Annotated in this window: 51 protein-coding genes, 3 tRNA genes and 2 pseudogenes (1 of these 56 only partly in view); 20 read left to right on the top strand and 36 right to left on the bottom strand. The window is 66.2% G+C overall.

Annotated features, from left to right (window positions below):
- Together BMY22_RS12040 and BMY22_RS12035 are read left to right on the top strand one after the other, a co-directional pair.
- Nucleotides 1–696, top strand: partial view of a peptide chain release factor 3 gene (locus tag BMY22_RS12040; RefSeq protein WP_090622233.1) — the 3' end only. Its footprint begins 888 nt before the window's first position; 696 of the gene's 1584 nt are visible here — the last part of the coding sequence; its start codon lies beyond the left edge, outside the window; the stop codon is at nt 694–696.
- 172 nt (nt 697–868) lie between these two features.
- Nucleotides 869–1621 (top strand): SDR family NAD(P)-dependent oxidoreductase, encoded by a 753-nt coding sequence (locus BMY22_RS12035; RefSeq protein ID WP_090622231.1) that lies wholly within the window; start codon nt 869–871, stop codon nt 1619–1621.
- 2 nt (nt 1622–1623) lie between these two features.
- Here the strand turns inward: BMY22_RS12035 and BMY22_RS12030 are convergent, their stop codons facing one another.
- From BMY22_RS12030 to ptsP, 3 genes and pseudogenes are all read right to left on the bottom strand, one after another.
- Nucleotides 1624–3414 (bottom strand): PTS fructose-like transporter subunit IIB, encoded by a 1791-nt coding sequence (locus tag BMY22_RS12030; RefSeq protein WP_090622229.1) that lies wholly within the window; start codon nt 3412–3414, stop codon nt 1624–1626.
- Nucleotides 3415–3446: 32 nt separating this feature from the next.
- Nucleotides 3447–4374: pseudogene (gene pfkB / locus BMY22_RS12025) on the bottom strand (1-phosphofructokinase).
- Nucleotides 4374–7256: a phosphoenolpyruvate--protein phosphotransferase gene (gene ptsP, locus BMY22_RS12020; protein WP_090622227.1), complete on the bottom strand. Its 2883-nt coding sequence runs from the start codon at nt 7254–7256 to the stop codon at nt 4374–4376. The pseudogene pfkB and the gene ptsP overlap by 1 nt, the downstream one beginning before the upstream one ends.
- A 186-nt stretch (nt 7257–7442) precedes the next feature.
- Between ptsP and cra the strand changes: the two genes are divergently transcribed.
- Both cra and BMY22_RS12010 read left to right on the top strand, forming a co-directional pair.
- The gene (cra, locus tag BMY22_RS12015) at nt 7443–8438 is read left to right on the top strand and encodes a catabolite repressor/activator (RefSeq protein WP_090622225.1); all 996 of its coding nucleotides are present in this window, start codon (nt 7443–7445) and stop codon (nt 8436–8438) included.
- A 13-nt stretch (nt 8439–8451) separates the two neighbouring features.
- Entirely contained in the window at nt 8452–9234 is a 783-nt protein-coding gene (locus BMY22_RS12010; protein ID WP_090622223.1) for a TatD family hydrolase, read from the top strand.
- Between the two features lie 137 nt (nt 9235–9371).
- On the opposite strand, the gene ampE is transcribed toward BMY22_RS12010, so the two are convergent.
- On the bottom strand, nt 9372–10214 hold the full coding sequence (gene ampE / locus BMY22_RS12005; RefSeq protein ID WP_090622221.1) for a regulatory signaling modulator protein AmpE: 843 nt from the start codon (nt 10212–10214) through the stop codon (nt 9372–9374).
- Nucleotides 10211–10774: a 1,6-anhydro-N-acetylmuramyl-L-alanine amidase AmpD gene (ampD, locus tag BMY22_RS12000; protein WP_090622219.1), complete on the bottom strand. Its 564-nt coding sequence runs from the start codon at nt 10772–10774 to the stop codon at nt 10211–10213. The genes ampE and ampD overlap by 4 nt, the downstream gene beginning before the upstream one ends.
- Before the next feature lie 166 nt (nt 10775–10940).
- Here ampD and nadC point away from each other — a divergent pair, with 166 nt between their 5' ends.
- Nucleotides 10941–11789, top strand: coding sequence for a carboxylating nicotinate-nucleotide diphosphorylase (gene nadC / locus BMY22_RS11995; RefSeq protein WP_090622217.1), 849 nt, complete (start codon nt 10941–10943; stop codon nt 11787–11789).
- 92 nt (nt 11790–11881) lie between these two features.
- On the opposite strand, the gene BMY22_RS11990 is transcribed toward nadC, so the two are convergent.
- A complete protein-coding gene (locus tag BMY22_RS11990) occupies nt 11882–12583 on the bottom strand; it encodes a hypothetical protein (RefSeq protein ID WP_090622214.1) in 702 nt (233 codons plus the stop codon).
- Between the two features lie 174 nt (nt 12584–12757).
- Nucleotides 12758–13249 carry a pilin gene (locus BMY22_RS11985; protein WP_090622212.1) on the bottom strand — a complete coding sequence of 164 codons (492 nt, stop codon included), beginning with the start codon at nt 13247–13249 and terminating at the stop codon, nt 12758–12760.
- 543 nt (nt 13250–13792) lie between these two features.
- Between BMY22_RS11985 and pilB the strand changes: the two genes are divergently transcribed.
- From pilB to yacG, 5 genes are all read left to right on the top strand, one after another.
- Nucleotides 13793–15493, top strand: a complete 1701-nt coding sequence (gene pilB, locus BMY22_RS11980) for a type IV-A pilus assembly ATPase PilB (RefSeq protein ID WP_090622210.1) — start codon at nt 13793–13795, stop codon at nt 15491–15493.
- Nucleotides 15494–15776: 283 nt separating this feature from the next.
- Complete coding sequence (locus tag BMY22_RS11975; protein ID WP_090622207.1) at nt 15777–16994, top strand: type II secretion system F family protein; 1218 nt, start codon at nt 15777–15779, stop codon at nt 16992–16994.
- Nucleotides 16995–16996: 2 nt separating this feature from the next.
- The gene (locus tag BMY22_RS11970) at nt 16997–17866 is read left to right on the top strand and encodes a prepilin peptidase (protein WP_090622205.1); all 870 of its coding nucleotides are present in this window, start codon (nt 16997–16999) and stop codon (nt 17864–17866) included.
- 137 nt (nt 17867–18003) lie between these two features.
- Nucleotides 18004–18612, top strand: a complete 609-nt coding sequence (coaE, locus tag BMY22_RS11965) for a dephospho-CoA kinase (protein WP_090622202.1) — start codon at nt 18004–18006, stop codon at nt 18610–18612.
- Entirely contained in the window at nt 18609–18809 is a 201-nt protein-coding gene (gene yacG, locus BMY22_RS11960; protein ID WP_090622201.1) for a DNA gyrase inhibitor YacG, read from the top strand. The genes coaE and yacG overlap by 4 nt, the downstream gene beginning before the upstream one ends.
- A gap of 119 nt (nt 18810–18928) precedes the next feature.
- Here the strand turns inward: yacG and BMY22_RS11955 are convergent, their stop codons facing one another.
- Genes BMY22_RS11955 through BMY22_RS11945 form a run of 3 tightly spaced genes read right to left on the bottom strand, consistent with a single transcriptional unit; the run spans nt 18929 to nt 20501 of the window.
- Nucleotides 18929–19615, bottom strand: coding sequence for an energy-coupling factor ABC transporter permease (locus BMY22_RS11955; protein ID WP_090622198.1), 687 nt, complete (start codon nt 19613–19615; stop codon nt 18929–18931).
- Nucleotides 19612–20079 carry an FAD/FMN-containing dehydrogenase gene (locus BMY22_RS11950; protein WP_090622197.1) on the bottom strand — a complete coding sequence of 156 codons (468 nt, stop codon included), beginning with the start codon at nt 20077–20079 and terminating at the stop codon, nt 19612–19614. Before BMY22_RS11950 ends, BMY22_RS11955 begins: the two co-directional genes overlap by 4 nt.
- On the bottom strand, nt 20076–20501 hold the full coding sequence (locus BMY22_RS11945) for a GNAT family N-acetyltransferase (protein ID WP_090622195.1): 426 nt from the start codon (nt 20499–20501) through the stop codon (nt 20076–20078). Before BMY22_RS11945 ends, BMY22_RS11950 begins: the two co-directional genes overlap by 4 nt.
- A gap of 317 nt (nt 20502–20818) precedes the next feature.
- On the opposite strand from BMY22_RS11945, the gene BMY22_RS11940 reads away from it, so the two are divergent.
- Together BMY22_RS11940 and BMY22_RS11935 are read left to right on the top strand one after the other, a co-directional pair.
- Entirely contained in the window at nt 20819–20992 is a 174-nt protein-coding gene (locus BMY22_RS11940; RefSeq protein WP_090622267.1) for a DUF3094 family protein, read from the top strand.
- Nucleotides 20993–21054: 62 nt separating this feature from the next.
- The gene (locus BMY22_RS11935) at nt 21055–22353 is read left to right on the top strand and encodes an NAD(P)/FAD-dependent oxidoreductase (protein WP_090622193.1); all 1299 of its coding nucleotides are present in this window, start codon (nt 21055–21057) and stop codon (nt 22351–22353) included.
- A gap of 233 nt (nt 22354–22586) precedes the next feature.
- On the opposite strand, the gene BMY22_RS11930 is transcribed toward BMY22_RS11935, so the two are convergent.
- The 6 genes from BMY22_RS11930 to rluD all read right to left on the bottom strand — a co-directional run bounded on the left by BMY22_RS11930 (nt 22587) and on the right by rluD (nt 27446).
- Nucleotides 22587–22662, bottom strand: a tRNA-Lys gene (locus BMY22_RS11930).
- 18 nt (nt 22663–22680) lie between these two features.
- Nucleotides 22681–22757: transfer RNA gene (locus BMY22_RS11925), tRNA-Pro, on the bottom strand.
- A gap of 9 nt (nt 22758–22766) precedes the next feature.
- Nucleotides 22767–22842: transfer RNA gene (locus BMY22_RS11920), tRNA-Asn, on the bottom strand.
- Nucleotides 22843–23004: 162 nt separating this feature from the next.
- The gene (clpB, locus tag BMY22_RS11915; RefSeq protein WP_090622192.1) at nt 23005–25569 is read right to left on the bottom strand and encodes an ATP-dependent chaperone ClpB; all 2565 of its coding nucleotides are present in this window, start codon (nt 25567–25569) and stop codon (nt 23005–23007) included.
- Nucleotides 25570–25749: 180 nt separating this feature from the next.
- On the bottom strand, nt 25750–26475 hold the full coding sequence (gene pgeF, locus BMY22_RS11910) for a peptidoglycan editing factor PgeF (RefSeq protein ID WP_090622190.1): 726 nt from the start codon (nt 26473–26475) through the stop codon (nt 25750–25752).
- Nucleotides 26472–27446, bottom strand: coding sequence for a 23S rRNA pseudouridine(1911/1915/1917) synthase RluD (gene rluD, locus BMY22_RS11905; RefSeq protein ID WP_090622266.1), 975 nt, complete (start codon nt 27444–27446; stop codon nt 26472–26474). Before rluD ends, pgeF begins: the two co-directional genes overlap by 4 nt.
- A gap of 147 nt (nt 27447–27593) precedes the next feature.
- On the opposite strand from rluD, the gene BMY22_RS11900 reads away from it, so the two are divergent.
- Entirely contained in the window at nt 27594–28607 is a 1014-nt protein-coding gene (locus BMY22_RS11900) for an outer membrane protein assembly factor BamD (RefSeq protein ID WP_090622189.1), read from the top strand.
- A 119-nt stretch (nt 28608–28726) separates the two neighbouring features.
- On the opposite strand, the gene BMY22_RS11895 is transcribed toward BMY22_RS11900, so the two are convergent.
- Nucleotides 28727–30361, bottom strand: coding sequence for an NAD+ synthase (locus tag BMY22_RS11895; RefSeq protein WP_208599270.1), 1635 nt, complete (start codon nt 30359–30361; stop codon nt 28727–28729).
- Between the two features lie 230 nt (nt 30362–30591).
- On the opposite strand from BMY22_RS11895, the gene BMY22_RS11890 reads away from it, so the two are divergent.
- The 3 genes from BMY22_RS11890 (at nt 30592) to BMY22_RS11880 (ending at nt 33827) form a co-directional block, all read left to right on the top strand.
- A complete protein-coding gene (locus BMY22_RS11890) occupies nt 30592–30828 on the top strand; it encodes a PP0621 family protein (protein WP_090622186.1) in 237 nt (78 codons plus the stop codon).
- Nucleotides 30818–32422, top strand: a complete 1605-nt coding sequence (locus tag BMY22_RS11885; RefSeq protein WP_090622184.1) for a sensor histidine kinase — start codon at nt 30818–30820, stop codon at nt 32420–32422. Before BMY22_RS11890 ends, BMY22_RS11885 begins: the two co-directional genes overlap by 11 nt.
- 64 nt (nt 32423–32486) lie before the next feature.
- Complete coding sequence (locus BMY22_RS11880) at nt 32487–33827, top strand: sigma-54-dependent transcriptional regulator (RefSeq protein WP_090622183.1); 1341 nt, start codon at nt 32487–32489, stop codon at nt 33825–33827.
- Between the two features lie 62 nt (nt 33828–33889).
- Here BMY22_RS11880 and thiO read toward each other — a convergent pair whose 3' ends face one another.
- The 7 genes from thiO to BMY22_RS11845 all read right to left on the bottom strand — a co-directional run bounded on the left by thiO (nt 33890) and on the right by BMY22_RS11845 (nt 41569).
- Entirely contained in the window at nt 33890–35035 is a 1146-nt protein-coding gene (thiO, locus tag BMY22_RS11875) for a glycine oxidase ThiO (RefSeq protein WP_090622180.1), read from the bottom strand.
- Nucleotides 35036–35129: 94 nt separating this feature from the next.
- Complete coding sequence (locus tag BMY22_RS11870; RefSeq protein ID WP_090622179.1) at nt 35130–35702, bottom strand: GspH/FimT family pseudopilin; 573 nt, start codon at nt 35700–35702, stop codon at nt 35130–35132.
- Complete coding sequence (locus tag BMY22_RS11865) at nt 35699–38890, bottom strand: pilus assembly protein (RefSeq protein WP_143068483.1); 3192 nt, start codon at nt 38888–38890, stop codon at nt 35699–35701. The genes BMY22_RS11870 and BMY22_RS11865 overlap by 4 nt, the downstream gene beginning before the upstream one ends.
- Before the next feature lie 33 nt (nt 38891–38923).
- On the bottom strand, nt 38924–39409 hold the full coding sequence (locus tag BMY22_RS11860; protein WP_090622177.1) for a hypothetical protein: 486 nt from the start codon (nt 39407–39409) through the stop codon (nt 38924–38926).
- A complete protein-coding gene (locus tag BMY22_RS11855) occupies nt 39406–40581 on the bottom strand; it encodes a PilW family protein (protein WP_090622175.1) in 1176 nt (391 codons plus the stop codon). The genes BMY22_RS11860 and BMY22_RS11855 overlap by 4 nt, the downstream gene beginning before the upstream one ends.
- The gene (gene pilV / locus BMY22_RS11850; protein ID WP_279626357.1) at nt 40578–41144 is read right to left on the bottom strand and encodes a type IV pilus modification protein PilV; all 567 of its coding nucleotides are present in this window, start codon (nt 41142–41144) and stop codon (nt 40578–40580) included. Before pilV ends, BMY22_RS11855 begins: the two co-directional genes overlap by 4 nt.
- Nucleotides 41145–41149: 5 nt before the next feature.
- The gene (locus BMY22_RS11845) at nt 41150–41569 is read right to left on the bottom strand and encodes a type IV pilin protein (RefSeq protein WP_208599269.1); all 420 of its coding nucleotides are present in this window, start codon (nt 41567–41569) and stop codon (nt 41150–41152) included.
- A 285-nt stretch (nt 41570–41854) separates the two neighbouring features.
- Here BMY22_RS11845 and BMY22_RS11840 point away from each other — a divergent pair, with 285 nt between their 5' ends.
- Complete coding sequence (locus BMY22_RS11840) at nt 41855–42370, top strand: GspH/FimT family pseudopilin (RefSeq protein WP_090622174.1); 516 nt, start codon at nt 41855–41857, stop codon at nt 42368–42370.
- An 80-nt stretch (nt 42371–42450) separates the two neighbouring features.
- On the opposite strand, the gene ispH is transcribed toward BMY22_RS11840, so the two are convergent.
- The 6 genes from ispH to murJ all read right to left on the bottom strand — a co-directional run bounded on the left by ispH (nt 42451) and on the right by murJ (nt 49954).
- Nucleotides 42451–43398: a 4-hydroxy-3-methylbut-2-enyl diphosphate reductase gene (ispH, locus tag BMY22_RS11835; RefSeq protein ID WP_090622172.1), complete on the bottom strand. Its 948-nt coding sequence runs from the start codon at nt 43396–43398 to the stop codon at nt 42451–42453.
- A gap of 90 nt (nt 43399–43488) precedes the next feature.
- The gene (locus BMY22_RS11830; protein ID WP_090622171.1) at nt 43489–43926 is read right to left on the bottom strand and encodes an FKBP-type peptidyl-prolyl cis-trans isomerase; all 438 of its coding nucleotides are present in this window, start codon (nt 43924–43926) and stop codon (nt 43489–43491) included.
- Complete coding sequence (gene lspA, locus BMY22_RS11825) at nt 43919–44422, bottom strand: signal peptidase II (RefSeq protein ID WP_090622170.1); 504 nt, start codon at nt 44420–44422, stop codon at nt 43919–43921. The genes BMY22_RS11830 and lspA overlap by 8 nt, the downstream gene beginning before the upstream one ends.
- A 39-nt stretch (nt 44423–44461) precedes the next feature.
- On the bottom strand, nt 44462–47293 hold the full coding sequence (gene ileS, locus BMY22_RS11820) for an isoleucine--tRNA ligase (protein WP_090622168.1): 2832 nt from the start codon (nt 47291–47293) through the stop codon (nt 44462–44464).
- 2 nt (nt 47294–47295) lie between these two features.
- A complete protein-coding gene (ribF, locus tag BMY22_RS11815; RefSeq protein ID WP_090622167.1) occupies nt 47296–48246 on the bottom strand; it encodes a bifunctional riboflavin kinase/FAD synthetase in 951 nt (316 codons plus the stop codon).
- A gap of 169 nt (nt 48247–48415) precedes the next feature.
- Nucleotides 48416–49954 (bottom strand): murein biosynthesis integral membrane protein MurJ, encoded by a 1539-nt coding sequence (gene murJ / locus BMY22_RS11810; RefSeq protein WP_090622166.1) that lies wholly within the window; start codon nt 49952–49954, stop codon nt 48416–48418.
- 178 nt (nt 49955–50132) lie between these two features.
- Here murJ and rpsT point away from each other — a divergent pair, with 178 nt between their 5' ends.
- On the top strand, nt 50133–50411 hold the full coding sequence (gene rpsT / locus BMY22_RS11805) for a 30S ribosomal protein S20 (protein ID WP_090622165.1): 279 nt from the start codon (nt 50133–50135) through the stop codon (nt 50409–50411).
- Between the two features lie 101 nt (nt 50412–50512).
- Here rpsT and BMY22_RS11800 read toward each other — a convergent pair whose 3' ends face one another.
- The 5 genes from BMY22_RS11800 to rplU all read right to left on the bottom strand — a co-directional run bounded on the left by BMY22_RS11800 (nt 50513) and on the right by rplU (nt 54115).
- Complete coding sequence (locus BMY22_RS11800; RefSeq protein ID WP_090622164.1) at nt 50513–50965, bottom strand: CreA family protein; 453 nt, start codon at nt 50963–50965, stop codon at nt 50513–50515.
- 9 nt (nt 50966–50974) lie between these two features.
- Complete coding sequence (gene proB / locus BMY22_RS11795; RefSeq protein ID WP_090622256.1) at nt 50975–52093, bottom strand: glutamate 5-kinase; 1119 nt, start codon at nt 52091–52093, stop codon at nt 50975–50977.
- 84 nt (nt 52094–52177) lie between these two features.
- The gene (cgtA, locus tag BMY22_RS11790) at nt 52178–53395 is read right to left on the bottom strand and encodes an Obg family GTPase CgtA (RefSeq protein ID WP_090622162.1); all 1218 of its coding nucleotides are present in this window, start codon (nt 53393–53395) and stop codon (nt 52178–52180) included.
- A gap of 106 nt (nt 53396–53501) precedes the next feature.
- A complete protein-coding gene (rpmA, locus tag BMY22_RS11785) occupies nt 53502–53759 on the bottom strand; it encodes a 50S ribosomal protein L27 (protein ID WP_090622161.1) in 258 nt (85 codons plus the stop codon).
- A gap of 44 nt (nt 53760–53803) precedes the next feature.
- Nucleotides 53804–54115 carry a 50S ribosomal protein L21 gene (gene rplU, locus BMY22_RS11780; RefSeq protein WP_090622159.1) on the bottom strand — a complete coding sequence of 104 codons (312 nt, stop codon included), beginning with the start codon at nt 54113–54115 and terminating at the stop codon, nt 53804–53806.
- Between the two features lie 242 nt (nt 54116–54357).
- Between rplU and BMY22_RS11775 the strand changes: the two genes are divergently transcribed.
- Nucleotides 54358–55326, top strand: a complete 969-nt coding sequence (locus tag BMY22_RS11775) for a polyprenyl synthetase family protein (protein WP_090622157.1) — start codon at nt 54358–54360, stop codon at nt 55324–55326.
- Between the two features lie 90 nt (nt 55327–55416).
- Here the strand turns inward: BMY22_RS11775 and bamJ are convergent, their stop codons facing one another.
- Nucleotides 55417–56034, bottom strand: coding sequence for a BamJ family beta-barrel-assembly machinery protein (gene bamJ / locus BMY22_RS11770; RefSeq protein ID WP_090622156.1), 618 nt, complete (start codon nt 56032–56034; stop codon nt 55417–55419).
- Between the two features lie 205 nt (nt 56035–56239).
- On the opposite strand from bamJ, the pseudogene BMY22_RS11765 reads away from it, so the two are divergent.
- Nucleotides 56240–56439: pseudogene (locus tag BMY22_RS11765) on the top strand (IS4 family transposase); the annotation flags it as partial.

Here is a 56439-nt window from a genome sequence, read left to right as displayed (position 1 = left end):
GTGTTCAAGATCCAGGCGAACATGGACCCCAAGCACCGCGACCGCATCGCCTTCATGCGTATCTGCTCGGGCAAGTACGAGAAGGGCATGAAGCTGCGCCATGTGCGTCTGGGCAAGGACGTGAAGATCGCCGATGCGCTGACTTTCTTCTCCAGCGAGCGCGAGATGCTGGAAGAAGCCTGGGCCGGCGACATCATCGGCCTGCACAACCACGGCACCATCCAGATCGGCGACACCTTCAGCGAGGGCGAGGCGCTGGGCTTCACCGGCATCCCGCACTTCGCCCCGGAGTTGTTCCGCCGCGTGCGCCTGAAGGACCCGCTGAAATCCAAGCAGCTGCGCCAGGGCCTGCAGGAGCTGGCCGAGGAAGGGGCCACCCAGGTGTTCTTCCCCGAGCGCAGCAACGACATCATCCTCGGCGCGGTGGGCGTGCTGCAGTTCGACGTGGTGGCCAGCCGGCTGAAGGAGGAATACAAGGTCGAGTGTGCCTACGAGGCGATCAACGTCTGGTCGGCGCGCTGGATCGAGTGCGAGGACAAGAAGAAGCTCGAGGACTTCAAGGTCAAGGCCTTCGAGAACATCGCCATCGACGGCGGCGGCCATCTCACCTACCTGGCGCCGACCCGGGTCAACCTGAGCCTGATGGAAGAGCGCTGGCCGGAAGTGAAATTCCGCGCCACCCGCGAGCATCACTGAAGTCCCCTGTGCAGGAGCCGGCGAGCTGGCTCCTGCACACTCCCCCACCTCCCGCCGCCCTCTGCGCACAAAGGCTGCCAAGCCTTGCAAAACCGCTCTGGCATGCTACTTCTACGCCCTCTCGCGTTCGCCCCTGCAAAGCAATCCCTCTCACACGCTAAGGAGCAAATCCATGGACCTTCAATTGCGGAATCGGAACGTGCTGGTCACCGGCGGCACCCGCGGCATCGGCCGGGCCATCGTCGAAGGCTTCTTGCGCGAAGGCGCGCGCGTGGCCTTCTGCGCCCGCGATCCACGGGGCGTGGCGCAGGCCGAACGGGAACTCGGCGAACGCGCCTTCGGCCAGGCCGTCGACGTCACCGACGGCGCGGCGCTGGAGCAGTGGGTGAAAGACGCGGCGGCGCGCCTGGGCGGGATCGACATCGTCGTGCCCAACGTCAGCGCGCTGGCCGGCGGGCAGAGCCTGTCGGCTTGGCGGCAGGCCTTCGAGACCGACCTGCTCGGCACCGTCGGCCTGGTCAACGCTGCCCTGCCCCACCTCCAGCAGTCCGAGGCGGGGGCGATCGTGATCATCTCCAGCGTCTCCGGGCGACAGATCGATATCTTCGCGGAACCCTACGGCGCGCTGAAGGCGGCGCTGATCCACTACGGCAAGGGCCTGGCCCAGCGCCTGGCCGAGCAGCGCATCCGGGTCAACGTGGTTTCGCCGGGCAACGTCTACTTCGAGGACGGCGTGTGGGGCCAGATCGAGCGCGAGCAGCCGGAACTCTTCGCCAAATGCCTGGCGATGAACCCCATGGGCCGCATGGCGCGGCCCGAGGAAGTGGCCAACGCCACGCTGTTTCTGGCCAGTGCGGCCGCCAGCTTCACCACCGGCACCAGCCTGCTGGTCGACGGCGGTCTGACCCAGGCGGTCCAGTACTGAACTCAGGCGTGCCGGCCTGACGGCCGCTCGGCGAGCGGGCCGCCCGCGGCCGGCGCCTGCTCCGTCGCGGCCGCCAGCTCGGCGGTCTCGCCGCGCTTGAGCACGGCATACAGCACCCCGGTCAGCAGGCTGCCCGCCACTATCGCCAGCAGGTAGGCGAGCGTGTGGTTGATCGCGTTGGGAATCGCCAGCACGAACAGCCCGCCGTGGGGCGCCATCAGCTTGCAGCCGAAGTACATCGACAGCGCGCCGGTCAGGGCGCCGCCGGCGATGCTCGCCGGAATCACCCGCAGCGGGTCCTTGGCGGCGAAGGGAATCGCCCCCTCGGAGATGAAGCACAACCCCAGCACCCCGGCGGCCTTGCCGGCCTCGCGCTCGCTCTGGGCGAACTTGTAGCGGGCCAGCAGGGTGGCGATGGCCATGCCCAGCGGCGGCACCATGCCGGCGGCCATGGTCGCCGCCATCGGCGCGTAGGTCTGCGAGGCCAGCAACCCCACCGAGAAGGCATAGGCCGCCTTGTTGACCGGTCCGCCGAGGTCGACGCACATCATCCCGCCGAGCAGCAGGCCGAGCAGCACGGCATTGGTGCTGCCCATGCCGTTGAGAAAGTCGGTCAGCCCGGCGAGCATGCCGGCCACCGGCGCACCGACCACGTAGATCATCGCCAGACCTGTGAACAGGCTGGCCAGCAGCGGGATGAGCAGGATCGGCTTGAGCGACTCGAGACTCTGCGGCAGGCGCAGCCAGCGACCGAGCGCGCTGGCGCAATAGCCGGCGAGAAAGCCGGCGACGATCCCGCCGATGAAACCCGCCCCCAGGTTGCCGGCCAGCAGGCCGCCGATCATCCCCGGCGCCAGGCCGGGACGGTCGGCGATGGAATAGGCGATGTAGCCGGCCAGCACCGGCACCATCAGCTTAAAGGCGGTGTCGCCGCCGATCTGCATCAGCGCCGCGGCCAGGCTGCCCTGCTCCTTGAACGCCTCGATGCCGAAGACGAACGACAGGGCGATCAGCAGGCCGCCGGCCACCACCATCGGCAGCATGTAGGACACCCCGGTCAGCAGGTGCTTGTAGGGGCCGCTCCGGGTCTTGGACTTGCCCGGCGCGGCGGCCGCGGCGGGGCTGGCGCCAGCCTGCGCCACCGCCTCCTCCAGGGCGCGGCGCAGGGTCTGCTGCGGCTGCTTGAGCGCCACGCCGGTGCCGCAACGGTAGATCTTCTTGCCGGCGAAGCGGCTGGTGTCGACCTCGATGTCGGCGGCCAGCAGCACCACGTCGGCGGCGGCGATGGCCGCCTCGTCGAGCAGGTTGCGCGCGCCCACCGAGCCGCGGGTTTCCACCTGCAGCGCATAGCCGAGCTGCCTGGCGGCCTGCTGCAGGGCCTCGGCGGCCATGAAGGTGTGGGCCACCCCGGTCGGGCAGGCCGTCACCGCCACCAGCCGCGGCTGGGCCGAGGCCACGGCGGCCGGCGCGGCCGCCTGCGGCTGGAGCACCTCGGCGCGCTCGGCGGCTTCGCCGAGGAAGCCTTGCGGATCCTGCAGCGCCTCGGCCGGGGTCGACTGCACCAGGCGCTTGCCGACGAAGCGCTCGAGCGCCAGCTCGCCGGTCTTGACCACGACCACCAGCTCGGCGGCGGCGATGTCGGCATCGGACAGCGGCGAGCCGATCGCCTTGGGATCATGCACCTCGACGCGGGTGGTCCAGCCCAGGCGCTGGGCGGCCGCCTCCAGCAGACGCGCGCAGAGCACGCTGGTGACCATGCCGTTCGGGCAGGCAGTGACGATCAGCAGATTCATGAAAAAGAGACCTCTTTTCTTGTTATGTCGTATCAAGCCAACGACGTGACCGTCACACCCGCTTCCAGGCGCGCCAGCTGTTCCCGATCATGGGATGCCAAAGCCCAGTTGGGTGACCGCCTGGGCGGCGATGGCAGTGGCCAGGCGCAGGCTGCGCTCGGCCGGCCAGCCTTCGAGCAGGCCGTGCAGGGTCGCGGCGAGCAGCGAATCGCCGGCGCCCACCGTGCTGAGCACCTCGACCCGGGGCGGCCGCGCTTCCAGCGCGATGCCCGGACCGAACCAGCTGACCCCGGCGGCGCCGCGCGACAGCAGCACATGCTCGACGCCCTGCTCGCGCAGGCGCAGCGCCGCGCCCGGCAGCTCGCTCGCGGCGACGCCGAGGGCCTCGGCCAGTTCCTCCTCGTTGGGCTTGACCAGCCAGGGCGCCGCCGCCAGGCCGGCGCGCAGGGCCGCGCCGCTGCTGTCCAGCACCAGCGGCACGCCACAGGCCTTGAGCCGGCGCAGCAGCACGGCGAGCCAGGCCGGGTCGACGCCCTGCGGCAGGCTGCCGGCGACCACCACGGCGTCGTGCCCGGCGACGATCGGCTCCAGACGCTCGAGCAGCGCGTCGCGGTGTTCGGCCTCGACCAGCGGCCCCGGCCCGTTGATGTCGGTGATCCGTCCGCTGCGCTCGGTCAGCTTGACGTTGCTGCGGGTTTCCCCGGGCACCCGGACGAAGACGTCGAGGAAGCCGCGGCGGTGGAACAGCGCCTCGAAGGGCGCGGCATTGGCCGCGCCGAGAAAGCCGCCGACGGTCACCCGGTGGCCCAGGTCGGCGAGTACCTGGGCGACGTTCAACCCCTTGCCGGCGGCATGGCTGATCAGCGCCTGGCCGCGGTTGACCGCGCCCGGCTGCAGGGTGTCGAGGCGCAGGGTCAGGTCCAGCGCCGGATTCAGGGTCAGGGTCAGGATGCGCGCCATCAGTGCGTCTCCCCGACCAGGTCGCGCACCGCACCGGCGCTCTCCAGCGCCAGCGCCCGCTGCGCCAGGGTGCGGCTGTGGGCGAAGTCCAGCTCGCGCACCCGCGCCTTGACCAGGGCGATGGAGCGGGCCGAGACGCTCAGCTCGTCCACCCCCAGGCCGACCAATAGAGGCACGGCGAGCATGTCGCTGGCCAGCTCGCCGCACACCCCGACCCACTTGCCCTCGGCATGGGCCGCCTCGACGGTCATGCCGATCAGTCGCAACACCGAAGGATGCAGGCCGTCGGCCTGGGCCGAGAGGGTCGGGTGGCCACGGTCGATGGCCATGGTGTACTGGGTCAGGTCGTTGGTGCCGATGCTGAAGAAGTCCACCTCGCGGGCCAGCACCGGCGCCAGCAACGCCGCCGAGGGCACCTCGACCATGATGCCGAGCTGCAGGTCGGCGACCGGGAGTTCCTCGCGCAGGCTCAGGGTCAGGTCGCGGGCGATGCGCCATTCCTCGACGCCGCCGACCATCGGGAACATGATCCGCAGCGGCCGGCCGTCGGCCGAGGCCAGCAGGGCGCGCAGCTGGGTTTCCAGGATGTCCGGGCGCTGCAGGCTGAGGCGGATGCCGCGCACGCCGAGGAAGGGGTTTTCCTCCGCCGGCATCGGCCAGTAGGGCAAGGGCTTGTCGCCGCCGACGTCCAGGGTGCGCACCACCAGCGGCCGCCCGCCGAGCCCGTCGAGCACGCGGCGGTATTCGGCTTCCTGGACGTGCCGGTCGGGCGCCTCGGCATGGTCCATGAACACCAGCTCGGTGCGCAGCAGACCGACGCCCTCGGCGCCCAGCTCGACCGCCTCGGCGCTTTCGGCGCTGGCGCCGATGTTCGCCGCCACCTCCACCGCGTGGCCGTCGCGGGTCACCGCCGGCAGCAGGCGCTCGGCATGGGCGTGCTCGCGGCGCAGCCGGTTGGCCTCGCGCTCGCGCCGAGCCTGTTCGAGGAGTTGGGCGTCCGGCGCGACGCGCAGCACACCGCGGTCGCCGTCGAGCAGCAGCAGGGTGCGCTGGGCCAGCGCCAGCACCCCCTCGCCGGCGCCGACGATGGCGGGAATCCCCAGGGCGCGGGCGATGATCGCGCTGTGCGCGGTAGCGCCGCCGCGGGCGGTGAGGATACCGGCCACGCGCTTGCGGTTGAGGCTGGCCACGTCGGAAGGCGCCACCTCGTCCATCACCAGGACGTAGGGCTCCTCCGGCTCGCTCGGCGCCTCGACGCCGCACAGGTGCGCCAGCACCCGCCGGCCGATGTCGCGCAGGTCGGCGGCGCGCTCGGCGAGCAGCACATCGTGGAGGGCTTCCTGCTGCTGCGCCGCCGCCTCGGTCTCGACGCTCCAGGCCGCCTCGGCGCTGAGCCCGTCGGCCAGGCGCGCAGTGACGTCCTCGCGCAGCGCCGGGTCGCGCAGCATCGCCTGGTGGGTGATGAAGATCTCGCGGATGTTGGTTTCCTCGCTGCCGTCGATCAGCCGCTGGATGTCCGCGGTGACCTGCGCCAGCGCGCTGTCCAGGCGCTGCAGCTCGATCAGCATGCCCTGGCCGCGCTGCGGATAGTCGAGCTCCAGCGGCGTGCGCACCAGCGCCGGACCGATGGCGATGCCCGGCGCGGCGGCGACCGCCTGCAGGCGCGCCCCTGCCGCCGGCGCCTGCGGGCGGGCGACGGGATTGGCAGCGGCGCTGGCCGCCGCCTCGGGGGACGGCGCCTCGCCATGCATCGCCAGCGGCTCGATGCTCTCGCCGAGGCCGGCCAGCACGGCGGCCTCGATGGCCGCCAGGGCATCGGCGGCGATCGCCGGCTCGGCGCTGAATTCCAGCTCCTGACCGCGCCGCGCACCGAGGGCCAGCAGCTTGCTCAGGCTCTTGGCCGATACCCCGCGGCCGGTTTCGCCGGCCAGGCGGATGCGGATCTCGCCCTCGAAGGCCAGGGCGACCTCGGTCAGCGCCTTGGCCGGGCGCGCGTGCAGACCGTGGGCGTTGGCCAGGACGACGCGCCGGCTCGGCCAGTCGTCCGGCAGCTCGGCGCCCAGGGCCTCCAGCACGGCGCGGCTGCAGGTGGCCTGGCTGAAAGTCGCGCCGCGCCCCTCGATCAGCAGGTCGCAGAGCCGTTCGAGCAGTTGGCGGTGCGCCTCGCCCAGACTGGCCAGGCAGAACAGCCCGGCCAGCGGCTGGCCGTGCAGGGTGAGCGGCTGGCCGGGGGTGACGAAGGCCAGTCCGGGCTGCTCCACGCTCTGCTCGCTGTGCAGCCACCAGAGCCCCTCGCCCAGCGGCAGCGGCTGGCTCTGCACCAGGCTGGCGGCGAAGCCGGAGACCGTGCAGCCGGCCCGCTTCAAGAGGCGCGCGCCCTGCCAGACCAGCTCGTCGAAATCCTCGGCGGCCACGCCCAGGCCGATCAGTTGGCTGTCCAGGGCGAGTTCGCGCGGCGCACCCTGCAGCAGCGCGACGATCTGTTCGGCCTCGCGGGCCTCGCGCAGCGCCTGGCTGAGATCGCCCTCGCCGAGGGCGCGGGTCAGCAGTTGCAGCAGGTGCAGGTGCTCGTCGGAGCGGGCGGCGATGGCGATGGCCAGGAAGACCCGCTGGCCGTTGCCCCAGTCCACGCCCTCGGGGAACTGGATCAGGCGCACGCCGGTGCGCAGCACCTGGTCGCGGGTTTCCGGGGTACCGTGGGGAATCGCGATGCCCTGGCCGAGGTAGGTCGAGCCCTGAGCCTCGCGGGCCTGCATGCCGGCGAGGTAGCCGGACTCCACCAGGCCGTCGTCGACCAGGCCCTCGGCCAGCAGCGCCAGCGCCGCCTGCTTGTCCGGCGCGTTGCGGCCCATGCGGATCTGCGCGGCATTCAACTCGAGCATGGAAATCTCCTAATTGTTCTGGTTCTGGCAAGAGCCACCGTCGAGCGCGGGCGACCCCGACCATCCTTTAAATAAGGATAGTCGGCGGGTCGCATGCTGAATCGTTTCATCACAAGGACTGGCACGTTACCCGATAATGGGTGATCCTTGAAGCCCTGCCGTCATGGCATTTCCCAGGACCCAACCTTGAAACTCAGCGACATCGCCCGCCTGGCCCAAGTGTCCGTCACCACCGCCAGCTATGTGATCAACGGCCAGGCCGCCCAGCGGCGCATCAGCCCAGCTACCGTGGAACGCGTGCTGGCGGTGGTCGAACGCCACGGCTATCTCCTCGACCAGCAGGCCGCCGGTCTGCGCCGCGGGCAGAGCCGCTGCCTGGGCTTCATCCTCCCCGACCTGGAGAACCCCAGCTACGCACGCCTGGCCAAGCTGCTCGAACAGGGCGCCCGCGCCGCCGGCTACCAGTTGCTGATCGCCAGCTCCGACGACGACCCGGCCAGCGAGCGCCAGCTGCTCGAACTGTTCCGCTCGCGGCGCTGCGACGCGCTGATCGTCGCCAGTTGCCTGCCGCAGGACGATCCGCTCTACCGCAATCTGGTCGAGGGCGGACTGCCGGTGATCGCCGTCGACCGCGCCCTCGACCCCGCGCACATCCGCTCGGTGGTCAGCGACGACCGGCAGGCCGGCGCCCAGCTCACCGCCAGCCTGCTCGCCCCGCCGCCGCGGCATATCGCCCTGCTCGACGCACGCTCCGAGCTGCCGATCAGCCAGGCCCGCGCACAGGGCTTCCGCCAGGCCCTGGAGGGCTTCGGCGGGACGGTCAGCGTCCACCACGCCGAGCAGTTCAGCCGGGCCTGCGGCTACCAGCAGATGAGCGCCCTGCTGCACAGTGCAGACCGGCCGGACGCCCTGGTGACCACCTCCTACGTGCTGCTGGAAGGCGTCTTCGAGGCCCTGCGCGACTACCCGGCAACGGAGTTCGCCGGGCTGCGCCTGGCCACCTTCGGCGACGCCCAGCTGCTGGACTTCGTGCCGCTGCGGGTCAATGCGATCTCCCAGCAGTTCGACCGGATCGCCGAACGGGTGCTCGACTGGACCCTGCGCGCCATCGAGGGGAACGACTACCTGCCCGGCGTCGAGGCCATCCCGCGGACCCTGAAGATCCGCTGCGAGCAAGCGTAGGAGTCCGTTGCCCGTGCGGCTGATCGACACCCACAACCACCTCGACTTCCCCGACTTCGACGCCGACCGCGCCGCCGTGCTGGCCCGCTGCCGGGCGCTCGGCGTCGGCCGCCAGGTGCTGGCCGGGGTGTACCGTGCGAACTGGCAGCGGGTGTGGGATCTGGCCGGCGCCGAGCCCGGCCTGTACGCCGCCTTCGGCCTGCATCCGCTGTATCTGGAGCGCCACGCCGCCGGCGATATCGAGGAGCTGGGCGCCTGGCTGCGGCGCCTGCGCGGCGAGGAACGGCTCTGCGCGGTCGGCGAGTTCGGCCTCGACTACTACCTGACGGAGCTGGACCGCAACCGCCAGCAGGCGCTGTTCGAGGCCCAGCTGCGCCTGGCCGCGGAGCTGGAACTGCCGGTGCTGCTGCACGTGCGCCGCGCCCATGCCGCGACCATCGCCACCCTCAAGCGCTTTCGCCTGAGCCGCGCCGGCATCGTCCATGCCTTCGCCGGCAGCCGGGAGGAAGCGCGGGAATACCTGAGGCTGGGCTTCCGCCTGGGCCTCGGCGGGGCGCCGACCTGGCCCCAGGCCAACCGCCTGCGCCGGGTCGTCGCCGAATTGCCGCTGGAGTCCGTGGTGCTGGAAACCGACGCCCCGGACATGGCGCCGGCGATGCACCCCGGCGTGCGCAACAGCCCGGAATACCTGCCGGAAATCTGCACGGCGATTGCCGCGCTCATCGGCATCGCGCCAGAGACCCTGGCCGAAGCCAGCACGCGCAACGCCTGCGAACTGTTCGGCTGGACCGACTGAGGCCGGTTTCAAACCCGTAGGGGGGTGCAACCCGCCACGTTTCGACATCGTCGTCGCCTTGAACAACGGCGGGTTTCACCCGCCCTACGAAAGCTCAACGCCGCATGGCCGAACGCAGCAGATCATGGATCTGACGCTCAGAGGAACAGGATCGCCAGCGCCAATACCACGTACCAGAGCATCCCGGCGCGCACCAGAAGCTGCCACAGCTCGTCCAGGGTCGCCACCCCCGCCTCGCCGGCCAGCACCGCTGCCTCCAGGCCCTCGTCGGCGGCACGCCCGGCCTCGATCACCAGTTTCGCCGCCGGCACCTCGCGGTTCGGCAGGTAGCGCAGCAACACGCGGAACACCGCCACGAAATTGCCGACCAGGGCGAAGCTCAGGGCCAGGGCGCGCGCCGGCAGCCAGTCGCAGAGGTGGCGCAGCCGCACCGAGCGTTCGCGCAGGAGCGGCTGCGCCGTGTGCTCGCAGGTAAGCGCCAGCAGGCGATAGGCCAGTGCCGCCACGGGGCCGAGCAGGGCGTACCAGAAGATCACCGCGAAGAAGCTCTGATAGGCCTGCCACAGCAGGTAGCCCTGCACCCGCCGCAGCAGCGACCGGCTTTCCTCGGCCTCCACCGCCAGGTCGCACTCGGCCGCCAGACAGGCGGCCTCGTCGTCGCCACGCCGCCAGGCCTCGCGGAACGGCTGCAGCTCGTTCAGCACATCGCCGCGCCCCAGGCTGTAGATCAGCACCAAGACATGCAGCGGCAACGCCAGCCAGCCGTAGAACGGCAGCGACAGCAACGCCAGCAGCACGCCCACCGCCAGCACCGGCAGCAGCACCAGACGAAACAGCGCCCGCCGCGGATCGTCGGCCAGGTCCGGGTCCATCTCGACCCGGTCCAGCAGCCGCAGCCAGAAGATGTCCTGCTGGAGGCGCAGGCGCCAGCGGGAGAACCGTTCCACCAGCAGCGCCAGCAGAAGCACCAGAAACGTCATTGCATATCTCCAGAGTCGGACAGCGCCGTGCGATAGCGCGTCCAGTCGAAGGCCGGCCCCGGATCGGTCTTGCGCTGGGGGGCGATATCGGCATGGCCGCAGATGCGCCGGACGTCGAGCGCCGGATAGGCCTGCTGCAGCAGCCGGGTGAGGGTCGTCAGGCTGGCGTACTGGGCGTCGCTGTAGGGCAGCTCGTCGGTGCCCTCCAGCTCGATGCCCAGGGAGAAATCGTTGCAGTTCTCGCGCCCCTCGAAGCACGACTGCCCGGCATGCCAGGCACGCTCCAGACAGGAAACGAACTGGGTGACCGCGCCGTCGCGCTCGATGAAGAAGTGTGCCGACACCCGCAGCGCGGCGATGGCGGCGAAATAGGGATGCTCGTCCGCCGGCAGGCCGTTGCGAAAGAACTGCTGCACCTTGCCGGTACCGAACTGCCCCGGCGGCAGGCTGATGCCGTGGATCACCAGTAGAGAAATCTCGCCCTGCGGGCGGGCATTGAAATTCGGCGACGGGCAATGGCGAATGCCGTGGCACCAGCCGGTGGAGGGGTCGAACTGCATGCGGCTCTCCTAAAAACAGCCGACACTCTAGAGCAGCCGGGCCTTCGGGCCAAGCGACGGCCCGTCGCGGCGCCCACCCTCCCCACCCTCCACGCCCCCGACACAGGCTCCCCGGACCGTCCCATCCCCCCTATAATCGGGCGCATCCCCCCTGCCGGAGCCCCCCATGCCAGACCTCATCCTTGCCGACTTGAGCGGCGAAATCGCGGCGAACGTCCGCCGCGCCCTGGCCGAGGACATCGGCAGCGGCGATCTCACCGCACAATTGATCCCCGAGGAACGCCAGGCCCGCGCCCGGGTCATCACCCGCGAGCCCGCGGTGATCGCCGGCCGCGCCTGGGTCGACGAGGTGTTCCGCCAGATCGACCCGCGCGTCGCCGTGCACTGGGAGGTCGTCGACGGCGAGCGGGTCGATGCCGACAAGCTGCTGTTCAGCCTGGAAGGCCCGGCCCGCGCCCTGCTCAGCGGCGAACGCAGCGCCCTGAACTTCCTCCAGACCCTCTCCGCCGTGGCCACCCGCTGCCGTCGCTACGCCGACCTGGTCGAGGGCACCCCGGTGCGCCTGCTGGACACCCGCAAGACCCTCCCCGGCCTGCGCCTGGCGCAGAAATACGCGGTCACCTGCGGCGGCTGCCATAACCACCGCATCGGTTTGTTCGACGCCTTCCTGATCAAGGAAAACCACATCGCCGCCTGCGGCGGCATCGCCGAGGCGGTCGCCGCGGCCCGGCGCATCGCCCCCGGCAAGCCGGTGGAAGTCGAAGTCGAAGACCTGGAGGAACTCGACCAGGCCCTGGCCGCCGGCGCCGACATCGTCATGCTCGACGAACTCAGCCTCGAGGACATGCACACCGCCGTGCGCCGCACCGCCGGCCGCGCCAAACTGGAAGCCTCCGGCGGCATCAACGACGGCAACCTGCGCCAGATCGCCGAGACGGGGGTGGACTACATCTCCCTCGGCACCCTGACCAAAGACATCAAGGCGGTCGATCTGTCGATGCGCTTGCAGTTGTGAAGAACGCCTTCCGTACCCTGTAGGGGGGTGAAACCCGCCGTCATGCCGATGGCGTTGCCGATAACCGCGCGGGTTTCACCCGCCCTACAAGGCTACGAATGCTCCGGCACGAAATCCGACATCCGCCGCGTTTGCGGGTCGAAGCAGATCGAACCGCGGCGATAAGACGACTCGATATCCACGCGAAAGCAGCCGTCCTGCTCATTCCAGATGGCGCCGTGGAGGATTTTTTCCAGACCCTGGCGGTCGGTCGTCAGCTCGCGGTACAGGTCCATGCGCTGCTGGAGCGGTTTCTCGCCGGTGAGTTGGCCCAGCGTATGCTGAACCACGAACTCCACGGGGTTCTCCGGCACCTCCACGTAGAAGTACTTCGGTGTCCATCCTGACAGCCGATCCAACTCACCCTCCGCGACATTCAGTTGGCGATAATCCTCCCGGTTGAGCACATAGAAGGTGTCGAACACTTGCACCACCGCCAGCGGACGAGCATTAGCCACCTGCCAGGCTCCCCCCCCTAGCGCGAGCACCTGCACCAGGGCGATCAACGACAGATCCCGGACCAGCTCCGCCCGGGGCTTTTGCGGATTGAACACGATCAGGGTCAGGCAGGGACCGAGCGCCAGATCGACCGCACCGACGATTCTCAGCCCTTCCCAACCGCCGGCGGCCTGGAACAGCCCGCCCGGGAAGAGCCATAACAACGCAACCGATATCGACAGGGCAAGAATCGCTAAACTGAGCAGAAGATGAAGTGCGAAGGCGCTCCAGCGATTGATTGGCTTCGACAGAACCATTCCAGATGAAACTCCAGATAACCCGAATTAAGGCAAGTCCAATGATGGCTACCGTAGAACGCGAACGCCCCGCATGAGGGCGGGGCGTTCGTAGTCCGTAAGGGGTGAAACCCGCCAGCATGCCGAGTGCGCTGTCAAAGCAACGCGGGCTTCACCCCCCCTAACAAGGCTTAATTACAGACCGCCCAGGACAGTCTGACGGCAGGATGCCGGGAAATATTTGAAATCCGTCGCTGCCGCATCAGTACCACACGACCAGCCCATTATAGTATCGCTGGCAGCACTCATCGCAGTTGTACGTGCAGCATCGGTAGTCGGCTGCAGAATAATATGAAAGGTGTCTGCTCCAGTAGCGACGTTTTGAACAGCACCGGAAGTAATAGTCCCCGTAGCGACATCAACAGCCATACCCGCAGCCATATACTTAGTCGACACGGTCGAGTTACAACCAGCCGCATCTGCATCAGCAGGGAAAGCAGCATTCGCTTGAATGAACTCGGATACAGCACTCTTGCAGCTATCGACCTGCAACATGACTTCAGTGATCTTGGATCGGGATGTGTAATCCTGATAGGCCGGCAGCGCCACAGCCGCCAGAATACCGATGATCGCCACCACGATCATCAATTCAATCAGGGTAAAACCTTTCTGCATTTGAGCTTTCATCAAATATCTCCTTGAAGTGTTCAGGCGTTGTTTCTGACCTGCCGCAGTCGTTGCAGGCGATGTGCCAGCCTTTCTCGATTCAACTTGGAGAAATCCCGCTTTCACGTCTCTCCGTGCCTTATCAACAACCACTGCAAGCCCCGCCATTGCTGGACTTTCAACCAAGAAATGACATGTATCACCACTCCTCGCCAACTTCTTCCGATGAGAATCGCATCACAAAACCAGACTTACCTATGCGACAAAGTGTCCGAACTTTTTAGCGACTCCAATACCCTGCATGACTATTCACTACAAAATACCAACCCCAAATCCGCCAACTCCTGACATTTTTTGTCACTTGCTCTTCGTGCATTTGGCAGAGCTTGGCAACTGGGTTATAAGGCAGGCCATTACTGCCATGGCAAATAGCCTGCATTGGTCGAAAAGTTTTCTCCGCTCTCCCTTTTAAAGGGGCTCCCCCTAGAGGAGGGAGCGCAAGGCTGACGGAGCACCTCGGCAGCAGCCAGTCATCTTCCCATTGCACAGAGAGCCGCCCATTCGATGACTAACGACGTTTCCCTCCCCGGCCTGGCGCGGCAGATGGTGCTGGCCGGACTGATCGACGAGAAGACCGCCCAGCAGGCGCAGGTGCAGGCGCAGCGCAACCAGACCTCGCCGATCACCTGGTTGGTACAGAACAAGCTGGCGAAGAGCCGGCCGCTGGCGGAGCTGGCCGCCGAGCAGTTCGGCATCGCCCTGTTCGACCTCAAGACGCTGGACAAGGAGAGCCAACCCCGGGACCTGGTCAGCGAGAAGCTGATCCGCCAGCACCGCGCCCTGCCCCTCTGGCGGCGCGGAAACCGGCTGTTCGTGGCGATCTCCGATCCGACCAACCACGAGGCGATCCGCGAGATCCGCTTCGGCACCGGCTTGAACACCGAGGCCGTGCTGGTCGAGGACGACAAGCTGGGCGAAGCCATCGAGAAGTACTTCGAGGGCGCCGGCATGGGCCTGGACGATCTCGGCGATGCCGACCTGGACGGCCTGGACACCGAGGCGGCCACCCAGAAGGACGACGAGGGCGAGCCGAACGGCGGTGCCGAGGACGCGCCGGTGGTGCGCTTCGTCAACAAGATGCTGCTGGATGCGATCCGCGGCGGTTCTTCCGACCTGCACTTCGAGCCCTACGAAAAGAGCTACCGGGTGCGTTTCCGTACCGACGGCATCCTCCACGAGGTGGCCAAGCCGCCGGTGCAGCTGGCGCCGAAGATCGCCGCGCGCCTCAAGGTGATGGCCGGGCTGGACATCTCCGAGCGGCGCAAGCCGCAGGACGGCCGGATCAAGATGAAGCTGTCGAAGACCAAGGCCATCGACTTCCGGGTCAACACCCTGCCGACCCTGTGGGGCGAGAAGACCGTGATGCGGATTCTCGACCCTTCCAGCGCGCAGATGGGCATCGACGCGCTGGGCTACGAGCCGGAGCAGAAGGCGCTCTACCTGGCGGCGCTGAGCCAGCCGCAGGGGATGATCCTGGTGACCGGCCCGACCGGCTCGGGCAAGACGGTGTCGCTGTACACCGGCCTGAACATCCTCAACACCCCGGAGGTGAACATCTCCACCGCGGAAGACCCGGTGGAGATCAACCTGGAGGGGATCAACCAGGTCAACGTCAACCCGCGCCAGGGCATGGACTTCTCCCAGGCGCTGCGCGCCTTCCTGCGCCAAGACCCGGACATCATCATGGTCGGCGAGATCCGCGACCTGGAGACCGCCGAGATCGCCATCAAGGCTGCGCAGACCGGCCACATGGTGATGTCCACCCTGCACACCAACAGCGCCGCGGAAACCCTGACCCGCCTGCGCAACATGGGGGTGCCCTCGTTCAACATCGCCACCTCGGTGAACCTGATCATTGCCCAGCGGCTGGCGCGCAAGCTGTGCGCCTGCAAGAAGGCGATGGAGATTCCCCGCGAGGCGCTGCTCGAGGAGGGTTTTCCCGAGGCGCGCATCGGCACCTTCAAACTCTACGCCCCGGTGGGCTGCGACAACTGCAACGGCGGCTACAAGGGCCGGGTCGGCATTTATGAAGTGGTTAAAAACACCCCGGCCCTGCAGCGGATTATCATGGAGGACGGCAACTCCATCGAGATCGCCCGGCAGATGCGCACCGACGGCTTCAACGACCTGCGCGCCTCGGCCTTGCTCAAGGCTATGCAGGGCGTCACCAGCCTGGAAGAAGTCAACCGCGTCACCAAGGACTAGCGCATGTTCACGAAATACCCGCTCGCGGCGGCGGCGATCCAGGCGTGGCGCCCTCCAGCGCCCTCTCCCCGGAACAGGCCACACACCCCGTAGGAGCCAGCTTGCTGGCGATGCTGGCGCGCGGGCAACGGATCGCCAGCAAGCTGGCTCCTACGACAAGCAGATTTGTAGGGCGGGTGAAACCCGCCAGACACGGCAAAGGTCCCGCGCCAACAATCGGCGGGTTTCACCCGCCCGACGCGAAGCGGTTCGCAAATCCAGATAATTCGATGGCAGGCCCAACATGGCGGAAAAAGCGTTAAAGACCAGTGTGTTCACCTGGGAGGGCACCGACCGGCGCGGCGCCAAGGTCAAGGGCGAACTGAGCGGGCAGAATCCGGCGCTGGTCAAGGCGCAGCTGCGCAAGCAGGGCATCAATCCGCTCAAGGTGCGCAAGAAATCCGCCTCGCTGTTCGGCGCCGGCAAGAAGATCACCCCGATGGACATCGCCCTGTTCACCCGGCAGATGGCGACCATGATGAAGGCCGGCGTGCCGCTGCTGCAGTCCTTCGAGATCATCGCCGAGGGCTTCGACAACCCGAACATGCGCACGCTGGTCGACGAGGTGAAGCAGGAAGTGGCGGCCGGCAACGGCTTCGCCAGCGCCCTGCGCAAGAAGCCGCAGTACTTCGACGACCTCTACTGCAACCTGGTGGACGCCGGCGAGCAGGCCGGCGCCCTGGAAAACCTGCTCGACCGGGTCGCCACCTACAAGGAGAAGACCGAGGCGCTGAAGGCCAAGATCAAGAAGGCGATGAACTACCCCATCGCCGTGGTGGTGGTGGCGATGATCGTCACGGCGATCCTGCTGATCAAGGTGGTGCCGCAGTTCCAGTCGGTGTTCGCCAACTTCGGTGCCGAGCTGCCGGCCTTCACCCTGATGGTCATCGGCCTGTCGGAGAGCCTGCAGGCGTCCTGGTACTACATACTGTTTGGGATGTTCATCGCGGCCTTCAGCCTCAAGCAGGCGCACCGGCGCTCGGAGAAGTTCCGCGACTGGACGGACCGCACCCTGCTCAAGCTGCCGATCGTCGGCGACATCCTCTACAAGTCGGCGGTCGCCCGCTTCGCCCGCACCCTGTCCACCACCTTCGCCGCCGGCGTACCGCTGGTCGAGGCGCTGGACTCGGTGTCCGGCGCCACCGGCAACGTGGTGTTCCGCACCGCCACCGACAAGGTCAAGGCCGACGTCACCACCGGCATGCAGCTGAACTTCTCCATGCGCACTACCGGCACCTTCCCGACCATGGCGATCCAGATGACCGCCATCGGCGAGGAGTCCGGCGCACTGGACGAGATGCTCGACAAGGTGGCGAGCTTCTACGAAGCCGAAGTGGACAACATGGTGGACGGCCTGACCAGCCTGATGGAGCCGATCATCATGTCGGTGCTCGGGGTGCTGGTCGGCGGCCTGATCATCGCCATGTACCTGCCGATCTTCCAGCTGGGGGCCGTGGTCTGAACATGTCCATTCACGATCTTCTCGCCGGTCCCGGGCCGGCCTTCGCGTTCTGTGCGGCGTTGCTGGGCCTGGTGGTCGGCAGTTTCCTCAACGTGGTGATCCATCGCCTGCCGAAGATGATGCTGCGCGACTGGCAGGCGCAGGCGCGGGAGGTGCTGGAGCTGCCCGGCGAGGCGCCGGGCGAGATATTCAACCTGCTGCTGCCCCACTCGCACTGCCCGCACTGCGGCCATGAGATCAAGCCCTGGGAGAACATCCCGCTGCTCGGCTGGCTGGCCCTGCGCGGCCGCTGCTCGGCCTGCAAGGCGCCGATCGGCGCGCGCTACCCGCTGGTGGAGCTGGCCTGCGGGCTGCTCTCGGCCCATGTCGCCTGGCATTACGGCCTCGACTGGCAGGCCGGCGCCATGCTGCTGCTCGGCTGGGGCCTGCTGGCCATGAGCCTGATCGACTACGACCATCAGTTGCTGCCGGACTCGCTGGTGCTGCCGCTGCTCTGGCTGGGGCTGATCCTCAACAATTTCGGGCTGTTCGTTTCCCTGGAGGACGCCCTCTGGGGCGCGGTCGCCGGTTATCTCAGCCTGTGGTCGGTGTACTGGCTGTTCAAGCTGCTTACCGGCAAGGAAGGCATGGGCTACGGCGACTTCAAGCTGCTGGCGATGCTCGGCGCCTGGGGCGGCTGGCAGATCCTGCCGCTGACCATCCTGCTCTCCTCGCTGGTCGGCGCCGTGCTGGGAATCGCCATCCTGCGCCTGCGCAAGGCCGAAAGCGGCACGCCGATCCCCTTCGGCCCCTTCCTCGCCATCGCCGGCTGGATCGCCCTGCTCTGGGGTGAGCAGATCGTCGGAACCTATCTGCAGTTTGCCGGCCTGTAGGGCGGGTGCAACCCGCCGTTTTCGGGTCGGCCCTTGGCATTTCCGGCGGGTTACACCCGCCCTACGCAAACTGCGAAGCGTTGCATATCCGCCGGCAACGCGGTATCTAGCACGGCACTTCGGCATGGGGAGCGCTCATGAAACCCTGGATTCTCGGCCTGACCGGCGGTATCGGCAGCGGCAAGAGCGCCGCCGCCCGGCATTTCAGCGCTCTCGGCGTTCATGTGGTGGATGCCGACCAGGCCGCACGCTGGGTGGTGGAGCCCGGTCGTCCGGCGCTGACGGAGATCGTCGGGCACTTTGGCCGGGAGATCCTGCTGGCGAACGGCAATCTGGATCGTGCCGCCCTGCGCCGGCGGGTGTTCCAGAGCGAGGAGGAGCGCCGCTGGCTGGAGCGCTTGCTGCACCCACTGATCCGCCAGGAGATTCTGGCCAGCCTGGAGCAGGCCTCCTCGCCCTATGCCATTCTGGAGTCGCCGCTGCTGGTGGAAACCGACCAGCACACGATGACCCAGCGTATCTTGGTCGTCGATGTTCCCGAATCCCTGCAGCTCGAGCGTGCCATGCAACGCGACGGAGCCGACCGGGAACAGATCGAGGCGATCCTCAAGGCCCAGGCCAGCCGCGAGGAACGCCGGCGCCATGCCGACGACGTGCTGGTGAACGACCGCGACCTGCCCTGGCTGCACGGCGAGGTCGAACGCCTGCACCGATTCTACCTGACCCTGCGCGGAGGCCAGCCATGAAGCAACCCCTGACGGTAACCTGTCCCACCTGCAAGGCGCCGGTCGAGTGGGGTCCGCAAAGCCCGCACCGGCCGTTCTGCAGCGAACGCTGCAAACTCATCGATCTGGGTGCCTGGGCAGCCGAAGAACACGCGATTCCCGGCGAAAATCTCGAGGACGAACTGTTTTCCGGGGATCTGCCGCCACGTGACCATTGACTTGCCTCAGGCGATCCGTAGGGGGGTGAAACCCGCCGCTTTCGCGGCCGGCCCTTGCCATTTCCGGTGGGTTGCACCCGCCCTACCCATGCGGCATCGACATCCTGCACGAGTGCAGATCACTGCGGCTCGTCGTCCTTCCAAGGCGCCTGCAGGTAGCGGCTGCGGTTGAAGGTTTCCAGCCACTCCGGGCAATACACCACCAGCCCGCTGACCACCGCGCCGTTGATGAACGCCTCGGGGAACATCACCAGCCACAGATAGCCGAGATAATCCAGCAGCCACGGCGGCATTTCGTAGCGGCCATCCATCCATAGCACACCGAAACCGGCCAGCAGGCAGGCCAGGGCGCTCAGCGCAGCCGGAAAGAAGCCCGAGCAGAAGATGTAGACGAACAGGTTGCGCGGCTGCGCGCGCTCGACCAGCAGGGCGCAGCCTTCGGTGATCGAGACCGGAATCGCCACCAGCAGCAGGCCGTTGACGCCCAGCGCCGCCAGGTCCTGACGTCCCAGAAGCAGCAGCCCGACCTGCGCGGCCAGTCCGGCGAGCATCGCCAGCGGCCAGTCGAGCAACAGAGTCACCGCGGTCATGCCGATGAAATGGAAGGACAGCCCGGAAACGAAATCGCGCCGTACCAGCCAGAGCAGGAACAGCGCCAGGATCGTGCCGAACAGCAGATGCTGGCGCCGACTGTCGCTGAACAGCTCCAGCCAGGGCGCACGCCAGATGGCATGGAGCATGAGCCCCAGATAGAACAGTCCGCCGATCAGCTGGGTACTGGACGCCAGTAGATCGGCAGCGATCACGGCCTCGCCTGCTCGAGGGCTGCGGACAGCGCGCCGGCATCGCCGAACTCGCGCCGGGCCCTCAACCACCCCTGCTCCAAGTCGAGCCACAGCACCTTGGCCGGATCGCCCGGGTAGCGGGCAGCGACGCGGGCGTCGCGGTCGAGCAGCACGCGATAGGGATAATCGCGCATCGCCGGCACAGCGAACAGGCGGGCGATCAGCGAAGGCATGCGGCTGATGTCGGCGACGAACACCGCCTGGCGCGCCTCCAGGTAGCCCTGCGGCCGCGCCTTGAGCGCCGCCTCGACCAGCCGGGCGCCATCCATGCTGCGCGCGACCAGCAGGATGCGGGTTTCCTCGCTCAGACTGTAGGCCTGCTCATGCTGGTCCAGCAGGGTCCAGGGGACGAGCCGCTCGCCCACCTCGAGCGCCTGCGCCCAGAACGACGCCAGGCAAAGCACGATACCGGCGAATAATCTCACTCGTTGCTCCTCCGTGAGGAATAGACCTGAATATCGCCGCGCCCCTCCCAGTCCGCCTGCGCCTCCCAGAAGGCCAGCGCCTGCGGCGCATCCCGGAGGACGAAGGCATGGGACTTGTCGATTCCCAGCCCCGCCAGCCTGGCCAGCGCCTCGTCCAGCAGCGCCCGGGCGAAACCGCGACCGCGGCAGGACTCGTCCACCGCCAGATGCTGGAGATAGCCGCGACGGCCGTCGTGGCCGACCAGCAGCGAAGCGACGATCCGCCCGTCGAGTTCGACCAGCAGGCTCAACCGAGGATTGCGTTCGAGATAGGCACAAAAGGGTTCGAAGTCGTCTTCGCTACGCAGCTGCAGGCCCGGCGTGCGCCGCCACAGCGCCAGCAAGGCCGGATGATCGGCAGGAATGATGGGGCGAACGGACATCGGAAACTCCGGGGCGCGGGCGACAAAGTCTACACCGGACGCAGCCTCACTCGCAGAAAGCAGGCTTGAAGCAGGCGGCAATCCGGCCCACCGCGCGGGCTCATTCGGATGCGCCTTTGGGAGGCAGCTCTTGAGGCGTCCCTCAAGCTTGGCATCGTTCCGTGATGCGAACTTTCGCCACATTGAAAATTTTAACCAAAAGACATCTTGCCAGCCGAGCGGCACAAGGAGTTATGATTCACGTCAACAATCCAGCGAGCATTTCGGTCACCCCGGGATGCTGTGCGGAAGAGTTTTTGCAGAATATCGAGCCCCGCATGCCGAGCCGTCTGAGCCCCGATGATCAGCAACGCGTCGATGACTACCTGAGCGCCCCGCAGCATCAGGTGGAACGCCAGCCGTTCCGCCCCTGGCGCCTCGCATTGATCGTGCTGACCGTGGTCGCCTGTCTGGGCCTGCTGAGCCGTATTCTGGGTCGTCTGGCGCTCTGAGCTGCCTCGCGCTCGCCCCCGCGACCCTACCCCGTTTTTTCTGGCCTTATGAGACTTTAGACATGACTCATCGCATCGTAATCGTCGGCGGTGGCGCCGGCGGCGTGGAACTCGCAACCCGCCTTGGCAAAACCATGGGCAGGAACTATCAGGCGAAGATCACCCTGGTCGACGCCAACATGACCCACCTGTGGAAACCGCTGCTCCACGAAGTCGCCGCCGGCTCGCTGAACTCGACCGGGGACGAACTGAACTACGTCGCCCAGGCCAAGTGGAACAACTTCGAATTCCAGTTCGGCCGCATGTGCGGGCTGGATCGGGCCAACAAGCGCATCCGCCTGGCCGCCCAACCGGCGCTGGAGGACCGCGCCCCGCTGCCCGAGCGCGAACTGGAATACGACACCTTGGTCATTTCCGTCGGCAGCACCACCAACGACTTCGGCACGCCCGGTGCCGCCGAGAACTGCATCTTCCTGGAAAGCCGCGACCAGGCCGAGCGCTTCCGTCGCTTGCTGCTCAGCCACTACCTGCGCGCCCATGCCAGCAACAATGACAGCCATCAGGTCAACGTCGCCATCGTCGGCGCCGGCGCCACCGGCGTCGAACTGGCCGCCGAGCTGCGCCATGCCTCCAAGGAACTGGTTGCCTATGGCCTAGAGCGCATCCCGCCGGAAAACCTGAGCATCACCGTGATCGAGTCCAGCCCGCGAGTCCTGGCCGCCCTGCCCGAGCGGATCAGCCGCTCGGCCCATGCCACCCTGGAAAGCCTCGGCGTCCGCGTACTCACCAACACCGCCGTCAGCGAAGTGACCTCGGAAGGCTTGAGGACCAAGGACGACCAGTTCGTCTCCGCCGACCTCATGGTCTGGGCCGCAGGCGTTCGCGCTCCCGCCTTCCTCACAAACCTGGATGGTCTGGAAACCAACCGTATCAACCAGCTGGTGGTGCGCCCGACCCTGCAGACCACCCTCGACGACGATATCTTCGCCTTCGGCGACTGCGCCTCCTGCCCGCAGCCGGGCACCGACCGCCCCGTGCCGCCGCGCGCCCAGGCCGCCCACCAGCAGGCCGCACTGCTGGCCAAGTCGATCTATCGCAAGCTCCAGGAAGACAAGCCCCTGCTCGAGTACCGCTACAGCGACCACGGCTCGCTGATTTCCCTGTCGAGCTTCTCGGCGATCGGCAACCTGATGGGCAACCTGACCGGCGACGTGACCCTGGAGGGCTGGCTGGCCCGCAAGTTCTACATCTCGCTCTACCGGATGCACCAGATGGCGCTGTACGGCACCTTCCGCACCCTGATGATGATGGTGGGCGACCGCTTCCGCAGTAGCACCGTGCCCCGCCTCAAGCTGCACTAAGTCCTTCCCGACCTTGCGGGCCGACCGGCCCGCAAGGCCTCCCCCGCCTCGCAACCCACACGGCAATCCGCAGTGCCGGGATGCCAACGACTCGACTCGACGGATCGGTCGAACAAAAACCTGGACGCACGAAAGCGCACCGGAAGAAGGTCTTCAGGCGCTGCAGAAATCAAAAATCTGATGATTAAGCTTAGAATCGAACCTTTCCAGGCATGAAAGGTGATTTTAGGAAGTGGTGGGTCGTGTAGGATTCGAACCTACGACCAATTGGTTAAAAGCCAACTGCTCTACCGACTGAGCTAACGACCCATATACGATGTGAAGCTATGGTCGGGGTAGAGAGATTCGAACTCCCGACATCCTGCTCCCAAAGCAGGCGCGCTACCGGACTGCGCTATACCCCGTCTGAAAGCTGGCTCCGCGACCTGGACTCGAACCAGGGACCCAATGATTAACAGTCATTTGCTCTACCGACTGAGCTATCGCGGAACTTTCATCGCTTCTTGCCTGCCGCGACGCTGGAACCCCATCGCCGTTGCAGTGGCGCGCATTTTACGGCTCTAGACGCCCCTGTCAACCCTTGAAAATGCTTTTTGCAGCAATCACTTATTTTCGCTCTCTCCCCAAGGGGGAGAGAGCGAGAAGCGCGACTCAGGAGAAGACGATCTCGTCGCCCTCTACCCGGGCGGAGATCTTCGCGCCAGGGACGAACTGGCCGGCGAGGATCCGCTGCGCCAGCGGGTTCTCGATCCAGCGCTGGATCGCCCGCTTGAGCGGCCGGGCGCCATACACCGGGTCGTAGCCGACGGCGATCAACTTATCCAAGGCCTCGGCGGAGAGTTCGAGACTCAGTTCGCGCTCGACCAAGCGTCGACGCAGACGCCCCAGCTGGATCTCGGCGATGCCCGCGATCTGCTCGCGGGCCAGCGGGTCGAAGACCACCACCTCGTCGATGCGGTTGATGAACTCCGGCCGGAAGTGGTGGCTCACCGCATCCATCACCGCCGCCCGCTGGGCCTCGCGATCGCCGGCCAGTTCCTGGATCTGCACCGAACCGAGGTTGGAGGTCATCACCACCACGGTGTTCTTGAAGTCCACGGTACGCCCGTGACTGTCGGTCAGACGGCCGTCCTCCAATACCTGCAGGAGGACGTTGAACACGTCGGGATGGGCCTTCTCCACCTCATCCATCAGCACCACCGAGTAGGGCTTGCGACGCACCGCCTCGGTCAGGTAACCCCCCTCCTCGTAGCCGACGTACCCCGGAGGGGCGCCGATCAGCCGGGCCACCGAGTGCTTCTCCATGAACTCGGACATGTCGATGCGTACCAGCGCCTCCTCGGTATCGAAGAGGAACTCGGCCAGCGCCTTGCACAGTTCGGTCTTGCCCACCCCGGTCGGGCCGAGGAACAGGAAGGAGCCGCTCGGCCGGTTCGGGTCGGCGAGGCCAGCACGGGAGCGCCGCACCGCGTTGGCCACGGCGACCACCGCCTCGTGCTGGCCGATCACCCGCTGGTGCAGCAACTCCTCCATCTTCAGCAGCTTCTCGCGCTCGCCTTCGAGCATCTTGGCCACCGGGATGCCGGTCCACTTGGACACCACCTCGGCGATTTCCTCGTCGGTGACACGGTTGCGCAGCAGCTGGTTTTCCCGCGGCTCGCCCGTGTCGACGCTGGCCAGCTTGCGCTCCAGCTCGGGAATCAGGCCGTACTGCAGCTCGGCCATGCGGTTCAGGTCGCCCTTGCGCCGCGCCGCCTCCAAGTCCAGCTTGGCCTGCTCGAGCTGTTGCTGGAGCTGCGCCGAGCCCTGTACCTCGGCCTTCTCCGACTTCCAGATCTCCTCGAGGTCGGCATACTCGCGCTCGAGCTTGACGATGTCCTCCTCGAGCTTGGCCAGACGTTTTTTGGTCGCCTCGTCGGTTTCCTTCTTCAGCGCCTCGCGCTCGATCTTCAGCTGGATCAGCCGGCGTTCGAGGCGATCCAGCGCCTCGGGCTTGGAGTCGATCTCCATGCGGATGCGGCTGGCCGCCTCGTCGATCAGGTCGATGGCCTTGTCCGGCAGCTGGCGGTCGGTGATGTAGCGGTGCGACAGCTTAGCCGCAGCGATGATCGCACCGTCGGTGATGGTCACCCCGTGGTGCACCTCGTAGCGCTCCTTGAGGCCGCGGAGGATGGCGATGGTGTCCTCCTCGCTCGGCTCGTCCACCAGGACCTTCTGGAAGCGGCGCTCCAGCGCGGCGTCCTTCTCGACGTACTGGCGGTACTCGTCGAGCGTGGTGGCACCGACGCAATGCAGCTCGCCGCGCGCCAGGGCGGGCTTCAGCATGTTGCCGGCATCCATGGCGCCCTCGGCCTTGCCGGCGCCGACCATGGTGTGCAGCTCGTCGATGAACAGGATGACCCGCCCTTCCTGCTTGCCCAGCTCGTTGAGCACCGCCTTCAGGCGCTCCTCGAACTCGCCGCGGAACTTGGCGCCGGCGATCAGCGCGCCCATGTCCAAGGCCAGCAGGCGCTTGTCCTTGAGGCCGTCCGGCACCTCGCCGTTGATGATCCGCTGGGCCAATCCCTCGACGATGGCAGTCTTGCCCACGCCCGGCTCGCCGATCAGCACCGGGTTGTTCTTGGTCCGACGCTGCAGGACCTGGATGGTGCGGCGGATCTCGTCGTCGCGGCCGATCACCGGATCGAGCTTGCCCTCCTCGGCTCGCGCGGTCATGTCGACGCAGTACTTGTCCAACGCCTGGCGGGACTCCTCGGCATTCGGATCGTTCACCGCCTGGCCGCCACGCAGGTTGTTGACGGCATTTTCGATGGCCTTCTTCGACACGCCCTGATCGAGCAGCAGCTTGCCCAGGCGAGTGCTGCCGTCCAGCGCGGCGAGCAGCACCAGCTCGCTGGAGATGAACTGGTCGCCCTTCTGTTGGGCCAGGCGGTCGGCCTGGTTGAGCAGCCTTGCCAGGTCCTGGGACAGGTTCATGTCACCGGTGGGGTTCTGCAGCTTGGGCAGTTGCTCGAGCGCCTGGCTCAGCGCCTGGCGCAGGCCGTTGATATCGAAGCCGACCTGCATCAGGAGCGGCCGGATCGAACCGCCCTGCTGATCGAGCAGCGCCTGCATCAGGTGCAGTGGCTCGATGGCGGCATGATCGAGACCGACCGCCACGGACTGGGCATCGGACAGGGCAAGTTGCAGTTTGCTGGTCAATCGGTCGATTCGCATGAAGTCATCCTTTCGGTAAGGAGCAGGCCGGCGCGATGAGGGCGCCTGAAGCCCGTAGGGGCCTGCCGAGATGAAGCATAGATAAGGATGATTAGCGGGGATTCAAGGTCGCGGAATTGATCCGCGTCAGCACCGAGGGTATCGGCAGGAGCGCCGGCGCCATGCGGCGAACGGCGCCGATCAGGAGGCCAGCCAGACCAGACTGGCGAAGCGACCGGTGCGGGGGCTGCGGCGGTAGGAGTAGAAGCGCGCGTCGCTGAAGGCACAGAGGCCGCCGCCGTATATGGCCTCGACGCCGCGAGCGGCCAGGCGAATGCGCGCCAGCCGGTAGAGGTCGGCCATGAAGCGGCCCGGGTTGCGGCTCGCCCCGAAGGCCGTCGCCGCCTGCGGATGCCGCTCGAGGAAGGCCGCACGCACCTCCGGACCGACCTCGAAGGCCGCCGGACCGATGGCCGGTCCGAGCCAGACCAGCACGTCCCGCGGCACCACGGCCAGGGCATCGAGGGTCGACTCCAGCACGCCACCGGCCAGTCCTCGCCAGCCGGCATGGGCCGCCGCCACCCGGGTGCCGGCGCGGTCGCAGAACAACACCGGCAGGCAGTCGGCCGTGAGGATCGCGCAGGCGACACCGGTCCGCTCGGTCCAGCTGGCATCGGCCTCGGGGCTCAGCGCCGGATCGGCCGGCACCACGTCCACGCCATGCACCTGACGCAGCCAGGCGGGTTCGCAACCGAGGCCGGCCCGCAGCCGCCGACGGTTCTCGGCAACGGCCGCCGGCTCATCCCCGACATGGTCGCCGAGATTGAGGGTATCGAAGGGAGCAGCGCTGATGCCACCCTCGCGGGTCGTCACGCTGGCGCGCACGCGTGCCGGCGCAGGCCAGTCCGGCGTCAGCCAGGCGCTCATCCGACGAATGCCTGGCTGTCCTGGCGCAGCAGCGTCAACAGCCAGACGAGATCGTCCGGCAGCGGCGCCTCCCATTTCAGACGCTCGCCGCTGAGCGGATGATCCAGTTCGAGGAAGCGTGCGTGCAAGGCCTGGCGCGGGAACTCCTTGAGCGACTGCACCAGGGTCTGGCTGGCCGCCGGCGGAATACGGAAACGCCCGCCATAGAGCGGATCGCCCACCAGCGGGTAGCCGACATGCGCCATGTGCACGCGGATCTGGTGGGTACGCCCGGTCTCCAGCTTGATACGGGTATGGGTATGCGCGCGGAAGCGCTCGAGCACGCGATAGTGGCTGACCGCCGGCTTGCCGCCCTCGACCACCGCCATGCGCTGGCGCTGCTGGCCGTGGCGACCGATCGGCGCGTCGATCTTGCCGCCGGAGGTAATCACACCGATCACGATGGCCTCGTAGATGCGGCTGACGCTGCGCGCCTGCAACTGCTCGACCAGCCGGGTCTGCGCCTGCAGGGTCTTGGCCACCACCATCAGGCCAGTGGTGTCCTTGTCCAGGCGATGGACGATGCCGGCGCGCGGCACATTGACCAGTCCCGGCACATGGTGCAGCAGCGCATTGAGCAGGGTACCGTCGGCATGCCCGGCAGCCGGATGCACGACCAGCCCGGCCGGCTTGTCGAGCACCAGGATCTGCTCGTCCTCGTAGACGATGTCCAGCTCGATGTCCTGGGCGACCCACTCGCCCTGCGCCTGCTGCTCGGCATCCAGCTCGAGCAGGGCGCCGCCATGGACGGTGTCGCGGGGACGCAGCACGGCGCCGTCCACGGTCAGGCGCCCGTCCTTGATCCAGGCGGCCAGGCGCGAGCGCGAATGTTCGGAGAAAAGTTGTGCGGCGACCTGGTCGAGGCGTTGGCCGCCCAGCTCGAAGGGGACTTCGGCACGAAGTCGAATGGCCTGATCGTTGTGTATTGACATGCTCGGCAACGGCGGGGCACGGCCTTTGGTTTCGGCCATGCGCTTGTGGTTAAATACGGCCCCTCTGCCCCCGCTCACGCAGGGCACTCATCATAACAGGACGGCCCCGCCCCCGACAGCCGGCCGTCACAGGGACGCACAGCCTCCATGCACCTGAAACACCTGCTGCTGATCGCCACGCTCGCTCTCATCGCCGCCTGCGGATCGAAGAAGGAGAAAGAGGACGCCGTCGACGAGAACCTCAGCGAGACCGAGCTGTACCAGCAGGCCCAGACCAACATTGGCAACAATGACTACAACGCCGCGATCACCAAGCTGAAGGCCCTGGAGTCGCGCTATCCGTTCGGCCGTTACGCCGAGCAGGCCCAGCTGGAACTGATCTACGCCTACAACAAGACCCAGGAGCCGGAAGCCTCGCGTTCGGCCGCCGAGCGCTTCATCCGCCTGCATCCGCAGCACCCCAACGTCGACTACGCCTACTACCTCAAGGGCCTGGCCTCCTTCGACCAGGATCGCGGCATGCTGTCGCGCTTCCTGCCGCTGGACATGACCAAGCGCGACCCGGGCGCGGCACGCGACTCCTTCAACGAATTCGCCCAGCTCACCAGCCGTTACCCGAGCAGCCGCTATGCGCCGGATGCCAAGGCGCGCATGGTCTACCTGCGCAACCTGCTGGCCGCCTACGAGATCCACGTCGCCCATTACTACCTCAAGCGCGAAGCCTATGTGGCCGCGGCCAACCGCGGTCGCTACGTCGTGGAAAACATGCAGGAAACACCGTCGGTGGGCGACGGTCTGGCGGTGATGGTCGAGGCCTACCAGCGCCTCACCCTGGACGAGCTGGCCGACACCAGCCTGGAAACCCTGAAGCTGAACTACCCGGACCACCCCAGCCTGCAGAACGGCCAGTTCGTGCCGCTGGAAGAAGAGGACGACAACCGCTCCTGGCTGGGCAAGGCCACCCTGGGCCTGCTCGAGCGCGCGCCGCCGCTGCCCCCGGGCGAAACCCGCGCCAACCAGGACGTCCGCCGCATGTACGAAGAGTCCCGACAGGAAATCCGCACCGAGCTGAAACAGGGCGAGGCGGCGAAGGAAGACGTCGAGGCCGCCGACCGCAAGCCCAAGCGCGCCTGGTGGAACCCCCTCCGCCTGCTCGACTGAACCCGGGCGCTACGAACGAGAAGGGAGGCCCGAGGGCCTCCCTTCTCGCTTTTGGCACGCCGGCTGACGACAGGCCTGCCGGGGTGGGTACGAAAAATGCCCACCCGCCCCGCGTTCGCTCAGTCCCCGAGTCGCCAGCCGGAGGTGATCGGATAGCGCCGGTCCCGGCCGAAGCTGCGCTGGGTCACCCGCACGCCTACGGCCGCCTGACGGCGCTTGTACTCGTTGAGGTCGACCAGGCGCAGCACCCGCCTGACGGTATCCTCGTCGAACCCCTCGGCGATGATCGCGTTGGCCGAGAGGTCGTACTCGACGTACAGCGTGAGGATCTCGTCGAGCACCGGATAGGGCGGCAGCGAGTCCTCGTCCTTCTGGTCGGGCGCCAGTTCGGCCGACGGCGGACGATCGATGACCCGTTGGGGAATCACCGCGCCCAGACCGTTGCGATAGTCGCAGAGGCGGAACACCAGGGTCTTGGGCACGTCCTTGAGCACGTCGAAACCGCCGGCCATGTCGCCGTAGAGGGTCGCGTAGCCCACCGCCATCTCGCTCTTGTTGCCGGTGGTCAGCACCAGATAGCCTTTCTTGTTGGAGATCGCCATCAGCAGGGTGCCGCGGCAGCGCGCCTGCAGGTTCTCCTCGGTGGTATCCCGACCGAGTCCCTCGAACACCGGTGCCAGGGTGTCCATGAACGCCTCGACCATCGGTGCGATCGGCAGCACCCGGTAGGTGACGCCCAAGGCTGCGGCCTCCGCCTCGGCATCCTCGAGGCTCATCTGCGCCGTATAGCGGTAGGGCATCATCACCGCCTCGACCTGCTCCGCACCGAGCGCATCCACCGCCACGGCCAGGGTCAACGCCGAGTCGATGCCGCCGGACAGCCCCAGAATCACCCCCTTGAAGCCATTCTTGCGCACGTAGTCGCGCACCCCCAGCACCAGCGCCTGGTAGACGCTCGCCTCCAACTCGGGCAGCGGCGCACAGCTGGCGGCGCGCGGCCGCACCGCGCCGTCGTCCTCGACGCTCAGATCGACCGGATAGAGCCCTTCGGCGAAGGCCGGCGCACGCTGGACGACCTGGCCGCCCGCCGCGACCACGCAAGAACCGCCGTCGAACACCAGTTCGTCCTGGCCGCCGACCTGGTTGACGTAGACCACCGGCATGCCGCCCTCGACCGCCCGGGCGGCGAGAACCTCCTCCCGCTCGCGCTGCTTGTCCAGGTGAAAGGGCGAGGCATTCAGGCTGAGGATCAGCCGCGCACCGGCCTCTTTCGCCTGGCGCATGGGGCCGGGGAACCAGATGTCCTCGCAGATCGACAGGGCCACCGGCACGCCCTTGATATCCAGCAGGCAAGCCTCGCTGCCCGACTCGAAGTAGCGCCGCTCGTCGAACACCCGGTAGTTCGGCAGATGCTGCTTGTAGTAGCGCGCCAGCAGCTCGCCATCGGCGATCACCGCGGCGGCATTGAAACGCTGTCCGTCCTCCAGCCAAGGGTAGCCGAGCACCAGATAGATGCCCCGCACCTCGTCCTTGAGTCGCTGCAGGCCTTGCTCGATACGCAACTGCATGCTCGAGCGCAGCAGCAGATCCTCCGGCGGATAGCCGCACAACGCCAGTTCGGGAAACACGATGACATCCGCGTCCCAGTCGTCGCGCGCGCTGCAGGCCGCCTCGAGGATGCGCTCGACGTTGCCGTGCACATCGCCGACGCGCAGATTCAGTTGGGCCATCACGACCCGCAGGGTTTGGCTCATGGCCGTCTCCACCGATGAAAGTGACGTGCCCGGCATACGCACGGGCGCGCTTCGAAAAATCCATTCTCCCGCATCGACGCCTGCGGAAACAACGCGCGCCGCCCCCTGACGGAGCGGACTGGAAAACCCTGCGTGCGCCATGCCGACCCGCGCACGAAAGCGGGCAACGGCATGGCCCCGGAAAACCCCGGCTTGCTAAAATGCCGGCCCTCCTTCGAGTAGAGCACTCCATGTTCCGTCTGCTGTTCTGGATTCTCGTCATCGTCGCCATCGTCTGGCTCTGGCGCCGACTGACGCGCCCCACCCCGCGCCCCGTCGCCAAGGCCGAGCCCGAAGCGCCCAAGCCCATGGTGCGCTGCGCCCAGTGCGGCGTGCACCTGCCGCGCGAAGAGGCGCTGGCCGACGGCCGCCTCTGGTACTGCAGCCAGGCGCACCTGAGCCAGGGTCCGCGCCACGGTGAGCGCTGAACCCCTGCCGCCGACCGGCAATCCGTTGAGCGGCCCCCAGGGCGGCAACGTCCTGCGCCTGTACCACCTGTACCGGCTGATCATCGGCCTGCTGCTGGTGCTGCTGATTTCCAGCAGCCTGGACGAGCGGCTGCTGCAGGTCGCCCATCCGATGCTGTTCCACTACGGCAGCTGGTTCTACCTGATCCTGAATATCCTGGTCGCCGTCCTGGTGCACCACCCCAAGCCCCTGCAGATCTTCAGCCTGGCGCTGGTCGACGTGATCCTGCTCTCGGGCCTGCTCTACACGGCCGGCGGCCCGCCCAGCGGCATCGGCAACCTGATCGTCGTCTCGGTGGCCGTGGCCAACGTCCTGTTGCGCGGACGGATCGGCCTGCTGATCGCCGCCGTGGCGGCCAGCGGCCTGGTCTACATGACCTTCTACCTGAGCCTCGACCGCCCCGCGGCAGCCACCCAGTACGTGCACGCGGGGGCGCTGGGCACGCTGTGCTTCGCCAGCGCGCTGCTCGTGCAGAGCCTGACCCGCCGCCTGCGGCGCAGCGAATCCCTGGCCGAACGGCGTGCCGCCGAAGTCGCCGACCTGCAGGCCCTGAATGCCCAGATCCTCGAGCGCATGCGGACCGGCATCCTGGTGCTCGACCGGCAGCAGCAGGTGCTGCTGGCCAACCAGAGCGCCTTCACCCTGCTGGGCAACCCCGCGCTGGTCGGGCAGGCGCTCGCGCCCCTCTGCCCGGAGCTGGTCGAGCGCCTGCAGCAGTGGCAACAGAATCCGACCCTGCGCCCGCAGGACCTGCACACCCTGCCCCACGGCCCGCTGGTGCAGCCGAACTTCGTCGCCCTCAAACGTGGCGGTCGGCAAAGTACCCTGATCTTCCTCGAAGACCTCTCGCAGATCGCCCAGCAGGCCCAGCAGCTCAAGCTGGCCTCGCTCGGTCGCCTGGCCGCCGGCATCGCCCACGAGATCCGCAACCCGCTCGGCGCCATCAGTCACGCCGCGCAGCTGCTGCAGGAGTCCGAGGGCCTCGACGGCCCCGACCGACGCCTGGCGCAGATCGTCCAGGACCAGTCGCGGCGCATGAACCTGGTGATCGAGAACGTGCTGCAGCTGTCGCGCCGGCGCCAGGCCGAGCCGCAACTGCTCGACCTGAAATACTGGCTGCACCGCTTCGCCGGCGAACACCGCGCCTCGGCGGCGCCGAACCAGATCCTGCACCTGGAGATCCAGGAGGGCTCCCTGAAGACCTGCATGGACGCGAACCAGTTCATCCAGATCCTCAACAACCTGGTGCAGAACGGCCTGCGCTACAGCGCCCGGCGCCATCCCCAGGGACAGGTCTGGCTCGCACTGTTTCGCGACCCGGACAGCGACCTGCCGGTGCTCGAGGTGCGCGACGACGGCCCCGGTGTGCCCGCCGAGCAGATCGAGCACATCTTCGAACCCTTCTTCACCACCGAAAGCAAGGGCACCGGGCTGGGCCTGTACATTTCCCGCGAGCTGTGCGAGAGCAACCAGGCCCGCCTCGACTACCGTGGCGGCGAAGGCCAAGGCGGCTGCTTCCGCATCACCTTCGCCCATCCGCACAAGCTGACCTAGGCAGGCCACGGATGTCCCCCTCCCCCTTTCGCCCTCTCGCCACCTGCAACGGAATCCGAGTTTGATGAGCGCCCGACAGAAAGCCCTGATCGTCGACGACGAGCCCGACATCCGCGAACTGCTGGAAATCACCCTGGGCCGGATGAGGCTCGACACCCGCAGCGCGCGCAACCTCCAGGAAGCCCGCGACTGGCTGGGCCGCGAGCGCTTCGACCTGTGTCTGACCGACATGCGCCTGCCCGACGGCAGCGGCCTGGAGCTGGTGCAACACATCCAGCAGCGCCACGCGCAGGTCCCGGTCGCGATGATCACCGCCTACGGCAGCCTGGACACTGCGGTCAACGCCCTCAAGGCCGGTGCCTTCGACTTCCTGACCAAGCCGGTCGACCTCGCCCGCCTGCGCGAGCTGGTCGCCACCGCCCTGCGCCTGCATGCACCGGCCGTCGAGGAGGAGCCGGAGGACAGCCGGCTGATCGGCGACTCGCCGCCGATGCGTACCCTGCGCAAGCAGATCGCCAAGCTGGCGCGCAGCCAGGCGCCGGTCTACATCAGCGGCGAGTCCGGCAGCGGCAAGGAAGTGGTGGCCCGCCTGATCCACGAACAGGGTCCGCGCGCCGAACGCCCCTTCGTGCCGGTGAACTGCGGCGCGATTCCCTCGGAGCTGATGGAGAGCGAGTTCTTCGGCCACCGCAAGGGCAGCTTCACCGGCGCCATCGAGGACAAGCAGGGCCTGTTCCAGGCCGCCAGCGGCGGCACCCTGTTCCTCGACGAAGTGGCCGACCTGCCGCTGCCGATGCAGGTCAAGCTGCTGCGCGCCATCCAAGAAAAGGCCGTGCGCGCGGTCGGCGGCCAGCAGGAGGTGGTGGTGGACGTGCGCATCCTCAGCGCCACCCACAAGGACCTGGCCGCCGAGGTCGCCGCCGGCCGCTTCCGCCAGGACCTCTACTACCGCCTGAACGTCATCGAGCTGCGCGTCCCGCCGCTGCGCGAGCGCCGCGAGGACATTCCGGCGCTGGCGGCGAGCACGCTGGCGCGCCTGGCCGAAGAGGCCGGCCTGCCGCCCGCCCGGCTCGGCGAGGAAGCCCAGGAAAAGCTCAAGAGCTACCGCTTTCCGGGCAATGTGCGCGAGCTGGAGAACATGCTGGAGCGGGCCTATACCCTCTGCGAAGACGACCTGATCCAGGCCCGCGACCTGCGCCTCTGCGACACCCCGAGCCCCGGCGAAGGCGGTGCGGCGTCGCTGGCGGGCATCGACAACCTCGAGGACTACCTGGAGGAACTCGAACGCCAGCTGATCATGCAGGCCCTCGAGGAAACCCGCTGGAACCGCACAGCCGCCGCCGAACGCCTGGGCCTGACCTTCCGCTCCATGCGCTATCGCCTGAAGAAGCTGGGCATCGACTGAGGCCGTGCGCCATCGGACACACCTCGAAGGCCCAGGCCACGTTTGGCGGGTTGCAACCCGCCCTACGCATCGCTGCCATGGGAATATCCTGTAGGGCGGGTGCAACCCGCCATTCCACGGCCGAGCCGCCCGGCCGGCGCATAGGGCGCCGGATCGACGATCGGCTCGCGCGCCAGCACGAGGTCGGCGAGCAGCTGGCAGGACGCCGGCGCCAGCACCAGCCCATTGCGGAAATGCCCGCAGTTCAGCCATAGCCCCTCGAAACCAGGCACCGAACCGATATAGGGAATCCCCTCGGGGGAGCCCGGCCGCAGCCCCGCCCACTGCTTGACCACCTCGGCGCCGGCCAGCGCCGGCAGCAGCGCCTCGGCGGACGCCTTGAGGCTCGCCAGGGCCTCTTCGGTGGATGTCTTGTCGAAGCCGACATCCTCCAGGGTGCTGCCCACCAGGATGTGTCCGTCCCGCCGGGGAATCGCGTAGCGCCCGTCGGCCATCACCATCCGCGGCAGGAAATCCTCGGCACACTTGTAGAGGATCATCTGGCCCTTCATCGGCTTGACCGGCAGCTCCAGGCCCAGGGTAGCCAACAGCTCGCCGCTCCAGGCACCGGCCGCGACCACCACGTGATCGGCACGCAGCTCGCCGGACGCCGTGCGCACCCCGACGATCCGCTCGCCCTCGCGGACGAAGCCGGTCACCGGGCGATTCTCCTCGAGCGTCACGTTGGGCAGGCGCGCCAGCGCCTCGCGCAGCGCCGCGAGCAGGCGCGGATTGCGCACGTTGGCCACCCCGGACATGAACAGGGCCCGCGAGAAGCCCGGCCCCAGCGCCGGCACCGCCTTATGGACGGCGTCGATATCCACCGCCGCCAACGGCCGACCCTCCCGCGCCGCCCAGGCCAGTGCCTCGGCCTCGTCCTCCAGGTCCAGCCAGTAGAGGCCGGTGACATGCACCTCGGGATCGATCCCGGTTTCCTCGCGCAGACGCTCGCCCAGCGTCGGATAGAAGTCCTGCGACCAGTGCGCCAGTGCCGTCACCGCCGGGCTGTAGCGCCAGGGATAGAGCGGCGACACGATGCCACCGCCGGCCCAGGAAGACTCCCGGCCGAGCGGCCCCTGATCCAGCAGACGGACCTCCAGCCCGGCCTCCGCCAACCGCTGAGCCGACAACATACCGATGGCACCACCGCCAACCACCAGGACTCGCATCGCATCCTCCCCAAAGAAAACGGGCCGTAAATCGGCCCGTTATACGCCAGCCAAACTGTTATCGGCCAGCACTTATCGCAAACGGATTCTATGACTACGAGTCGTCAGGACATTCCCCCGTCGTGGTGCTCTTAACCGACGTCCGCCCCGTCAGGCTGATCTCGACCACCCGCTCCTGGTTGCCCGCACTGGGTGAGGAGCGGCATACGGTCAGACTGGCAGTGGTTGCGCCCAACCCTGTCGGCTGGAACGCGATGCTGGTTATGCTGGTTGTGTCGGGCGCGATAGCCGTGATCCGGTAACCGCTGGGCGCAGCGGCCTGCGCGTGGAGCACCGTGCCGTCGGAGGCCCTGACGATCCATCCTTCATACCAACTCCCCGTGCAGGTTGAACCATCGCTGGAAGCACACAGGGTGACCACCGCGTTGCGCTTGATCGCCTCGCTGCGTCCCAGCGTGGCGCTCGCGACCAGCTCATTGGCCAGCGAGCGCAGTTTGCTGGACAGGGTGACGTCGCTGAACGAAGGTATCGCCACCCCGAGCAGGATGGCCAGTACGGCGAGGGCCACCATGAGTTCGACCAAGGTGAAACCGTGCAGGCGACGAACCCGCACAACACCGGCCAGGCTCCGGGCTCGCCCTTCAAGGGCTCTGCCGGATGTCGTCATTGCTCGATATTCCAGTAAACCTTGGCCTTGGGCTGAAGCGCCGTCGCGCCGCTGTCGGGAGATCCGCCCTCCAGCGGCGAGTCGGGATCGGAGCCGATGACGAAGGGCCTGGTCGAACCGTCGTCGAGCGTCACCATACCGGCCACCGGCGAAGGCGGCAGGCCGCCGCCGGAGATTTCCTCATAGCGCATCGTGGTGCCGTTCTCGCTTTCGGCATTGGCGTAGTCGATGTTGTACACCTTCGCGGTACCCAGGCTGGAACATTGCCCAGGGGTATAGACCGCCGGCGTATGGGTGCTGAAGGTCACGGTGCCATAAACCGTGATGGCCGAAGTCACCACCTGCTCGTTATCGACAAATGCCAGATACCAGCCCTTCTTGTCGGCCAGATCCGCATCGCTGGGCGTGCCGGTGCCGGTGATGCCGAACAGCGAGTTCATGCACAGCAGGTTGCTACCGCCACAGTTGCCGCTTTCGGAGGTCAGCCAGGTCGAGTCTCCCGGCTTGTCCTTGAGCATGAAGAAGTAGTTGGACATGCTGGTCGCCGCACCATAGCTGTTCAATGGCTTCTCGCGATCTCCCGACCCCAGCAGCACGTAATAGGTACTCCCGGATACCACCACGTCCGGTGCGAACATGAACTTGCGGTTGGCATTGCAGGATGAGCTCCCCGAACCATCGCAGCCCAACGAGGCGATCTTGGTGATGCTCCAAGCGTCGGTTCCGGAACTACCGAACTTGATCCGGTAGACGTTGCCCCCGGTGTCCGCGGCATAAGCATAGGTGGCGAGGCCGGAGCTGTTCGGAACGATGGTGAGGTCGCCGACCACGCTGCGGGTAGTAGTGAACTCCTTGACACGCCCCCCGGTATCGGCATTGATCACATAGATCCGGTTGCCCAGAGGGGTATCGCCGCAACTGTGGTTGTGAGTACCGTCGTCGGTATCCTCGCAGACATCGTACCCCCCCCCCATGAGCAGCAGCGGTGTCGTGCCCGAGCCGACCCCGGCCGTCTTGAACGGCTTGGCGGACGACCAGGTCTGCCCGAGCCGGTCGAAGTTGCTGGTACAGCCCGAGCCTGGACTATCGCAGCCGATCCGCCATTTGAGGCGGGGCGTTTGCGGCGTGGTCACATCGAAGGCGTACAGAGCATTCCCGCCCCGACGCAGGGTGGCATACAGCCAGGTCGCGGAGGTCCCTTGATAGGCGGTGATCGGCCCATCGACCCCATAGGGTTTGGGCGCTACGGTCTCCCCGGCGAGCACCGTGCGATCCTTGAAGTTGATCTTCACCGAGTTGTCGCGCAGCCGTTTGATCTTCGTGTAAAACTCCGGCGCCATGAAGGACCACAGCTCGTCGCCGGGCTGGTCACTGGTACCGATGCTGAGTCCCCCGTTGCGGTTGCCGTTGACCGCCCGCAGCAGACCATCGTTGCCGCCGTAGAACACGACCACCTTCTTATTGGTGTCGGTGCCGAAATTGATGGCGACCGGCCGCGAATGCACGATGTCGCCATGCACCGAGGGGCGGACGGTCGTCGACGCCGTATTGACCGAGCCATTGAGGAACTCGCTGGTCGCACCGGCATCACCTCCCCGCCCCCAGGCAATCAAGGCATCGCGCTCGGCAGTAGTGGTAACAGTGGTCCCAAATGCAGACGGTGAGGAAACCGTCGTATTGCTGAAGTCGGCCGGCGTCGTGGTGATGCTCGTGGTCGGGGCCGGACACCCCGCAGCCGGGCACGCTTTTACATTCCGCGCGGCGGTGCCGCTCAAGGTACGCAGCTTGTAGCTCTGTGCGCCCTTCTCCACCACGTTGCCGTCCGGATAGTCGTCGTAGGTGGAGTTGGCAATCGTGAGACAGCCGCCGCCTACCGCCTGGGCAACGGCATCCCAGTAGTGGGTAAGACTCACCGAGGACGGTCCCCAGAAACTGCGCGCGCACTCGGTGATGAAGCCGGTCGAGCTATTGATCGCCGACGTGCTGCCGGCATCCTGCAACTGCAATGCGTTGCTGACCAATCCCAGCTTGTACTGCTTGAGATTGCCCGCCCAGCGCGGCAGGGCATTTGGGTCCGGACGGAACATGCCGACGTAGACCTGGTTGAGATAGGTCCCCTGGGTATTGACGCTGACCGGCAGACTGACCGAGGCGAACACGCTGTTGACCGCCTGGATTTCGGAGAAGATGTTGTTCAGTGCCGTCTGGATTTCACTGGCATTGGTCGCCGAGAAATACTTGCCGCCACCGACATGAGCCGTGCTCTTCAACAACTGGGTATGGTCCAGATCCTGCCGTGCGTTGTAGACGTCGATGGTGTAGGTGATCACGTTCTGCTTGCCGGTGGCAGCGCTGACGTCGGTCTGGTAGAGGAAGCGCGCCATCTCGTCGGCATAACGCACCTTGGCCGAGGTGGTGGCGTAGATCTGGGTGGTATCGCCACCCACGTTCTGCAGCAGGGTTGCCGCATCGGTCTCGGTCGGCGCCGGCCAGCCGTTGCCGATCAGGATCACGTAGTTCCTCGACTTGCAGGTGGTCGTGGTCGGTGCGGCCGGAATGTAGGTAGTCTGCGCACTGCTGGTGAAAGCCGTCGCATCCCGCAAAGAGTAAGTCGAGGCCCCCGAATAGCGGCGAGGACCGAAGTGCGTCGAATCCACCGGCGAACCGGCGGTATTGCTGTAGGCGTTGGCCGGACTGGTGTAGCCGCCGAAATACTTGAACGCCTCGAACATCGCCCGGTCGTAGCCGATCGATGCCGAAACCTTCTCCGAGGGCGAGTCGAAATTGGGATAGATGCTGTCCACCAGATTGCTGAACGCCGTACGGTTGGCGACAGTCATCTGTTTCATCGCCGAGCGCACATAACCGCCATCGGGCGTCTGACCGTTGGCATCGTTGAGCATCATCAGGCCGACGTTGACCTTGGCATCCGTGCCTGCCGGTGCCAGAGAGTTGATCACCGTCTTGATCGCCGTCAGCTCGGCTTGCCCCTGCTTGATCCCCCCTGGCCATTGCTGATTGGCCGCTGACCAGTTGGCCGAGTTGTCGATCAGGATGATGACGTTCGGATAGTCCGTGCTCTGCGTGGAGTCCACGCCGACGAACAAATCGACGTCCTCGGCGACGGCCCCCATGCTGGCAGCCAGCAAGGTAACTGCCAGCCACCCCCTCTTCCACATGCTCTTCATATCCCGATCCTTTAGATCCATCGAGCATCCGCCTCAGGGGCAGACGTTGTCTTTCTCGGCCTGGGTCAACAACACGCGCACGCCGGAACGCACCACAGCGGCGGCCCCACTGAGCGGATCGCTCACCGTGGCGCGAATTTCCCAGACGGTATTCCAGGTGACCTTGGACATCGCCGGGAGGGTCACACTGCTCGGCGCGGTAGCGGCGGACAGCGATGCCTGAATGCACTGCGGCTGGTCGATAGTCGCGGAGTAGTCGACGGTTCCATCGTTGTTGAGATCGACGTCGACCGTGTCGGCAGCGGGCGCCGTGGTGAACGACGTGCTCAGGATCAGGTTGGTGGCCATGTTGGCGGCGGCGATCGACTCGTTGCGCGACTGCATGTTGCCGACGGCCTTGAGATTGGTCGTACTGAGCACAAAAGTGCTGGAAATCATCAAGGTGAACAGCAGCAGCATGATCAGCCCAACTACCAGCGTCATACCGGCTTGGCGGCCATATCCGGAAAGACCATTCATGGAGTCTCCCTTCTTCCCGAAATATCGTTAAGCCGAACGACGGTGGAAAATACATGGCGCTTGAAGCCATCGTTGGCAGCCGCAATCGTTTGCCCGCCCAGCACATATGACTTGCTGTCCACATATCCCGGAGTGGTGGTCTGGCTGCGTACCAGCAAATAAAGCTTTACCGCAACCACATTGACCAGCCTGTCGACCGAGCAGTTACCCGAGTCGTCCGAACAGTGAACGAACTCGTCCGGCACACCGTCGCCACGGTTTATTGGAGAGGTCAGACTATTTTTATCGGCCCATTTGATCACCGCCGTATAGCGGTTGGCCGAATTGGAGTCGCTGATGACATCGATACCCGTATCGCTTTTGCGGTCGATCCCCAACTCTATCCTGAGGTCTTCGATACCCTCTATCAGCGCCACAGGAGCCGCGGCCTTGACCGCACCACTAACCAAGTCGAACTCTGAACGCACCAGTGTCGGAATACCGTCCCCTGTCGTCACGGCATAGTTTCTAATATAATAAATGTTCGACACAAACTTACGCTTGGGAGCAGTATCCGTACAATTGCGCTGATGCAGGGTGAGTCCCGTGGTAGCTAATTTATAGGCTGCCTCCCCCTCACAACGCGATGTTTGAAAATAGAGTTTGCCACTGACCTCCTCCTCACACCCGCTTGCACCAGCAACACATGTTTGTGCATGGCGAACCACTAGGATATCGGTACCGCTTTTCCAGTTGGTCACCGTGCTACTGCACCCCGAAGGCACCGAATCATGAACCTGAACGGCAATTCCCAGGCGCCTATTGAAATGACTGACGGTTGACCAGGAAGAGAAAGCCAGACAAGGCTGAGGAGCGCTCGTAAAAATATCTACTGGCGCGGTCGTCAAAGTCAGGTCGTCGAAATCGGGAATATAGATATCCCAGAAACCGGCATGGGCAATATCGTTCTGCAACAACTGAATCGCGAACCGCCCATTCTCGATCAGCATATTGGTCTTGCTCATTTCGTCGTTGGAGCGACTCACATTGAGAAACAGCGTCAAGACTGCCGTCATGATCAAGAGGCCGATGGTCGAGGCAACCATCAACTCGATCAAGTTGAAACCACACTGAGCGGAATGAATGAATACATGGCGGACAGGCCTCCGCCGTCTGTCGAGAGGCTTATTCATAGCTCGGCAACTCGCACAATAGTGGTCACAACACGCCGGCAGAGATCGTTGGCACAAGCCGAACCCTCCTCCCCGTCGTATTCATCCGCCCCACAAGCAACGCTGGTCGGCGGCACCGCAATCGGCGCCTCGCCCTGCCAAGCCACAGTGATCAGATACTCGTTGCTTCCCAGGGACTCGACGCAACCGCGCCCCCCCAGCATGGCGCCCACCTTGCTGGCGTTGCTGCCGGTGGTTTCCGCAGCGCCCTGCAACGCGTTGCACCACTCGCCGAGATCGATGTCCTTGCGGGAAGTCGTGGATGTGCTGCAGGTGGACCCAACGCCGACAGGACTGTCGGCCCCTGTTACATAGTCCTCTGCCGCATTGCGATTGGCTGCGATCCGGTTCGCCATGTCGCTCAGCAGCAGCAGCGCCTGGGCCCGCTGATAGGCCTCCATCTCGGACTGCTGCAGACGCACCTGCAGGCCAGCCATGCCGAGCAGGCCGATGGACAGGATCAGAATGGTCACCAGCACCTCGATCAGCGTCACGCCGCGCTGCCTGGCCCACTGAGCCCGCATGCCGCTCACCACTTGCCCGATGGGGCTTTGACCCCTGCGCTGTTGAGCGTTAGAGCGCCATCAGCCAACTGAGCCCCCTTGGCTGTAAAGGTGATGACGAAGGATGGAAGGGCACCGGTACCGAGCGTCACATCGTAGGTGTATCGAGCCGCCACATCGCTGGGTAACGAGTAGCCGCTGGACTCGAGCGCGGTCTTGCTGGCATAGGCACGATTGGCCAACAGGAACTGCTGCTGCCGACTGGCGATATCCATCATTTGCGCCTGTGCGGCGGCACGATTGCCCCGGATCACATATTGCTGATAACTGGGATAGGCAATTGCCGCAAGGATCGCAACTATTGCAACGGTTATCATCAATTCGATCAGGGTAAAACCCCGCTTTTTCTTTAGCTCCACCGCTATCACCTTCCACTTGCTCAGCATTACGTTTGCCCTGAATGGCAACCTTGAGCTATCCGCCGGCCAGTGAGAACGCCTCGGCGAAGATCGATTTTCCATTCCAATGGCCGACCGAGTTATGTTATCCACTGGCTGAATTGATTGCTTGAACTCCATCACGACCCACTTGCGCCCTGCTGCCTAATCTTCGGAACTCAATCCCGGCGCGGGTGTTGGAGCTGGATCATTCCAGCCTTGCCGTCGTCTGGAAAACGGCTCTCGCAGGATGTGGGAGTTCATTCACAAAGATGAAGACAAGGTACGGATACCATGCCCGGCTTTTCACGCGGCTATACCCTGATCGAACTCATGACCACTCTCGCCGTGGTCGGAGTGCTCGCCATGATTGGCGTACCCGCATTCACCCATACCGTCGATGGCCAGCGAGTCGGCAGCACCAGCCGGAACCTCCGCGCCAGTCTCGCCCTGGCCAGGCATGCGGCGATCAGTCAGCGCTATCCGGTCCTGGTCGAAAGCATCGGAGGCAATTGGGAGGCAGGCTGGGTCGTATATATCGACGCCAACTCGAACGCTGTCCTCGATGATGGCGAACGGGAGCTGCTAAGGCAGGGCTCGGCCCCCGGCGGCGTGCAGATCACGCCCAACAGCCCCGTTAACAGTTACGTGCGCTACGTTGCGACAGGAGAGGCGCAGCTGACGAGCGGGGCCTTTCAGGCCGGAACATTCAAGATCTGTCACGAGAACGGTCAGCATGACGTGAGACGCTTGGTCCTGAGCGCCAGCGGCCGTGTGCGCTCGGCCAAGGATTCGCCCGGAACCTGCTGACCGGAACCTGGCAGCCTTGGCCGTACTCGCCGAGGCTGCCGAGAGAGAAAACGACCGGACTGCGCGGGCTTCCCGCCCGCTCACTCCACCTGCACGACCCGCAATTCCTTCGGCATCGAGAAGGTGACGTGCTCCTCCCGTCCGGCCAGTTCCTCGACGCCGGTGACACCCCATTGCTGCAGGCGCTCGATCACGCCGCGCACCAGCACTTCCGGGGCCGAGGCGCCGGCGGTGATGCCGATGCGCTGAACGCCCTCGAACCATTCGCGCTGCAGGTCCTCGGCGCCGTCGACCAGGTAGGCGGGGGCGCCCATCCGTTCGGCCAGCTCGCGCAGGCGGTTGGAGTTGGAGCTGTTGGGGCTGCCGACCACCAGCACCAGCTGGCATTCGCCGGCCAGTTGCTTGACCGCGTCCTGGCGGTTCTGGGTGGCGTAGCAGATGTCGTCCTTGCGCGGACCGCCGATGCTCGGGAAGCGCTCGCGCAGGGCCTCGATCATCCGGGCGGTGTCGTCCATCGACAGGGTGGTCTGGGTGACGAAGGCCAGGGCTTCGGGGTTGCGTACCTGCAGGCGGGCGACGTCTTCCTCGTTTTCCACCAGGTAGATGGCGCCCCCGCTGGCGGTGTCGTACTGGCCCATGGTGCCCACCACCTCCGGGTGCCCGTGGTGGCCGATGAGAATGCACTCGCGGCCCTCGCGGCTGTAGCGGGAAACCTCCATGTGCACCTTGGTCACCAGCGGACAGGTGGCGTCGAACACCTTGAGCCCGCGCCGCTCGGCCTCCTGCCGTACCGCCTGGGACACCCCGTGGGCGCTGAAGATGACGATGACGTTGTCCGGCACCTGATCCAGCTCTTCGACGAAGATCGCCCCGCGGGCGCACAGGTCCTCCACCACGAACTTGTTGTGCACCACCTCGTGACGCACGTAGATCGGCGCGCCGAAGACCTCCAGGGCGCGGTTGACGATCTCGATGGCGCGGTCGACGCCGGCGCAGAAGCTGCGGGGATTGGCGAGTTTGATGTGCATGGGAGCCTCGGCACGCGGTGATTCGAATGGGTCATGGAGTGGGTTGGCCATGCAGCGGCGCAACCCCTCCAGCAAAGCGTAATTCGTCGATCAGGCCGCCTTGACCTTGAGGATTTCCACCTCGAAGGTCAGCTCGCGACCGGCCAGGGGGTGGTTGAAGTCGATGGTGACCTGCTGGTCGTCGAAGGCCGTGACGACGCCGGGCATCTCGCTGCCGGCGGCGTCGTTGAAGATCACCAGCAGCCCTTCGGAGAGTTCCATGCCCTCGAACTGGCTACGCGGCATGACCTGCACGTTCTGCGGGTTGGGCCGCCCGAAGCCCTGCTCCGGAGCGATCGGCAGGGCGCGCTTGTCGCCGGCCTTGAGGCCGTAGAGGGCCAGTTCGAAGCCGGGCAGCAGGTTACCGTCGCCGATCCGAAAGGTGGCCGGGCGCTTGTCGAAGGTGCTGTCGACCAGATCGCCCGAGTCGAGCTTGATGGCGAAATGCAGGGTGACTTCCCGATCGGGACCGATACGCAGTTCAGTCATGGGCGGTATCTCCGGACTTCTTGCTGATGAACATATCCAGCGCCAGCATGATGGCGCCCACGGTAATGGCACTGTCGGCCAAGTTGAACGCCGGAAAGAACCAGCGATCCTGCCAGTGCACCAGGATGAAGTCGATCACATGGCCGTAGGCCACGCGGTCGAACAGGTTGCCCACGGCACCGCCCAGCACCAGGGCCAGGGCGACGGCCAGCCAGGTCTCGGCGGAGCGGAGACGCTTGAGCCAGACCACCAGCACGCCGCTGACCGCTACAGCGATCAGGGCGAACAGCCAGCGCTGCCAGCCGGACTCGCCGGCGAGGAAGCTGAAGGCGGCGCCGGTGTTGTAGGCCAGGGTCCAGCTGAACAGCCCGGGCACGATCTCGATCTGCTGGTAGAGCCGCAGGGCGCCTTCGAAATAGAGCTTGCTGGCCTGATCGATGACGAACACTAGCAGGCTCAGCCAGAGCCAGGGAAGCTTGCCGAAACGGGACGTCATGGACGGACACCCCCTGCCCCGCCTGCCCAGCCATGCGCCTCACGCATGTCGGCGGACCTCGCCTTCGCCCTGGATGTTCTCCACGCAGCGGCCGCAGATTTCCGGATGTTCCGGATCGACGCCGACGTCCTCGCGGTGGTGCCAGCAGCGGGCGCACTTGGCGTGGGCGGACTTGGCCACCTTGAGCCGCAGACCGGCGACCTCGGTGTCCACCGCATCCGCCGGAGCGGCTTCGAGGGGCTGGACCTGGGCGACGGAGGTAATCAGCACGAAGCGCAGCTCGTCGCCCAGCAGGGCCAGGCGCTCGGCCAGGGCCGGCTCGGCGAACAGGGTGACCTCGGCCTGCAGGTTGCCGCCGATGGCCTTGGCCACGCGCAGGTTCTCCAGTTCCTTGTTCACCGCAGCCTTGACCGCCATGACCTGCTCCCAGAAGGCGCGGTCCAGGGCGAAGCCTTCCGGCAGCTCGGCAAGGCCCTGATACCAGGTGTTGAGCATCAGCGACTCGTTGCGCTCGCCCGGCAGGTACTGCCAGATCTCCTCGGCGGTGAACGCCAGGATCGGCGCGATCCAGCGCACCAGCGCCTCGCCGATGTGGTACATGGCGCTCTGGCAGGAGCGCCGCGCCACGCTGTCGGCGGCGCAGGTGTACTGGCGGTCCTTGATGATGTCGAGGTAGAAGCCGCCCAGTTCCTGCACGCAGAAGTTGTGCACCTTCTGGTAGACGACCCAGAAACGGTAGCTGTCGAAGGCCTCCTCGATCTCGCGCTGCAGCAGCAGGGCGCGGTCCACCGCCCAGCGATCCAGCGCCAGCATGTCCTCGGCGGCCAGCAGGTCCTTGGCCGGATCGAAGCCGTTGAGGTTGGAAAGCAGGAAGCGCGCGGTGTTGCGAATGCGCCGGTAAGCGTCGGCGCTGCGCTGGAGGATCTGCTTGGACACCGCCATCTCGCCGGAATAGTCGGTGGCCGACACCCACAGGCGGAGGATGTCGGCGCCCATGCTGTCGGTGATTTCCTGCGGGGCGATGACGTTGCCGAGGGACTTGGACATCTTGCGGCCGTTCTCGTCCACGGTGAAGCCGTGGGTCAAGAGGCCGCGGTACGGCGCATGGCCGTCGATGGCCGCGCCGGTCAAGAGCGACGAGTGGAACCAGCCGCGGTGCTGGTCGGAGCCTTCCAGGTAGAGGTCGGCGCGCGGCCCCTGGTCGTGGCCCATGGGATGCGAGCCGCGCATCACGTGCCAGTGGGTGGTGCCGGAGTCGAACCAGACGTCCAGGGTATCGGCGATCTTGTCGTACTGGGCGGCCTCCTCGCCGAGCAGTTCGGCCGGATCGAGCTTGAACCAGGCCTCGATGCCCGCCTGCTCGACGCGCTGGGCCACCGCCTCCATCAGCTCGACGGTGCGCGGGTGCAGCTCGCCGCTTTCCTTGTGCAGGAAGAAGGGAATCGGCACGCCCCAGTTGCGCTGGCGCGAGATGCACCAGTCCGGACGCCCGGCGATCATCCCGTGCAGACGCGCCTGGCCCCAGGCGGGGACGAACTGGGTCCGCTCGATGGCGGTCAGGGCGCGCTCGCGCAGGGTGGTGCCGTCCTTGGCCCGGCTGTCCATGCCGACGAACCACTGCGCGGTGGCGCGGTAGATCAACGGGGTCTTGTGCCGCCAGCAGTGCATGTAGCTGTGCTGGATGCTCTCGTGCTTGAGCAGGGCGCCGACTTCGGCGAGCTTGGCGACGATGTTCGGGTTGGCCTTCCAGATGAACTGGCCGCCGAAGAACGGCAGCGACTCGACGTACACGCCGTTGCTCTGCACCGGACTGAGAATGTCGTCGTTGCTCATCCCGTAGCCCTTGCAGGAACGGAAGTCGTCCTCGCCGTAGGCCGGTGCCGAGTGGACGATGCCGGTGCCGGCATCCAGCGCCACGTAGTCGGCCAGATAGACCGGCGAGAAACGCTCGTAAAAGGGATGGCGGAAGCGGATCAGCTCCAGCGCCTCGCCTTTCGCGGTGGCCAGCACCTCGCCGGGCAGTCCGTAGCGCGCCAGGCAGCCCTCGACCAGCTCCTCGGCCAGCACCAGCAACCGCTCGCCGGTATCGACCAGCGCATAGGTGAAGTCCGGATGGACGTTGAGCGCCTGGTTGGCCGGAATGGTCCAGGGAGTAGTGGTCCAGATCACGATGCCGGCCGGCTTGCCCAGGCTCGCCAGGCCGAAGGCGGCGGCCAGCTTGCCTTCGTCCTCGATCGGGAAGAGTACGTCGATGGCATCGGACTTCTTGTCCTGGTACTCGACCTCCGCCTCGGCCAGCGCCGAGCCGCAGTCGAAGCACCAGTTCACCGGCTTGAGGCCCTTGAACACGAAGCCGCCCTCGACCATCTTCGCCAGCGCACGGATTTCCCCGGCCTCGTTGGCGAAGTCCATGGTCTTGTAGGGGTTGTCCCAGTCGCCGAGCACGCCGAGGCGGATGAAGTCGGCCTTCTGCCCCTCGACCTGCTCGGCGGCGTAGGTGCGGCAGCGCTCGCGGGTCAGGTCCGCCGGCTGGTTCTTGCCGAAGGTGGTTTCCACCTTGTGCTCGATGGGCAGGCCATGGCAGTCCCAGCCCGGCACGTAGGGGGCGTCGAAGCCGGCCAGGGTCTTCGAGCGGACGATCATGTCCTTGATGATCTTGTTGACCGCATGGCCGATGTGGATGTTGCCGTTGGCGTAGGGCGGGCCGTCGTGCAGGATGAACGTCGGGCGACCCTCGCCGATCTGCCGCAGCTTGCGGTACAGACCAATGCTGTCCCAGCGCTGCAGCATCTCCGGCTCGCGCTGCGGCAGGCCGGCCTTCATCGGAAATGCCGTTTCCGGCAGATTGAGGGTCGCTTTGTAGTCGGTCATCGTCATTCGGGCTCATGAGTACGCGGTTGACCCAGCCAGTAGGCTCGGGCGGCGGCGATATCCGCATCGATCGCCGATTTCAGCGCTTCCAGGGAAGAGAAACGTTCCTCGTCGCGCAGCTTGTGATGGAAGGTGACACGCAGGTGCCGACCGTACAGGTCGCCGGCGAAATCCAGCAGATGCATTTCCAGGTGGGCACGGCCATCGCCGGACACCGAGGGACGAACGCCGATGTTGGCCACCCCCGGCCTGAACTGCCCGTCCAGCTCGGTGCTCACCAGGTATACGCCGCTGAGCGGCACCCGGCGGCGCTTGAGCTGCACGTTCGCGGTCGGCGCGCCGAGCTGGCGGCCCAGCTTCTGGCCGTGCAGGACCCGCCCGCAGAGGCTGAACGGCCGACCGAGCAGGCGCTCGACCAGCGGCAGATCGCCATGCCCCAGGGCCGTGCGCAGCCGCGTGCTGCTGATCCGCTGGCCGTCCACCTCGACGGTGACCGCCGCCTCGACGCTGAAGCCTTCGGCCGCACCGGCCTGGCAGAGGAACGCGAAATCGCCGGCGCGATCGCAGCCGAAACGGAAGTCGTCGCCGACCTCCAGGTGGCGCACCCCCAGGCCGTCGACCAGCACGCGCTGCACGAACGCCTGTGCGCTCAGCTCGCACAGACCGCGGTTGAAGGTCAGGCAGAGCACCCGGTCGACGCCCTGCGCAGCGAGCAGTTCGAGCTTTTCCCGCAGGCGGGTCAGGCGCGCCGGGGCGCGCTGCGGCGCGAAGAACTCCCGCGGCTGCGGCTCGAAGATCACCACGCAACTGGGCAGGCCTAGGGCCGCCGCGCGCTCGCGCAGACGCGCCAGGATCGCCTGGTGGCCCCGGTGAACACCGTCGAAATTCCCAATGGTGGCGACACAACCCCGATGCTGGGGCCGCAGATTGTGGAGGCCTCGAACCAGCTGCATAGGAAACATCTTGCTTGCAAAGTGACCGATTATACGCACAGCCGGCGCCGGGCAACAGGTCGCCAATGGTGCCCCCGGACGGGGAGGACGACCGTCGAAAGCGCCGGCCGTGCGCGGTTCCCGAGCGCCCGCACAGGAAGACTCAGCCCTCCCGGCGGGACACGGCCGCTCATGCCATCGCCCGGCGGGAAAAGTCCCGCAGCCGGAAGCCGAGCAGCGCCAGCGTGCCGAAATAGGCCACGACACCCGCCAGCACCAGCACGCCCAGGCGCAGGAACCGCTCCGCCATCCCGCCCTGCTCCCAGGCCGGCATCAGCGCCAGCAAGCCGAGCAGTACCGCCACCATCGCCAGCACAGCCACCACCAGCCTGACGAGGAACCGCCCCCAACCGGCCTGCGGCTCGAAGCGCCGCTGTTGACGCAGCTTCCAGTAGAGCAGGCCGGCGTTCAGGCAGGCCCCCAGGCTGATCGCCAGCGCCAGGCCGGCATGCTTGAGCGGGAAGATGAACGCCAAGTTCATCAGCTGGGTCGTCACCAGGGTGAAAACGGCGATGCGTACCGGCGTGCGGATGTTCTGCTGGGCGTAGAAACCCGGCGCCAGCACCTTCACCAGGATGATCCCGAGCAGGCCGACCGCGTAGGCGATCAGCGCCTGCTGGGTCATCAGGGCATCATGGGCGGTGAACTTGCCGTACTGGAACAGCGCCACCGTCAGCGGCTCGGCGAGGATCGCCAGGGCCAGCGCGCAGGGCAGCACCAGCAGGAAACACAGGCGCAGCCCCCAGTCGAGCAGCCGCGAATATTCCTGGTGGTCCTGGCTGGCGTAGGTCTTCGACAGGGCCGGCAGCAGGATGGTCCCCAGCGCCACGCCGAGCACGCCGGACGGCAGCTCCATCAGACGATCGGCGTAGTACATCCAGGACACCGATCCGGCGGCGAGGAAGGAGGCGAAAATGGTGTTGATGATCAGCGAGATCTGCCCCACCGAAACGCCGAGAATCGCCGGCAGCATCTGCCTGAGTACCCGCCACACGCCGGCATCGCGCAGGTTCAGGCGCGGCAGCACGAGCATGCCGATCCTCTTCAGGTGCGGCAGCTGATAGAGCAGCTGCAGCAGGCCGCCGACCAGCACCGCCCAGCCCAGCGCCAGCACCGGCGGATCGAAATACGGGGTGAGGAACAACGCGAAGCCGATCATGCTGAGGTTCAGCAGGGTCGGCACGAAGGCCGGCACGCTGAAGCGGTTCCAGGTGTTGAGGATCGCCCCGGCCAGGGACGACAGCGAGATCAGCAATATATAAGGAAAGGTGAGCCGCAGCAGTACGGTGGTGAGTTCGAATTTTTCCGCCGTATCGGTGAAACCGGGCGCGGAGATCCAGATGATCCAGGGCGCGGCCAACATGCCGAGCAGCGTCACCAGCGCCAACACCAGGGTCAGCAGGCCGGAGACGTAGGCGATAAAAGTCCGCGTCGCCTCCTCGCCCTGCTGGGTCTTGTATTCGGCGAGAATCGGCACGAAGGCCTGAGAGAAGGCCCCTTCGGCGAAGATGCGCCGCAGCAGGTTGGGCAGCTTGAAGGCGACGAAGAAGGCATCGGTGGCCAGCCCCGCACCGAAGATGCGCGCCACCAAGGTATCGCGCACAAAACCCAGCACGCGGGACAGCATGGTGATGGAGCTGACCGCCGCCAGCGACTTGAGTAGATTCATGGAAACCGGAATTCGGGACCTGACAGGAAGAGGATGGGCTCGGCGCCGCGAGTGTAGAGGCCGCCGGCGGTCACCGCAACGCGACGCGCACCGACCATCTCCCTTGACAACCCCAGCATATCTCGCCATGATTCGCGGCCTTATTTGTTCGTATCCCCCAGTTTCGAGGAGCTTGACGGTGGCCAACTCACCTTCTGCCAAAAAACGCGCCAAACAGGCTGAGAAGCGTCGTAGCCATAACGCCAGCCTGCGCTCGATGGTTCGTACCTACATCAAGAACGTGGTCAAGGCGATCGACGCCAAGGACCTGGACAAAGCCCGCGTAGCCTACACCGCTGCCGTTCCGGTAATCGACCGCATGGCCGACAAGGGCATCATCCACAAGAACAAGGCCGCTCGTCACAAGAGCCGCCTGAACGCCCACATCAAGGCCCTCGGCGAAGCTGCCGCTGCCTGATCGACGCGTTCCGCGAAAACCGGCTACGGCCGGTTTTTTATTGCCTGCATTTTCGGGGAGCAGCGGGGAGTAAGGCACGCGACACCGCTCCCCCTACGGCCTCACTCGCCCCACGGCAGAATCGGAATCGCCGTCACCGCATTCTGCGGGCTGCCCTCGATCACCCGGTCGCTATAGACCAGATAGACCAGCGTATTGCGCTTTTTGTCGAAGAAACGCACCACCTGCATACTCTTGAATACCAGCGAGGTGCGCTCCTTGAAAACCACCTCGCCGTCCTTGAGTTCCTCGCGGAAATGGATCTTGCCGACCTGACGACAGGCGATGGAGGCCTCGGCCCGGTCCTCGGCCAGCCCCAGCCCACCCTTGACGCCGCCAGTCCTGGGACGCGACAGGTAGCAGGTCACCCCCTCGACCTTGGGATCGTCGAAGGCCTCGACGACGATCCGGTCGTTCGGCCCGAACCACTTGAAGACGGTGGACACCTCGCCGATCTCCTCGGCGAGAGCCAGGGACGGCAACAGCGCCGCCAGCAGCCACGAAATCCTGCGCATGCCGCCTCCTCAGACCAGAATCAGGTTGTCGCGATGCACCAGCTCCGGCTCGTCGACATAGCCAAGCAGTTGCTCGATCTGCTCAGAAGCATGACCGATGATCTTCTGCGCCTCGGCAGAACTGTAGTTGACCAGACCACGAGCGATCTCGCACCCCTCCCGATCGACGCAGACGACCATTTCGCCGCGGCGGAAATTGCCCACCACAGACTTCACGCCCACCGGCAGCAGGCTCTTGCAGTTATGGCTCAGCGCCTCCACCGCCCCGGCATCCAGAACCAGGGTGCCGCGCATCTGCAAATGCCCGGCCAGCCACTGCTTGCGCGCCGCCAGCATGCCCTGCTCGGGCGCCAGCAGGGTACCGAGCCGCTCGCCGGCCTTGAGGCGATCCAGCACCCGCTCGATGCGCCCGCCGATGATCACCGTATGGGCGCCAGAGCGCGCCGCCAGCCGTGCCGCACGCAGCTTGGTCTGCATGCCGCCGCGCCCCAGGGCGCCGCCGGTCGAACCGGCCGCGCCATCCAGGCGCGGGTCGTCGGCCCGCGCCTCGAAGATCAGTTGCGCATCGGGATTGTTACGCGGATCGGCATCGAACATGCCGTCGCGGTCGGTGAGGATGACCAGCAGGTCCGCCTCCACCAGGTTGGCCACCAGCGCCGCCAGGGTATCGTTGTCGCCGAAGCGGATCTCGTCGGTGACCACGGTGTCGTTCTCGTTGATCACCGGGATGACGCCGAGATCCAGCAGGGTGCGCAGGGTGCTGCGGGCATTCAGATAACGCTTGCGATCGGACAGGTCGTCGTGGGTCAGCAGGATCTGCGCGGTATGCCGACCGTGCTCGGCAAAGCTCGACTCCCAGGCTCGCACCAGCCCCATCTGCCCCACCGCAGCCGCCGCCTGCAACTCGTGGATGGCCTTCGGCCGGGCACCCCAGCCCAACTGGCTCATGCCGGCCGCCACCGCGCCGGAGGAGACCAGGACCAGCTCCACGCCGGCCTCGTGCAGCGCCACCATCTGCTCGACCCAGACCGCCATCGAGGAACGATCCAGACCACGACCGTCGGCAGTCAGCAAGGCACTGCCGATCTTCACCACCCAACGCCGCGCACCCGTCACCTTATCGCGCATCATCTCAGCCTTTCCGCTCAGTCAGTCAGACGGCGAGCCCGACCCCGCCGCCAATCGCGGGCGGACCCCGTCCGCCCCACAGGATCATCGCACGTAGAAGATTTCCGGCCCGTCGCCGTCGTCCTCGTCGTCGAAGTCCTCCTCGTCTTCCAGCGCCTCGGCGCTCTTCAGGCCGGCGCGGCGCAGGGCTCGCCGATCGTCCAGCGCCTGCAGACGCGCGCGCGCCTCGTCCTCGATGCGCTGATCCAGTTCGGCCAGCGCCTCGGCGTATTCCGGCTCCTCGGCGATACGCAAGGCACGCTCGTCCAGGTAGCGCATGATGTCCTGGCAGAGCGCCTCGGTGCCCTCGCGCTCCAGGGCGGAAACCACGTACACCGGCCCCTGCCAGTCGAGCCGCTCGACCACCGCGCGCAGCCGCTCCTCGCGCTCCTCGTCGAGCAGTTGGTCGGCCTTGTTCAGCACCAGCCAGCGCTCGCGCTCGGTCAGCGCCGGACTGAACTTCTCCAGCTCGCGCAGGATGGTTTCCGCCGCCTCGGCCGGATCGCTCTCGTCCAGCGGCGCCATATCCACCAGATGCAGCAGCAGACGGGTACGCGCCAGATGCTTGAGGAAGCGGATACCCAGCCCCGCGCCTTCCGCCGCCCCCTCGATCAGCCCGGGAATGTCGGCGACCACGAAGCTCTTGTAGCGCCCGACGCTGACCACCCCGAGGTTCGGCACCAGGGTGGTGAAGGGATAGTCGGCAACCTTCGGCTTGGCGGCCGACACCGCACGAATGAAGGTGCTCTTGCCGGCGTTCGGCAGGCCGAGCAGGCCGACGTCGGCCAGTACCTTCAGCTCCAGCTTGAGATCCCGCGCCTCGCCCGGTTTGCCCGGCGTGGTCTGCCGCGGCGCGCGGTTGGTGCTGGACTTGAAACGGGTGTTGCCCAGACCATGCCAGCCGCCCTGGGCAACCAGCAGGCGCTGCCCGGGACGGGTCAGGTCGCCGATGATTTCCTGGGTGCCGGCATCGATCACCGTGGTGCCGACCGGTACCGGCAGGATCAGATCCTCGCCCTTGGCGCCGGTGCAGTCGGTACTGCCGCCCTTCTCGCCGCGCTGCGCCTCGAAGCGGCGGGTATAGCGGTAGTCCACCAGGGTATTGAGGTTCTCGTTGGCCTCCATGTACACGGAGCCGCCGTCGCCGCCGTCGCCACCGTTGGGGCCACCCTTCTCGATGAACTTCTCACGACGAAAGCTCATCATGCCGTTGCCACCGTCACCGGCCTTTACAAAAATCGAAACTTCATCGACGAATTTCATGGGGTACGCCTCCCGCCAATGGGACGGGCTGAATGAAACGAGGAACACAGGATACAGAAACAAAAAAGCCCCGTCGCATGACAGGGCTTTTCCGGCGATGCCGCGATCAGGCCGATACGACGCTCACGTAGCGACGACCGAAGGCACCCTTCACATCGAACTTGACCACGCCTTCCACTTTCGCGAACAGGGTGTGGTCCTTGCCCATGCCAACCCCGAAACCGGGATGGAACTGGGTGCCGCGCTGACGCACGATGATGTTGCCGGCCTTGATGGCCTGACCGCCGAACATCTTCACGCCAAGGCGTTTACTTTCTGAGTCGCGACCGTTGCGGGTAGAACCGCCAGCTTTTTTGTGTGCCATGAGTTCAATACTCCAGATTCAAGGATGCAGGCGACGCAAGCGCGTCAGGCCTGGATGCCGGTGATTTTGATCTCGGTGAACCACTGACGGTGGCCCTGGTGTTTCATGTGGTGCTTGCGGCGGCGGAACTTGATGATGGTCACCTTGTCGTGGCGGCCCTGGCTCACGACCTCGGCGGTCACCTTGGCGCCCTCGACCACCGGTGCGCCGATCTTCACGTCGTCACCGTTGCCGACCAGCAACACGCGATCGAAGGTCACTGCATCGCCGGTACCGACTTCGAGCTTTTCGATCTTGAGGAATTCGCCCTCGGCAACCTTATATTGCTTGCCGCCGGTCACGATTACTGCGTACATGGTATGTCTCCGTTGATCCTGCTCACCCGGCGCTTTATATAAGGAGTCGTTGGCCGGCATGGCTGCGCAGACCGGATGACCGCCTGCGCAATTGCGTAAGACAGGGAAATACCCAGGGAAGTTAGGGCCAGCGATTGTACGTAAGCGACAAGGGCCGCGCAAGCACCGCCGCCCCTTGCCTTGACAGCCCATACCCCGCCACCTAGCATGCCGCGGCAACTGATCAGGAGCTCGATGCGTTGATGCAACCCCAGGCCTTTTACCGCGTGATCGCGGATGATTTCAGCGCTGTTGACGGCATCATCCGCAAACAGCTCACATCACGGGTTCCCTTGGTGGAAACGATCGGCGACTACATCATTTCCGCCGGCGGCAAGCGCCTGCGTCCACTGCTGGTGCTGCTCTGCGGCAACGCCCTCGGCCGGTGCGACGACCGGATGCGCCTGCTCGCCGCCGCCATCGAGTTCCTGCACACCTCCACCCTGCTGCACGACGACGTGGTCGACGACTCCGACCTGCGCCGCGGCCGCTCCACCTCCAACGCACTGTGGGGCAACGCGCCCAGCGTGCTGGTCGGCGACTTCCTCTATGCCCGCTGCTTCGAGATGCTGGTCGAGCTGGCGTCGATGCCGGTGATGCGCATCATGTCCCAAGCCACCCGGGTGATCGCCGAGGGCGAGGTGCTGCAACTGTCCAAGGTACGCGATGCCAGCACCACGGAAGAGACCTACATGGAAGTCATCCGCGGCAAGACCGCGATGCTCTTCGAGGCCGCGAGCCACGGCGCCGCCGTTCTGGCCGGCGCCAGCACCGAACAGGCCGAAGCGCTGCGCCGCTTCGGCGACTCGCTCGGCATCGCCTTCCAGCTGGTCGACGACCTGCTCGACTATCGCGGCGATGCCGAGACCCTGGGCAAGAACGTCGGCGACGACCTGGCCGAAGGCAAGCCGACCCTGCCGCTGATCTATACCATGCGCGAAGGCACCCCGGAGCAGGCCGCCCTGGTACGTCGGGCGATCCAGAAAGGCGGCATCGAGGATCTGGCGGCCATCGTCGCCGCCGTGGAGGCCGCCGGCGCCCTGGACTACACCGCCCGCCTGGCCCGCGAGCACGCCGAGCGCGCCGTCACCTGCCTGGATACCCTGCCGCCCGGCGAATACCGCGACGCCCTGATCGAGCTGAGCCGCTTCGCCGTGGCCCGCACCCACTGACGTCTCCAGCGCCGGCCAGAACGAAGAAGCCGGGCCTCGATGGGCCCGGCTTCTTCGTTTTCGCCTGCGGCATGCCGCAGAACCCGCATCTTACAGTACGTCGAGCAGCTCGACGTCGAACACCAGCACGCTGTACGGCGGAATGCTGCCGATGGCCTGATCGCCGTAGGCCAGTTCGCTCGGTACATAAAGACGCCATTTGCTGCCGCTGTTCATCAGTTGCAGGGCCTCGGTCCAGCCGGCAATCACCCCACCGACCGGAAACTCGGCCGGCTGGCCACGCTGGTAGGAGCTGTCGAACACGCTGCCGTCGATCAGGGTCCCGTGGTAGTGAGTCCGTACATGGTCTTCACGGCTCGGCTTGCGGCCCTCGCCGGCCGTCAGTACTTCGTACTGCAGGCCGGAGGCCAGCACGGTGATGCCCTCGCGCTTGGCGTTCTCGGCAAGGAAGGCGACGCCGGCGGCCGCAGCCGCCTCGGACTTGGCCTGGGACTCGGCCTGCATGCGGTCGCGGATCGCCTTGAAGCTGGCCGACAGGGCGGTCGGCTCGACGCGGCTGGGCTGACCGACGAAAGCGTCGGCCAGGCCGGCCAGCACCGCCTCGAGGCTGACCCCCGGCGGCGGGTTGTCGCGGATCTGGTCGCCCAACTGGCGCCCGATGCCATAGCTGACGCGGGCTTCGTCGGTGGAAAGGTTGAGTTCGCTCATGCCGGAGTTCCAGTCGGTGAAAAGGCCCGACAGACTAGCACAAGCGCTGGCGGGAGAATCTCCGGAAACGACGGGGGAGCGACCCTCTCAATGGCACCCCTTTCAAGGTCTTTACGTAAACTCCCTTCCCTAAAACCATCAAGAGGGCAAGGCGGTGTGGGACGAGATTCTGGCGCGATTCGAGAAGCAGGCACCGGCCAGCGTCATGGCACGGCTGGTGTTGGAACGGGCGATGCCGGCTGCCTGGGTCGACGAAGTGTTCGAGACCAACCGGCAGCGCCAGTATCCCCGGGAGCTGCTGTTTTCCACCGTCGTCGAGCTGATGTCGCTGGTTTCCCTGGGGCTGCGCCCTTCGCTGCATGCCGCCGCGCGCCAGATGGACCACCTGCCCGTATCGCTGGCGGC

This window comes from Azotobacter beijerinckii (assembly GCF_900110885.1).
GTDB lineage: Bacteria > Pseudomonadota > Gammaproteobacteria > Pseudomonadales > Pseudomonadaceae > Azotobacter > Azotobacter beijerinckii.
This window is presented reverse-complemented; position numbering and strand designations above follow the sequence as displayed.

Coding starts and splice junctions, on each gene's coding strand:
- BMY22_RS12035 (WP_090622231.1), top strand. CDS start 869: ATGGACCTTCAATTGCGGAATCGGAACGTGCTGGTCACCGGCGGCACC.
- BMY22_RS12030 (WP_090622229.1), bottom strand. CDS start 3,414: ATGAATCTGCTGATCGTCACTGCCTGCCCGAACGGCATGGTCACCAGC.
- ptsP (WP_090622227.1), bottom strand. CDS start 7,256: ATGCTCGAGTTGAATGCCGCGCAGATCCGCATGGGCCGCAACGCGCCG.
- ampE (WP_090622221.1), bottom strand. CDS start 10,214: ATGACGTTTCTGGTGCTTCTGCTGGCGCTGCTGGTGGAACGGTTCTCC.
- ampD (WP_090622219.1), bottom strand. CDS start 10,774: ATGCAGTTCGACCCCTCCACCGGCTGGTGCCACGGCATTCGCCATTGC.
- nadC (WP_090622217.1), top strand. CDS start 10,941: ATGCCAGACCTCATCCTTGCCGACTTGAGCGGCGAAATCGCGGCGAAC.
- BMY22_RS11990 (WP_090622214.1), bottom strand. CDS start 12,583: ATGGTTCTGTCGAAGCCAATCAATCGCTGGAGCGCCTTCGCACTTCAT.
- BMY22_RS11985 (WP_090622212.1), bottom strand. CDS start 13,249: ATGAAAGCTCAAATGCAGAAAGGTTTTACCCTGATTGAATTGATGATC.
- pilB (WP_090622210.1), top strand. CDS start 13,793: ATGACTAACGACGTTTCCCTCCCCGGCCTGGCGCGGCAGATGGTGCTG.
- BMY22_RS11975 (WP_090622207.1), top strand. CDS start 15,777: ATGGCGGAAAAAGCGTTAAAGACCAGTGTGTTCACCTGGGAGGGCACC.
- BMY22_RS11970 (WP_090622205.1), top strand. CDS start 16,997: ATGTCCATTCACGATCTTCTCGCCGGTCCCGGGCCGGCCTTCGCGTTC.
- coaE (WP_090622202.1), top strand. CDS start 18,004: ATGAAACCCTGGATTCTCGGCCTGACCGGCGGTATCGGCAGCGGCAAG.
- yacG (WP_090622201.1), top strand. CDS start 18,609: ATGAAGCAACCCCTGACGGTAACCTGTCCCACCTGCAAGGCGCCGGTC.
- BMY22_RS11945 (WP_090622195.1), bottom strand. CDS start 20,501: ATGTCCGTTCGCCCCATCATTCCTGCCGATCATCCGGCCTTGCTGGCG.
- BMY22_RS11940 (WP_090622267.1), top strand. CDS start 20,819: ATGCCGAGCCGTCTGAGCCCCGATGATCAGCAACGCGTCGATGACTAC.
- BMY22_RS11935 (WP_090622193.1), top strand. CDS start 21,055: ATGACTCATCGCATCGTAATCGTCGGCGGTGGCGCCGGCGGCGTGGAA.
- clpB (WP_090622192.1), bottom strand. CDS start 25,569: ATGCGAATCGACCGATTGACCAGCAAACTGCAACTTGCCCTGTCCGAT.
- pgeF (WP_090622190.1), bottom strand. CDS start 26,475: ATGAGCGCCTGGCTGACGCCGGACTGGCCTGCGCCGGCACGCGTGCGC.
- rluD (WP_090622266.1), bottom strand. CDS start 27,446: ATGTCAATACACAACGATCAGGCCATTCGACTTCGTGCCGAAGTCCCC.
- BMY22_RS11900 (WP_090622189.1), top strand. CDS start 27,594: ATGCACCTGAAACACCTGCTGCTGATCGCCACGCTCGCTCTCATCGCC.
- BMY22_RS11895 (WP_208599270.1), bottom strand. CDS start 30,361: ATGAGCCAAACCCTGCGGGTCGTGATGGCCCAACTGAATCTGCGCGTC.
- BMY22_RS11890 (WP_090622186.1), top strand. CDS start 30,592: ATGTTCCGTCTGCTGTTCTGGATTCTCGTCATCGTCGCCATCGTCTGG.
- BMY22_RS11880 (WP_090622183.1), top strand. CDS start 32,487: ATGAGCGCCCGACAGAAAGCCCTGATCGTCGACGACGAGCCCGACATC.
- thiO (WP_090622180.1), bottom strand. CDS start 35,035: ATGCGAGTCCTGGTGGTTGGCGGTGGTGCCATCGGTATGTTGTCGGCT.
- BMY22_RS11870 (WP_090622179.1), bottom strand. CDS start 35,702: ATGACGACATCCGGCAGAGCCCTTGAAGGGCGAGCCCGGAGCCTGGCC.
- BMY22_RS11865 (WP_143068483.1), bottom strand. CDS start 38,890: ATGAAGAGCATGTGGAAGAGGGGGTGGCTGGCAGTTACCTTGCTGGCT.
- BMY22_RS11860 (WP_090622177.1), bottom strand. CDS start 39,409: ATGAATGGTCTTTCCGGATATGGCCGCCAAGCCGGTATGACGCTGGTA.
- BMY22_RS11855 (WP_090622175.1), bottom strand. CDS start 40,581: ATGAATAAGCCTCTCGACAGACGGCGGAGGCCTGTCCGCCATGTATTC.
- pilV (WP_279626357.1), bottom strand. CDS start 41,144: ATGCGGGCTCAGTGGGCCAGGCAGCGCGGCGTGACGCTGATCGAGGTG.
- BMY22_RS11845 (WP_208599269.1), bottom strand. CDS start 41,569: ATGCTGAGCAAGTGGAAGGTGATAGCGGTGGAGCTAAAGAAAAAGCGG.
- BMY22_RS11840 (WP_090622174.1), top strand. CDS start 41,855: ATGCCCGGCTTTTCACGCGGCTATACCCTGATCGAACTCATGACCACT.
- ispH (WP_090622172.1), bottom strand. CDS start 43,398: ATGCACATCAAACTCGCCAATCCCCGCAGCTTCTGCGCCGGCGTCGAC.
- BMY22_RS11830 (WP_090622171.1), bottom strand. CDS start 43,926: ATGACTGAACTGCGTATCGGTCCCGATCGGGAAGTCACCCTGCATTTC.
- lspA (WP_090622170.1), bottom strand. CDS start 44,422: ATGACGTCCCGTTTCGGCAAGCTTCCCTGGCTCTGGCTGAGCCTGCTA.
- ileS (WP_090622168.1), bottom strand. CDS start 47,293: ATGACCGACTACAAAGCGACCCTCAATCTGCCGGAAACGGCATTTCCG.
- ribF (WP_090622167.1), bottom strand. CDS start 48,246: ATGCAGCTGGTTCGAGGCCTCCACAATCTGCGGCCCCAGCATCGGGGT.
- murJ (WP_090622166.1), bottom strand. CDS start 49,954: ATGAATCTACTCAAGTCGCTGGCGGCGGTCAGCTCCATCACCATGCTG.
- BMY22_RS11800 (WP_090622164.1), bottom strand. CDS start 50,965: ATGCGCAGGATTTCGTGGCTGCTGGCGGCGCTGTTGCCGTCCCTGGCT.
- proB (WP_090622256.1), bottom strand. CDS start 52,093: ATGCGCGATAAGGTGACGGGTGCGCGGCGTTGGGTGGTGAAGATCGGC.
- cgtA (WP_090622162.1), bottom strand. CDS start 53,395: ATGAAATTCGTCGATGAAGTTTCGATTTTTGTAAAGGCCGGTGACGGT.
- rpmA (WP_090622161.1), bottom strand. CDS start 53,759: ATGGCACACAAAAAAGCTGGCGGTTCTACCCGCAACGGTCGCGACTCA.
- rplU (WP_090622159.1), bottom strand. CDS start 54,115: ATGTACGCAGTAATCGTGACCGGCGGCAAGCAATATAAGGTTGCCGAG.
- BMY22_RS11775 (WP_090622157.1), top strand. CDS start 54,358: ATGCAACCCCAGGCCTTTTACCGCGTGATCGCGGATGATTTCAGCGCT.
- bamJ (WP_090622156.1), bottom strand. CDS start 56,034: ATGAGCGAACTCAACCTTTCCACCGACGAAGCCCGCGTCAGCTATGGC.